Origin of the sequence: Thermus igniterrae ATCC 700962, assembly GCF_000376265.1 — a bacterium.
Lineage (GTDB): Bacteria > Deinococcota > Deinococci > Deinococcales > Thermaceae > Thermus > Thermus igniterrae.
Map to the genome: position 1 here is coordinate 1 of NZ_AQWU01000059.1, position 54877 is coordinate 54877.

Annotated in this window: 55 protein-coding genes and 1 pseudogene (1 of these 56 cut by a window edge); 23 read left to right on the forward strand and 33 right to left on the reverse strand. The window is 69.5% G+C overall.

Annotated elements, in window-relative coordinates:
• The first annotated feature begins 328 nt into the window (after nt 1-328).
• Entirely contained in the window at nt 329-613 is a 285-nt protein-coding gene (locus B128_RS12245; protein WP_018111228.1) for a phosphoribosyltransferase, read from the forward strand.
• Between the two features lie 23 nt (nt 614-636).
• Here B128_RS12245 and B128_RS0105260 read toward each other — a convergent pair whose 3' ends face one another.
• From B128_RS0105260 to B128_RS0105285, 6 genes are read right to left on the reverse strand one after another with little or no spacing between them, the layout of a single operon-like run.
• A complete protein-coding gene (locus B128_RS0105260) occupies nt 637-1620 on the reverse strand; it encodes a malate dehydrogenase (protein ID WP_018111229.1) in 984 nt (327 codons plus the stop codon).
• A 41-nt stretch (nt 1621-1661) separates the two neighbouring features.
• Nucleotides 1662-3398 (reverse strand): DNA primase, encoded by a 1737-nt coding sequence (dnaG, locus tag B128_RS0105265; protein ID WP_018111230.1) that lies wholly within the window; start codon nt 3396-3398, stop codon nt 1662-1664.
• A complete protein-coding gene (locus tag B128_RS0105270) occupies nt 3377-5968 on the reverse strand; it encodes an AAA family ATPase (RefSeq protein ID WP_026175044.1) in 2592 nt (863 codons plus the stop codon). Before B128_RS0105270 ends, dnaG begins: the two co-directional genes overlap by 22 nt.
• Nucleotides 5969-5970: 2 nt before the next feature.
• Nucleotides 5971-6378: a hypothetical protein gene (locus tag B128_RS0105275; RefSeq protein ID WP_018111232.1), complete on the reverse strand. Its 408-nt coding sequence runs from the start codon at nt 6376-6378 to the stop codon at nt 5971-5973.
• A 9-nt stretch (nt 6379-6387) separates the two neighbouring features.
• Nucleotides 6388-8589, reverse strand: a complete 2202-nt coding sequence (locus B128_RS0105280) for a DEAD/DEAH box helicase (RefSeq protein ID WP_018111233.1) — start codon at nt 8587-8589, stop codon at nt 6388-6390.
• Nucleotides 8590-8612: 23 nt separating this feature from the next.
• Nucleotides 8613-9233, reverse strand: coding sequence for a GNAT family N-acetyltransferase (locus tag B128_RS0105285; protein ID WP_018111234.1), 621 nt, complete (start codon nt 9231-9233; stop codon nt 8613-8615).
• Nucleotides 9234-9289: 56 nt separating this feature from the next.
• On the opposite strand from B128_RS0105285, the gene B128_RS0105290 reads away from it, so the two are divergent.
• A complete protein-coding gene (locus B128_RS0105290; protein WP_018111235.1) occupies nt 9290-10369 on the forward strand; it encodes a PIG-L deacetylase family protein in 1080 nt (359 codons plus the stop codon).
• On the opposite strand, the gene scpB is transcribed toward B128_RS0105290, so the two are convergent.
• Together scpB and B128_RS0105300 are read right to left on the reverse strand one after the other, a co-directional pair.
• Nucleotides 10316-10840 carry an SMC-Scp complex subunit ScpB gene (gene scpB / locus B128_RS0105295; RefSeq protein ID WP_018111236.1) on the reverse strand — a complete coding sequence of 175 codons (525 nt, stop codon included), beginning with the start codon at nt 10838-10840 and terminating at the stop codon, nt 10316-10318. The two genes, B128_RS0105290 and scpB, sit on opposite strands and share 54 nt — an antisense overlap.
• A 2-nt stretch (nt 10841-10842) precedes the next feature.
• Nucleotides 10843-11430 (reverse strand): L-threonylcarbamoyladenylate synthase, encoded by a 588-nt coding sequence (locus B128_RS0105300; protein WP_018111237.1) that lies wholly within the window; start codon nt 11428-11430, stop codon nt 10843-10845.
• Between B128_RS0105300 and pilC the strand changes: the two genes are divergently transcribed.
• Nucleotides 11429-12649: a type IV pilus assembly protein PilC gene (pilC, locus tag B128_RS0105305; protein WP_018111238.1), complete on the forward strand. Its 1221-nt coding sequence runs from the start codon at nt 11429-11431 to the stop codon at nt 12647-12649. The genes B128_RS0105300 and pilC overlap by 2 nt on opposite strands.
• On the opposite strand, the gene B128_RS0105310 is transcribed toward pilC, so the two are convergent.
• Nucleotides 12624-13076, reverse strand: a complete 453-nt coding sequence (locus tag B128_RS0105310) for an EVE domain-containing protein (RefSeq protein WP_018111239.1) — start codon at nt 13074-13076, stop codon at nt 12624-12626. The genes pilC and B128_RS0105310 overlap by 26 nt on opposite strands.
• 71 nt (nt 13077-13147) lie before the next feature.
• Here B128_RS0105310 and B128_RS13155 point away from each other — a divergent pair, with 71 nt between their 5' ends.
• The 4 genes from B128_RS13155 to B128_RS0105325 all read left to right on the forward strand — a co-directional run bounded on the left by B128_RS13155 (nt 13148) and on the right by B128_RS0105325 (nt 16050).
• A complete protein-coding gene (locus tag B128_RS13155; RefSeq protein ID WP_245537224.1) occupies nt 13148-13420 on the forward strand; it encodes a hypothetical protein in 273 nt (90 codons plus the stop codon).
• 14 nt (nt 13421-13434) lie between these two features.
• Nucleotides 13435-13617 carry a hypothetical protein gene (locus tag B128_RS13160; protein WP_245537225.1) on the forward strand — a complete coding sequence of 61 codons (183 nt, stop codon included), beginning with the start codon at nt 13435-13437 and terminating at the stop codon, nt 13615-13617.
• A 10-nt stretch (nt 13618-13627) separates the two neighbouring features.
• Nucleotides 13628-14980, forward strand: a complete 1353-nt coding sequence (locus B128_RS0105320; RefSeq protein WP_018111242.1) for an FAD-binding oxidoreductase — start codon at nt 13628-13630, stop codon at nt 14978-14980.
• A gap of 83 nt (nt 14981-15063) precedes the next feature.
• On the forward strand, nt 15064-16050 hold the full coding sequence (locus B128_RS0105325) for a GGDEF domain-containing protein (protein WP_018111243.1): 987 nt from the start codon (nt 15064-15066) through the stop codon (nt 16048-16050).
• Here the strand turns inward: B128_RS0105325 and B128_RS0105330 are convergent.
• The 10 genes and pseudogenes from B128_RS0105330 to B128_RS0105375 form a co-directional block, all read right to left on the reverse strand.
• A complete protein-coding gene (locus B128_RS0105330) occupies nt 16047-17126 on the reverse strand; it encodes a prephenate dehydrogenase/arogenate dehydrogenase family protein (RefSeq protein ID WP_018111244.1) in 1080 nt (359 codons plus the stop codon). The two genes, B128_RS0105325 and B128_RS0105330, sit on opposite strands and share 4 nt — an antisense overlap.
• Nucleotides 17123-18157 carry a 3-deoxy-7-phosphoheptulonate synthase gene (gene aroF / locus B128_RS0105335; protein ID WP_018111245.1) on the reverse strand — a complete coding sequence of 345 codons (1035 nt, stop codon included), beginning with the start codon at nt 18155-18157 and terminating at the stop codon, nt 17123-17125. Before aroF ends, B128_RS0105330 begins: the two co-directional genes overlap by 4 nt.
• A gap of 137 nt (nt 18158-18294) precedes the next feature.
• Nucleotides 18295-19062, reverse strand: a complete 768-nt coding sequence (locus B128_RS0105340; protein ID WP_018111246.1) for a VOC family protein — start codon at nt 19060-19062, stop codon at nt 18295-18297.
• Nucleotides 19063-19599, reverse strand: coding sequence for a YceI family protein (locus B128_RS0105345; RefSeq protein WP_018111247.1), 537 nt, complete (start codon nt 19597-19599; stop codon nt 19063-19065).
• A gap of 50 nt (nt 19600-19649) precedes the next feature.
• Nucleotides 19650-20725, reverse strand: a pseudogene (locus tag B128_RS0105350) (integrase core domain-containing protein).
• Between the two features lie 80 nt (nt 20726-20805).
• A complete protein-coding gene (locus B128_RS0105355; RefSeq protein WP_018111249.1) occupies nt 20806-21618 on the reverse strand; it encodes a menaquinone biosynthetic enzyme MqnA/MqnD family protein in 813 nt (270 codons plus the stop codon).
• Nucleotides 21618-22736: an aminofutalosine synthase MqnE gene (mqnE, locus tag B128_RS0105360; protein WP_018111250.1), complete on the reverse strand. Its 1119-nt coding sequence runs from the start codon at nt 22734-22736 to the stop codon at nt 21618-21620. The genes B128_RS0105355 and mqnE overlap by 1 nt, the downstream gene beginning before the upstream one ends.
• A 10-nt stretch (nt 22737-22746) precedes the next feature.
• Nucleotides 22747-23412: an NUDIX hydrolase gene (locus tag B128_RS0105365; protein WP_018111251.1), complete on the reverse strand. Its 666-nt coding sequence runs from the start codon at nt 23410-23412 to the stop codon at nt 22747-22749.
• A complete protein-coding gene (locus tag B128_RS0105370) occupies nt 23412-23855 on the reverse strand; it encodes a YqhA family protein (protein WP_018111252.1) in 444 nt (147 codons plus the stop codon). Before B128_RS0105370 ends, B128_RS0105365 begins: the two co-directional genes overlap by 1 nt.
• Nucleotides 23856-23864: 9 nt before the next feature.
• Nucleotides 23865-24899 (reverse strand): substrate-binding domain-containing protein, encoded by a 1035-nt coding sequence (locus B128_RS0105375; protein WP_018111253.1) that lies wholly within the window; start codon nt 24897-24899, stop codon nt 23865-23867.
• Nucleotides 24900-24987: 88 nt separating this feature from the next.
• Here B128_RS0105375 and B128_RS0105380 point away from each other — a divergent pair, with 88 nt between their 5' ends.
• From B128_RS0105380 to purD, 5 genes are read left to right on the forward strand one after another with little or no spacing between them, the layout of a single operon-like run.
• A complete protein-coding gene (locus B128_RS0105380; protein WP_018111254.1) occupies nt 24988-25521 on the forward strand; it encodes a glycerol-3-phosphate acyltransferase in 534 nt (177 codons plus the stop codon).
• 9 nt (nt 25522-25530) lie between these two features.
• Nucleotides 25531-26325, forward strand: coding sequence for a fumarylacetoacetate hydrolase family protein (locus tag B128_RS0105385; protein ID WP_018111255.1), 795 nt, complete (start codon nt 25531-25533; stop codon nt 26323-26325).
• On the forward strand, nt 26319-27221 hold the full coding sequence (locus B128_RS0105390) for an MBL fold metallo-hydrolase (RefSeq protein ID WP_018111256.1): 903 nt from the start codon (nt 26319-26321) through the stop codon (nt 27219-27221). Before B128_RS0105385 ends, B128_RS0105390 begins: the two co-directional genes overlap by 7 nt.
• Before the next feature lie 4 nt (nt 27222-27225).
• Nucleotides 27226-28143, forward strand: a complete 918-nt coding sequence (gene purN, locus B128_RS0105395; RefSeq protein WP_425425103.1) for a phosphoribosylglycinamide formyltransferase — start codon at nt 27226-27228, stop codon at nt 28141-28143.
• Entirely contained in the window at nt 28140-29387 is a 1248-nt protein-coding gene (purD, locus tag B128_RS0105400; RefSeq protein ID WP_026175048.1) for a phosphoribosylamine--glycine ligase, read from the forward strand. The genes purN and purD overlap by 4 nt, the downstream gene beginning before the upstream one ends.
• Here the strand turns inward: purD and B128_RS0105405 are convergent.
• From B128_RS0105405 to B128_RS0105455, 10 genes are all read right to left on the reverse strand, one after another.
• Entirely contained in the window at nt 29377-31266 is a 1890-nt protein-coding gene (locus B128_RS0105405) for a 3'-5' exonuclease (RefSeq protein WP_018111259.1), read from the reverse strand. The genes purD and B128_RS0105405 overlap by 11 nt on opposite strands.
• Nucleotides 31263-31622: a response regulator transcription factor gene (locus B128_RS0105410; RefSeq protein WP_018111260.1), complete on the reverse strand. Its 360-nt coding sequence runs from the start codon at nt 31620-31622 to the stop codon at nt 31263-31265. Before B128_RS0105410 ends, B128_RS0105405 begins: the two co-directional genes overlap by 4 nt.
• Nucleotides 31597-34095, reverse strand: coding sequence for an ATP-binding protein (locus B128_RS0105415; RefSeq protein ID WP_018111261.1), 2499 nt, complete (start codon nt 34093-34095; stop codon nt 31597-31599). Before B128_RS0105415 ends, B128_RS0105410 begins: the two co-directional genes overlap by 26 nt.
• Nucleotides 34092-34268: a hypothetical protein gene (locus B128_RS12945; protein WP_018111262.1), complete on the reverse strand. Its 177-nt coding sequence runs from the start codon at nt 34266-34268 to the stop codon at nt 34092-34094. Before B128_RS12945 ends, B128_RS0105415 begins: the two co-directional genes overlap by 4 nt.
• Entirely contained in the window at nt 34265-36013 is a 1749-nt protein-coding gene (locus B128_RS0105425; protein ID WP_018111263.1) for a DUF294 nucleotidyltransferase-like domain-containing protein, read from the reverse strand. Before B128_RS0105425 ends, B128_RS12945 begins: the two co-directional genes overlap by 4 nt.
• Complete coding sequence (locus B128_RS0105430; RefSeq protein ID WP_018111264.1) at nt 35967-36338, reverse strand: hypothetical protein; 372 nt, start codon at nt 36336-36338, stop codon at nt 35967-35969. Before B128_RS0105430 ends, B128_RS0105425 begins: the two co-directional genes overlap by 47 nt.
• A gap of 47 nt (nt 36339-36385) precedes the next feature.
• Nucleotides 36386-38056, reverse strand: coding sequence for a sodium:solute symporter family protein (locus tag B128_RS0105435; protein ID WP_018111265.1), 1671 nt, complete (start codon nt 38054-38056; stop codon nt 36386-36388).
• 11 nt (nt 38057-38067) lie between these two features.
• Nucleotides 38068-38319: a DUF4212 domain-containing protein gene (locus B128_RS0105440; protein ID WP_018111266.1), complete on the reverse strand. Its 252-nt coding sequence runs from the start codon at nt 38317-38319 to the stop codon at nt 38068-38070.
• A gap of 214 nt (nt 38320-38533) precedes the next feature.
• Nucleotides 38534-40417 carry an acetate--CoA ligase gene (acs, locus tag B128_RS0105450; RefSeq protein WP_018111268.1) on the reverse strand — a complete coding sequence of 628 codons (1884 nt, stop codon included), beginning with the start codon at nt 40415-40417 and terminating at the stop codon, nt 38534-38536.
• The gene (locus B128_RS0105455; protein WP_018111269.1) at nt 40395-42926 is read right to left on the reverse strand and encodes an AMP-binding protein; all 2532 of its coding nucleotides are present in this window, start codon (nt 42924-42926) and stop codon (nt 40395-40397) included. The genes acs (B128_RS0105450) and B128_RS0105455 overlap by 23 nt, the downstream gene beginning before the upstream one ends.
• 128 nt (nt 42927-43054) lie before the next feature.
• On the opposite strand from B128_RS0105455, the gene acs (B128_RS0105460) reads away from it, so the two are divergent.
• Complete coding sequence (gene acs, locus B128_RS0105460) at nt 43055-45001, forward strand: acetate--CoA ligase (RefSeq protein WP_018111270.1); 1947 nt, start codon at nt 43055-43057, stop codon at nt 44999-45001.
• A 24-nt stretch (nt 45002-45025) separates the two neighbouring features.
• On the opposite strand, the gene B128_RS0105465 is transcribed toward acs (B128_RS0105460), so the two are convergent.
• Genes B128_RS0105465 through B128_RS12855 form a run of 3 tightly spaced genes read right to left on the reverse strand, consistent with a single transcriptional unit; the run spans nt 45026 to nt 47125 of the window.
• Nucleotides 45026-45412, reverse strand: coding sequence for a nuclear transport factor 2 family protein (locus B128_RS0105465; RefSeq protein WP_018111271.1), 387 nt, complete (start codon nt 45410-45412; stop codon nt 45026-45028).
• Between the two features lie 21 nt (nt 45413-45433).
• A complete protein-coding gene (locus tag B128_RS0105470; protein ID WP_018111272.1) occupies nt 45434-46978 on the reverse strand; it encodes an acyl-CoA mutase large subunit family protein in 1545 nt (514 codons plus the stop codon).
• Nucleotides 46979-46987: 9 nt separating this feature from the next.
• Entirely contained in the window at nt 46988-47125 is a 138-nt protein-coding gene (locus B128_RS12855; RefSeq protein ID WP_018111273.1) for a hypothetical protein, read from the reverse strand.
• A gap of 101 nt (nt 47126-47226) precedes the next feature.
• Here B128_RS12855 and B128_RS0105480 point away from each other — a divergent pair, with 101 nt between their 5' ends.
• The 10 genes from B128_RS0105480 (at nt 47227) to B128_RS0105525 (ending at nt 54310) form a co-directional block, all read left to right on the forward strand.
• On the forward strand, nt 47227-47535 hold the full coding sequence (locus B128_RS0105480; protein ID WP_018111274.1) for a winged helix-turn-helix transcriptional regulator: 309 nt from the start codon (nt 47227-47229) through the stop codon (nt 47533-47535).
• A complete protein-coding gene (gene minD / locus B128_RS0105485) occupies nt 47532-48335 on the forward strand; it encodes a septum site-determining protein MinD (RefSeq protein ID WP_018111275.1) in 804 nt (267 codons plus the stop codon). Before B128_RS0105480 ends, minD begins: the two co-directional genes overlap by 4 nt.
• Complete coding sequence (gene minE / locus B128_RS0105490; RefSeq protein ID WP_018111276.1) at nt 48335-48556, forward strand: cell division topological specificity factor MinE; 222 nt, start codon at nt 48335-48337, stop codon at nt 48554-48556. The genes minD and minE overlap by 1 nt, the downstream gene beginning before the upstream one ends.
• Nucleotides 48557-48569: 13 nt before the next feature.
• Nucleotides 48570-49649: a rod shape-determining protein RodA gene (gene rodA / locus B128_RS0105495; RefSeq protein WP_018111277.1), complete on the forward strand. Its 1080-nt coding sequence runs from the start codon at nt 48570-48572 to the stop codon at nt 49647-49649.
• Nucleotides 49650-49801: 152 nt separating this feature from the next.
• A complete protein-coding gene (locus B128_RS0105500; RefSeq protein ID WP_156822392.1) occupies nt 49802-50059 on the forward strand; it encodes a hypothetical protein in 258 nt (85 codons plus the stop codon).
• Between the two features lie 45 nt (nt 50060-50104).
• Complete coding sequence (locus B128_RS0105505; RefSeq protein ID WP_018111279.1) at nt 50105-51175, forward strand: ABC transporter ATP-binding protein; 1071 nt, start codon at nt 50105-50107, stop codon at nt 51173-51175.
• The gene (locus B128_RS0105510; RefSeq protein WP_018111280.1) at nt 51168-52028 is read left to right on the forward strand and encodes an ABC transporter permease; all 861 of its coding nucleotides are present in this window, start codon (nt 51168-51170) and stop codon (nt 52026-52028) included. Before B128_RS0105505 ends, B128_RS0105510 begins: the two co-directional genes overlap by 8 nt.
• Nucleotides 52025-52804 (forward strand): ABC transporter permease, encoded by a 780-nt coding sequence (locus B128_RS0105515; RefSeq protein WP_018111281.1) that lies wholly within the window; start codon nt 52025-52027, stop codon nt 52802-52804. The genes B128_RS0105510 and B128_RS0105515 overlap by 4 nt, the downstream gene beginning before the upstream one ends.
• A gap of 25 nt (nt 52805-52829) precedes the next feature.
• Nucleotides 52830-53885 (forward strand): polyamine ABC transporter substrate-binding protein, encoded by a 1056-nt coding sequence (locus B128_RS0105520; protein WP_026175050.1) that lies wholly within the window; start codon nt 52830-52832, stop codon nt 53883-53885.
• A 35-nt stretch (nt 53886-53920) separates the two neighbouring features.
• Nucleotides 53921-54310 (forward strand): c-type cytochrome, encoded by a 390-nt coding sequence (locus B128_RS0105525; RefSeq protein ID WP_018111283.1) that lies wholly within the window; start codon nt 53921-53923, stop codon nt 54308-54310.
• Here the strand turns inward: B128_RS0105525 and ilvD are convergent.
• On the reverse strand, nt 54307-54877 hold the end of the coding sequence (ilvD, locus tag B128_RS0105530) for a dihydroxy-acid dehydratase (RefSeq protein ID WP_018111284.1). It continues 1100 nt past the right edge of the window; the window shows 571 of its 1671 coding nt (coding positions 1101-1671); its start codon lies off the right edge, out of view; it ends in the stop codon at nt 54307-54309. The two genes, B128_RS0105525 and ilvD, sit on opposite strands and share 4 nt — an antisense overlap.

The following is a 54877-nucleotide window of genomic DNA, read 5'->3' on the forward strand; positions in this document are numbered from 1 at the left end:
CGTGTCCAGGCGGGTGGAGGTACCGGAGGGGGTAGGTTTGGTCTTTTTGCCCCCCTACTCTCCTGAGCTACAGCCTGTGGAGCGGGTATGGCCCTTGGTGGACGGGGTGGTAGCGAATGGGCGGGTGGATTCGGAGGAGGAGCTTTGGGAGAGGGTGGAGGCCCGCTGTGCTTACTTGCAGACCCAGCCGGAGCTTATTCGGAGCCACACTCTTTTTCACTGGTGGCCGGGGGGATGCTGAGGGAATGGATCGGGAGGATTTCATATCATCCCCACCGCCCTCCTGGCCCAGGCCCTCTCCCTGCGGGAAATCCTCACCGCAGCGGTGATGTTCTACGAGGGGGAGGAGACCCTGCCTGAGCCGGTGTTCTTGCAGTTCCCCCCAGACCCCCTCCTCTTTGGCAAGCGGGTCTTGGTGGTGGACGATGTCTGGGACTCGGGCCGCACCGCCTTTGCCGTCAAGGCCCGGGTGCGCCAGGCAGGGGGAGTGCCCCTGGTGGCCACCCTCCACTTCAAACCCAGCAGGAACCAGGTGCCTGACCGCCCCGACTTCTACGGCGAGGCCGCCGAGGCCTGGGTGGTCTACCCCTGGGCCCCGGAGGCGTGGGCCTAGGCCCACGCCTCCGGCCGGTGCCCTCAGATGAGACCCAGGGCCTTCACCTGCTCCATCTCCTCCAGGAGTTCCCGGGCGGTGATCTCCATGCGTTCCCGGGCGAAGGGGTTGATCTCCAGACCCTGGACGATCTGGTACTCCCCGTCCCTGGCGGTCACGGGGAAGGAGTAGACGATGCCCTCAGGGACCCCGTAGGAGCCATCGGAGGGGATGGCCATGGAGACCCAGTCCCCCTCGGGGGTGCCGAGGGCCCAGTCCCGGATGTGCTCAATGGCGGCGTTGGCGGCGCTGGCGGCGCTGCTGGCCCCCCGGGCCTGGATGATGGCGGCTCCCCGCTGGGCCACGGTGGGGATGAAGGTCTTCTCGTACCACTCCATGTCCACCCACTCCAAAGCGGGCTTTCCCGCCACCTCCGCGTGGAAGAGGTCGGGGAACATGGTGGAGGAGTGGTTCCCCCACACCGTCATCCGGCGGATCTGGTCCACGGGGACCCCGGTCTTTCTGGCCAGCTGGGCCTTGGCCCGGTTGTGGTCCAACCGGGTCATGGCGGTGAAGTTCTTGGGGTCCAGGCCGGGGGCGTTCTTGTAGGCGATGAGGGCGTTGGTGTTGGCGGGGTTGCCCACCACCAGCACCTTCACGCTCCGCTTGGCCACCTCAGAGAGGGCCCGGCCCTGCTCGGTGAAGATGCGGCCATTCATCTCCAGGAGGTCGCGGCGCTCCATGCCCGCCTTCCTGGGGGCCGCCCCCACCAGGAGGGCGTAGTCCGCGTCCTTGAAGGCCACCCTGGGGTCATCGCTGGCCTCAATCCCCGCCAGGAGGGGGAAGGCGCAGTCCTCCAGTTCCATGATGACCCCCTCCAGGGCTCTCAGGGCCTGGGGAATCTCCAGGAGCTGGAGGATGACGGGCTGGTCCTTGCCCAGCATCTCCCCCGCGGCGATGCGGAAGAGGAGGCTGTAGCCGATCTGCCCTGCGGCGCCGGTGACCGCCACACGAACGGGGTTTTTCATGGCTTACCTCCCTCGGGCTTGCGCCCAGGGGCATTCTACCCCTAGAGGCGGCGATAGATGCGCCGTTCCGCTTCTATGGCCTGGTCCAGCTCCTGGATTTCCTTGAGGAGCTCCAGGCTTGGGGTGCGGCTCAGGGCCTCCTTCAGCTTGGCCCGGCGCTCCAGGTAGTAGGCCTCCCGCAGGCGGGCCAGGGTCTTCTCCACCACCTCGGGGAAGCGGGACTCCTCCACCGAGGGGGCCATCATCAGCCGTTCCAGGAAGATCCCCCCCGCTTCCTTGCGGCTCAACACCTGGCGCAGGTGGTCCCGCCTGGGGCCCACCCTGCGGGCCAGGTCCAGAAACTCTGCCAGCAGGGAGCCCTCGGGGGGCCAGGTGTGGTCGGCCACGTGGTGCACCCACTCCAGGAAGCGCTCTTCGGGCAGGGAGAGGAGGAGGGCCACCACGTCCAGCTCCAGGAGGAGGGTGCGGTTTTTGGGCTCGGCCTTAGGGGGTGGGGGCGGGGGCGGCTTGCCCCGCCTGCGGCTCAGGAGGTACTCCTCCAGCTGGCGGGGGCTCAGGCCCAGGCGCTCCACCACCAGGGCCTTGAGCCGGTCGGCCACGGGGTCAAAGGGTTCGGGGGAGAGCATCCTGGGGGTGAGGGCCTCCAGCACCTTGCGCTTGTGCTCGGGCCGGGAGAGGTCCAGGCCCTTGCTGGCCTCCTGGAAGCGGAACTCCACCTCGGGGAGGGCCTCGAGGAGGGCCTCCTGGAAGAGGGCCGGCCCCTCGGGGTGCAGGAGGAGCTCCCCGGGGTCCTTGGCGGGCAGGCGCACCGCGTGGAAGAGGAACTGGCGGGCCATCTCCAGGTCCAGGCTCTGCAGGGTGGCCCGCTGCCCCGCCTCGTCCGCGTCAAAGGCCAGGTAGACCTCCCGCACCTCCTGGCTTTTGAGGAGGCGGGCCTGCTCCTCGGAAAGCCCCGAGCCCAGCACGGCCACCGCCTCCCCGAAGCCCATCTGGTGCAGGGCGATGGCGTCAAAAAGCCCTTCCACCACGATGGCCCGCCCCGTCTCCCGCAGGCGGGCTTTGGCCTCGGGGTAGGCGAAGAGCACCTCCCGCTTGCGGAAGAGGGGGGTTTCCGGAGAGTTCAGGTACTTGGGGGTCTCGTCCCCCAGGGCCCGCCCGGTGAAGGCCACGATCCGCCCCAGGTGGTCCTTGATGGGGAAGGTGATGCGGTGGCGGAAGCGGTCGTAAAAGCGCCCTTCCTTTTCCGCCAGCACCCCGGCCTTCAGGCCCTCCTCGGGGGAGACCCCATGCTGGGTGAGGAAGGCCACGAGCCCCTCCCCCCTGGCCGGGGCATAGCCCAGGCCGAAGCGGGCCACGCTGGCCTCGCTCAGGCCCCGGGCCCTCAGGTAGGCCTGGGCCTCGAGGCTGGCCCTCAGGCCCTCCTGGAAGTAGGTCTGGGCCAGTTGCAGGACGTCCAGAAGTTCCCGGCGCCTTTGGAACCCCCCCCGCTTGGGGAGCTCTACCCCCGCTTCCTCCGCCAGCCGCTCCAGGGCGCCGGCGAAGTCCAGGCCCTCCATCCGCTCCACGAAGGCGAAGAGGTCCCCCCCCGCCTTGCACCCGAAGCAGTGGAAAAGCCCCTTTTCCTCGTCCACGTAAAAGGAGGGCGTCTTCTCCTGGTGGAAGGGGCAGAGGCCCTTCCAGCGCCCCCGGCCGGCGGGCTTGAGGACCACGTGGCGGGAGACCACCTCCTTGAGGGAGAGGCGGCGCTTGATGGCCTCTACTGCTTGTGCTGCGTCCATCCTACCCCCCGCCTACGCCAGAGTTCCCGGACCCACCTTCCCAGGATACCGTATCCCGAGAGGGACTCCTCCGGTTCCTTTCCGGCCAGGACGCCCTGCCAGACCCGGGTGAGGGGCACCGAGGGGGTGAAGCCCAGGAGGTGGTCCACCCTTTCCCCCTGCTCCAAGAGGAGCTGGGCCCTTAGGAGCCTGGCCACCTCCAGGTGCACGGCGAAGCCCGTGCGGTGGGTCTGGTAGAGGAGGTGCTGGGAGAGGCTCTGGGCCTTCTTTGGGGCGCGGGGCCAGAGGTAGAGGGCCAGGGAGGTGAGGGCCAGGTGGTGGACGTAGGGGTTGGGGAGGCGGCGGGTCTGGCGGAGGACCTCCTTGAGGAAGGGGAGGGGGTCCAGGCCCCGTTGCCAGCGGTGGTGGGCCAAGGCCAGCACGGCCAGGCTCCGCCCGTCCGGGTGGGTCCTGGCCATCTGGAAGAGGTCCTCGCGGAAGCGCCCCCTTAGCGTCCAGGCCCCCAGGAGGGCGGCGGCCAGCCAGGGATGGGGAGCCTCCCGGTGGGCGGTTTCCCCCTCCCCCAGGGCCTGGGCCAGGCGGCCGGTCTCCAGGAGGAGGCGGAGGCGGGCCGCCTGAAAGCGGGCCCGGGCCTCCGGGTCCTCCCCCCCGCTTCCCGAAAGCAGGGCCTCGGCCTCGAGGTAGTGCCCCAGGTCCATGAGGAGGCCCGCGCGCAGGCTCCGCCAGTGCACCCGAAGGGGTTCGGGGACCCCGGGGTGGGGCTCGGGGAGGAGCTCCAGGGCCAGCCGGGGCTGGAAGCGCCGCCAGAGGGCCCCGGCCAGGAGGAGGCGGGCCTGGGCCTCCTCCAGGGGGTAGGGCCTCAGGCCGGGGAGGAGGGGGAGGAGGTCCAGGGGGGCCTGGGCCTCCCGGAGGGCCCGGAGCACGGGGTCCTGGGACCGGGGCCCCCCCTCGGCCTCCAGTCCCCAGCCCAAGGAGGCCCGGGCGTCCTGGAGCTCCCGGGCCAGGGCCTTCCGCCAGCCCTGGGGGGCGGCCTCCAGGGCCTCCTGGTAGAGGGGGATGGCCTCCTCGGGGTGGCCCTGCCTCCAGGCCTCCTGGGCCAGAATCCTCAGGGTCTGGGCGGCCTCCTGGGCCCTACCCGCCTGCCGCAGGTGCCGGGCCATGGGGAGGTACTGCCCTCTTGCCCGGTGGAACCGGGCCGCCTCCTGGTGCCAGGCCTGGGCCAGCTCCTCGGGGACCAGGGCCCGGGCGGCCTGGGCCACCTCGGGCAGGGGGTTTTCCCCCTCCACCAGCCCCTCCGCCTCCAGCCTTTCCCAGGAGAAGGTGCCCACCAGGGCCTTCAGGAGCTCTAAGGGGGCTTCTCCTAAGACCCCTAAGGCCAAGAGGGCCTGCCGCTCGGCCAGGGGCAGGGCGTCCAGGGCGGGTTGCAGGGCCAGAAGGGGCGGGGCCTTGAGCCCCCTTAGTTCCAGGAGGGGGCCGAAGAGGGGCCGGCGGCTTTCCGCCAGGACCAGGAGGTGCGGGAAGGGTTGGGCCAGGGCCTTGCGCAGCGTGGGGTCGGGGGCGTGCAGGTCCTTGAGGACCAGGAGGACGGGCTGGGGGAGGGCGCTGAGCACCTGGCGCCAGGCCTCGAGGATGGCCTCGTTAAGCCTCTCCCGCTCCCAAGGGGGACGGGGCTCCAGGCCCAGGCTGTAGCGCCAGGCCAGGGCCAGGGGGTCGGGGAGCTCCGCTTGGGCCAGCAGGGCTTCTGGCTGGCCGAAAGCCCGGACCACCGCCTGCTGGAGGGTGGTGCGCAGGGGGGTTTCCGGCCCCATGCGCTCCAGCACCACCACGGGCTTGGGGGCCCTTTCCAGAAATTCCTCCAAAAGCAGACTCTTTCCGCTTCCCGGAGGGCCCACCAGGTTGAACCGGGCCGGGGGGGCCTGGAAGGCCTGTTCCAGGCGCTCCAGGAGGGCCTTACCCTCCGCGCCCAGGTCCACCGCCACCCTCTCCAGGCGGTAGACCTCCACCGTCCCCAGCCCCTTGGCCTCCTTGGGCCCCAGGGGCGTCCCCCGGACCCCGGGGGCCAGGCCCAGGGTCGCGGCCTCGGTGAGGACCTCCCCCGGCTGGGCCAGTCTGGAAAGCCGTTCCGCCAACACCACGGGGGTGCCCACGGCCGTGGGTTCCCCTGCCTGGCCGCTTCCCAGGGGGGCCCAGAGCACCTCCCCGCTGGCCACCCCGGCGCGGGCGGGTAGGGGGGAGGTGCGCACCATCTCCCAGGCGGCCTCCAGGGCCCGCCAGGGCTCCTTGCCCCGGGCCCGGGGAGCCCCGAAGAGGACCAGGATCCCGTCCCCCAGGAAGCGGTGGACGAAGCCCCCTTTGGCCCGGGCCACCCGGGCAGCCCCCTCCAGGGCCTCCTGCAGGCCCTGGTAAGCGGCCCTGAGCCCTGCCTGGAAGCGCCGGCTGGAGTCCACCAGGTCGTAGAAGACCACGCTCACAAAGCGCCGCTCCGTGGCCAAAAGCGCCCCCAGGGCCCGGCCGCAGGCCATGCAGAACCGGGCCTCCGGGGGGTTTTTGGCTCCGCACTCGCAGCGCACCCTCACTCCCTAAAGAGCATCAGGGGAGGCCAGAGGAGGACTTGGGCCCTGTCCGGCAGGGGATCCTCCGCGTAGACCACCACCGGCAGGGGGCCCTCCAGGAGGTAAAACCCTTCCCCCAAGGGGGTGGCCCGCCCCCCCAGGCGGTAGCTGGCCCCCTCCCGCTCCAGGAAGGGCTCGCCTTCCCAAGGCCAGGCTTCCCGCACCACCCCGTGGAGGAGGACCCGCACCCGTCCCGTGGGGGCAGGGGGGGCCCCGCGGTCAAAGGCCCACACCACCTGCCCCGCCGCCAGCACCTCCAAGAGGGGGCTTCCCCAAGGTTCGGGGAGGAGGTGGGCCTCCAGGGCGTGGGCCTGGAAGCGGGCGAAGAAACTCTCCGGACTTTCCTCCAAGACCGGGCCCCGGCGCATGAGAAGAGTCTAATGCACCGTGCGCCGGGGCAGGGAGAGGGCCAGGGCCGCCGCCAGGTGCAGGGCGGCCTCCTTGTCCAGGTACTGGTTGCCGTTGCCGCACTTGGGGCTCAGGACGCACCGCGGACACCCCTCGAGGCAGGGGCAGGCCTTGAGGAGGTCCAGGGTGGCCCTCAGCCACTCGGGAAAGCGGCGGGCGGCGGCCCGGGCGTAGCCCACGCCCCCGGGGTAGCCGTCGTAGACGAAGACCGTGGGGCCGCTCCCCGAGGGCAGGGGCCGGGGGTAGAAGGGATAGGAGAGGCCGCCGATGTCCTGCCGCTCCGCCAGGACGAAGAGGGGAAGGAGGCCGATCATGGCGTGCTCCAGGGCGTGGATGCCCCCGGGGATGCGGTGGGGAGGCACCACCTCCTTTGGGTGGAACCAGAGGGCCTCCGTGGGGAAGGTGATCTCGGGCAATTCCAGGGGGACTTCCTCCAGGACGCTGCCCGTGAAGAAGCGCTTCTTCACGTAGGCCACCACCCTCTCCCGGAGCACCACCTTCCCCACCCAGACCCCGTGGCCCAGGGGCTCGCCGGAGAGCACCTCCAGGTCCGTCTCCACCCGGGGCTCGGTGTAGTGGTCCTCGAGGGCCGGCAAGAGCCAGATCTCCCGCCGCACCGGGTCTATGTTCCGCACCAGAAAGCTTTCCCCCCCGTGGAGGTAAACCGCCCCGGGGTGGGCCTCCCAGTAGGCCTGGCGCTCGTCCAGGTGGCCCAGGAACTCCCCCTCTGGCCCCCGCAGGGTGAAGGTGGCTCCAAGCCCCCGCAGGCTCAGGTCCCGGTGGGGGTGGCGCTTGGGGGTGTACCACCGCCCCTCCCTTTCCCTGAGCTCCCCAAATCCCTCCGGGCAGAGCACCTCCTCCCGGGCCAGGGGCTTCTCCCAGGCGGCGGCGTGCAGGTGCAGGGGGCAGAGGACGGGGTTTTTGGGGTCGGCCACCGCCGCCTCCGGGGGGCTTTGCAGGAGGAGCTCGGGGCGGTGGAGGAAGTACTCGTCCAGGGGGTCTTCCCGGGGGATGAAGGCCACCAACGCCCGGCGCTCCCCCCGGCCTGCCCGCCCTGCCCGTTGCCAGAAGGCGGCCATGGAGCCGGGGTAGCCCACCAGGGCCACCGCGTCCAGCTCCCCGATGTCCACCCCCAGCTCCAGGGCGCTGGTGGAGACCAGGACCCGCACCTCCCCCCCTTTGAGGGCTTCCTCCAGCCGGCGCCTTTCCCGGGCGGTATATCCCGCCCGGTAGGGGCGCACCGCGGGGTGGGCGGCGTAGCGGGCCACCAGCTCGGCGCTCCTGCGGGCGTTGGTGAAGACCAGGCCCCTAAGCCCCCCCTCGGCCAGGGCCCGGGCCAGGTAGGCGGCCTCCAGGAGGGGGCTACGCCGCCTTTCCCCCGTGCGGTCCAGGGGCTTGGGCAGGAGGACCAGAAGCTCGCGCTCGGAGCGGGCCACCTCCTCCTTGAGCTCCACGAAGGGAAGGCCGGTGAGGGTCTCCGCGTGGTGCTGGGCGTTGCCGATGGTGGCGCTGGCGGCGATCACCTGGGGGTTGGCCCCGTAGTGGCGGGCCAGGCGCAGGAGGCGGAAGAGCACCAGGGCCACGTGGGTGCCGAACACCCCCCGGTAGGCGTGGAGTTCGTCCAGGACCAGGTAGCGCAGCCGGGACAGGAAGGGGGCCCAGTCCCCATGCCGGGGCAGGAGGCCGAAGTGGAGCATGTCGGGGTTGCTGAGGAGGACCAGCCCCTCCTCCCGGGCCCGGCGGCGCCCCTCCCCGTGGGTGTCCCCGTCGTAGGGATAGACTCCCTTCACCCCCAGGGCCTGGGCCATGGCCCTAAGCCGCCGGAGCTGGTCGTGGGCCAGGGCCTTGGTGGGGAAGAGGAGGAGGCTGGTCTCGCCCTTTAGGGCCGCCTGGAGCACGGGTACCTGGAAGACCAGGCTCTTGCCCGCGGCGGTGGAGTAGGCCATGACCACGTTTTCCCCCGCCTCCACCCTCTTGAGGGCCGCCACCTGGTGGGCGAAGGGCTCCAGGCCCAGGGCCTGGAGCACCCCGGCGAAGGCCCCCTGGTAGGGGAGGGTCCGCGGGGGCTTTTTGGGGAGAGTTTTGGCGAAGACGATGCGGCCGCGGAACTCGGGGTCGGCCTCTAGCCAATCCCGATAGCTGGCAAACCCCCTCAGGGCCTCGGGCAGCACCCCCTTATTATGGCCCCTATGGCCTAGAGCTCCCGTACCCAGACCTCGTGGATCACCGGGTGGCCCAGGTAGGGGGCCCAGAAGGGGCTGGCCTTCTTGGCGTAAAGCCGGAAGCCCAGGCTCCGGTAGAGCCGGCGGGCGGCCTGGTTGACCCGGGTGGTGGAAAGCTGTACCCCTTTCACCCCTTGGGCCCTGAGGCAGTCCAGGAATGCGGTGAGCAGGGCTTTCCCCAGGCCCTGCCCCTGGGCCTCGAGGCGCACGGCAATGTGGAGGTGGGCGGGATAGAGGCCTTTGGGGGCCTTGGGCCCGGGGTAGAGGAGGAGGCGGAGGAGGTAGTGGAGGTGGGGAAGCCGGGGGCCATAGTGCCCCAGGAGGAGGTTGAGGAGGAGCCGGGGCAGGCGGGGCAGCAGATCTAGGGCCAAGGCCCAGTCCGAGCAGGCCCCCAGGACATAGCCCAGCACCTCCCCCTCCTCGGCCACCAGGCTGCAACAGCCCCGGCGCAGGTAGGGAGCCACGAAGAGTTCGCCCCAGAGCTCCTGGCTGGGGAAGGCGTGGCCTCCCTCCCGCCCCAGGAGGAGGGTCTGGTGGGAAAGGCGGGCGATGGCCGGGAGGTCTGTTTCCCGGGCGGGGCGCAGATGGGCCACGAAATCATTCTAACCTTTCCCGGAAACCGGTTCTGGCCGGGGTATAAAATGCCTCCGTGCGCCGTCTGGCCCCCTGGCAGTGGCTGGTGTTGCTGGTTCTCCTCTACTTGGGTCTGGCGGAGGCCCTAAGGCTTTGGCTGGGCCTGGTCTGGGCGGAGCGGCTGGCCCTCCTCCTGGCGGCCTTGGGAGTCTGGGCCTTCGTCAACGGCCGCTTCGTCTTCGCCTACTACCACGCCTTCCTCACCTCCTTGCGGGTGCGCCACCTGCCCCGGGCCCAGGAGCCTGGCCCGGAGGAGCACCTTCTGGTCCTGGCCCCCCACCCCGACGACGAGGTCCTGGCGGCGGCCGGGCGCATGCGCCGCACCCTGGCGGCGGGGGGGCGGGTGAGCGTGGTCTACCTCACCTCGGGGGACGCCTTTGACCTGGCCGCAGGAAGCCCTCTTCCCTCCCAGGAGGCCATGCGCAGGCTGGCCTTGAGGCGCATGGTGGAGGCCTGGCGGGGCCTGGAGGCCCTGGGGGTTTCCCGGGAAAACGCCTACTTCCTGGGCTTTCCCGACCAGGGTCTTTTCCAGCTCTTCACCACCCACTACTACCTGGCCTACGAGAGCCCCTACACCGGCCTCAAGGCGGTGGCCTACCCCGGGTGCTACCGCCCGGGGCTTCCCTACACGGGCAAGGCCCTGGAGGCCACCCTGGTGGAGCTTCTGGAGCGCCTCAAGCCCACCCGCATCCTCCTCCCCAGCCCCCTGGACGCCCACCGGGACCACCAGGCCACCGCCTACTTGGGCATGCAGGCGGCGGCCTCCTTGGGCATGGAGGGGCGGCTGGAGTACTACCTCATCCACGGAGGGTACCAGTACCCCCTGCCCAAGGGCCTCCACCCCCGCCTGCCCCTCTACCCCCCGCCTCGAGGCCGGGGCCTCATCTGGTGGCGCTTCCCCCTCACCGAGGAGGAGGTCCGCCTTAAGGAGAAGGCCATCCGGGCCCACCGCAGCCAGATGCGCCTCTTGGGCCGCTTTCTCCTGGCCTTCGTGCGGCAGAACGAGCTCTTTAGCCCCCTGCCCGTCCCCACCAAGGAGGCCCTAGCCCCGGAGGAGGAGGGGTGGGCCGTCCTCGAGGGGCGGGAGGTCGGCTAGGCTCTCCAGGCCGAAGACCTCCAGGAAGCGCTCGGTGGTGCCGTAGAGCTTGGGCCTCCCCGGGGCCTCCTTCTCCCCCACCAACTGGACCAGCCCCCTTTCCAGTAGTCCCTCCAGGATGCCCTCTACGCTTTTGCCCCGCATGGCCTCCAGCTCCGCCCGGGCCACGGGCTGGTGGTAGGCGATGAGGGCCAGCACCTCCAGGGCTGCCTTGGAAAGCCGGGGCGGGGAGGGCTTGAGCACCCGCTCCACCGCGGGCAGAGCGGCCTCATGCACCACCAGCCGCCACCCCCCCGCCACCCGCTCCAGGGCCACCCCCAGGTGCCCGGCCTCGAGGTCCTTTTCCAGGGCCTTGAGGGTCCGCAGGAGCACCTCCTCCGGGTGGCCCAGGGCCCTGAGCTCCTTCAGGGCCACAGGCCGCCCCGCGGCGAAGAGGACGGCCAGGAGCTCGGCCTTGAGGCTTACCTCCATGGCTAGCGGAGGTAGGGCAGCAGGGCCTCCTTGGGGATGGCCCCTTCCCGCAACACCTCCCCCGTGCGCAGGTCCACCACGCTGGAGGCAAGCCCCCCCGCCTCCCCGGGGAAGACGTAGTCCACGGCAAAGGCCCGGGCCTCGGCCTCCGTGCGCACCGGGGGCTCCCCGCTCCGGTTCAGGCTGGTGGCGGCCACGTGCCCTCCCACCCGGCGGAGGAGTTCCCGCAGGGTCTCGTGGGCGGGCATCCTCAGGCCCACGGAGCCGTCCGGGCTGATCCAGGGGGGGATGTTCCGGCCCGGCACCACCACGGTGAGCCCCCCCGGCCAGAAGGCCTCGGCAAGCCGTAAAAACTTCTCCCTGAGGGCCCCGGGTTCGGCCAGCTTCAGGGCGCTTTCTAGGTCGGCCACCAGCACCTGCAGGGGCTTGGTCTCCTCCCGTCCCTTGAGGGCGTAGATGCGGCGGCAGGCCGCCTCGTCCTCCATGAGGGCCATTACCCCCCAGACGGTGTCCGTGGGGAAGGCCACCAGACCGCCCCCTTTGAGGGTCTTGGCGGCTTCGTCCAGCTCCTTGGGGTATACTAGGGCCATGCCAGTCTACCAGTATAAGGCCCGGGACCGGCAGGGCCGCCTGGTGGAGGCCACCATTGAGGCGGAAGACCTGCGCACCGCCGCCCGGCTTCTGCGGGACAAGGGCCTCTTCGTGGCCGAGATCAAGGAGCCAGGGAGGGGCCTGCAGGCCGAGGTACGCCTGCCCGCCATAGAGCGGGGCCCCGGCCTGAAGGACCTGGCCATCTTCTCCCGGCAGCTCGCCACCATGCTGGGGGCTGGCCTCACCCTTCTCCAGTCCCTGGCCATCCTGGAGCGGCAGACGGAGAACAAGAAGTTTCGCGAGATCCTCAAGCAGGTCCGCACCGACATTGAAGGGGGGTTGGCCTTCTCCGATGCCCTCACCAAGCACAAGCTCTTCTCCCGCCTCTATGTGAACCTGGTGCGGGCCGGGGAGACCTCGGGCGGCCTGGACGTGATCCTGGACCGGCTGGCCAGCTTCCTGGAGAAGGAGCTGGAGCTCCGGGGCAAGATCCGTAGCGCCATGACCTACCCCGCCATCGTCTTCGTCTTCGCCGTGGGCGTGGCCTACTTCCTCCTCACGGGCATCGTGCCCCAGTTCGCCCAGATCCTCACCGACCTGGGCTCGGAGCTCCCCCTCCTCACCCGTTTCCTCATCGCCGTATCCAAGTTCCTGCAGGCGTCCACCCTGCCCCTTCTCCTCCTGGCGGTGGTCCTGGTTTTCGTCTACCGCTGGTACTACGGCACCCCTCAGGGGCGGAAGGTCATTGACCGCATCAAGCTCCGCATCCCCGTCTTCGGCAACCTCAACCGCAAGACCGCGGTGGCCCGCTTTTCCCGCACCCTGGCCCTCCTCCTCTCTAGCGGCGTGAACATTGTGGAGTCCCTGGACATCACCAAGGGTACCGCGGGGAACGTGGTGGTGGAGGAGATCGTGGAGGCGGCCAAGCAAAGGATCCAGCAAGGGGACCCCCTGAACCTCACCCTGGCCCAGCACCCCTTTGTCTTTCCCCCCATGGTGAGCTCCATGGTGGCCATCGGCGAGGAGACGGGTGCCCTGGACACCCTGCTTTCCAAGATCGCCGACTTCTACGAGCGGGAGGTGGACGAGGCGGTGGCCAGCCTCACCGCCGCCATTGAGCCCCTCATGATCATCTTCCTGGGCGTGATCGTGGGCATGATCGTGGCGGGCATGTTCCTGCCCCTCTTCCGCATCATCGGCACCCTTTCCGCGCAATAAGCGCCTGGGCCACCTCCGGGGGGACCGGCATCACGGAAAGCCGGTTCCCCCGGCGCACCAGGGGGTGGTCGGGGGGGAAGCAGGTCCTGAGGGCCTCCAGGGGGATGAGGGGCCAGGCCTCGAGGAAGGCCACCTCCACCGTGTACCAGCGGGGCCTTTCCCGGGTGGCCCTGGGGTCAAAGTAGGGGCTCTGCGGGTCAAACTGCGTGGGGTCGGGGAGACGGGTGGCCACCACCTGGCAGAGCCCCACGATGCCCGGGGGGTTCTGGTCGGAGTGGTAGAAGAAGCAGAGGTCGCCTTCTTCCATCTGCATCAGGTAGTTCCGGGCCTGGTAGTTCCTCACCCCGTCCCAGATGGCCCTGCTTTCCCGCCTGAGGTCTTCTATGCTGTAGGTCTTGGGCTCGGATTTGAGGAGCCAGTAGGCCATAACCTAAAGTCTAAAGGCCTTTTTAGCCCCTTCCCAACCCTTTTGGCGTGGCAGAAAGTAAGGATGAAAGCATGCGCTTCCTTCTCCTCCCTTTCCTTATCGCCCTTTCCGCCTGCACCCTTTCCCTCAAGGTCCTCCCCGGGCACCGCATCCAGGGCCTGGAGACCCAGGCCGCCTACTGCACCGCCGGTAACACGCAGGTGGACTTCCGCTTCTTCCTGGAGGGCCATCTGGACTGCCTGGACTTTTTCTGGTTTCCCGAGGGCCTGGGCCCGGACCAGGCCCTTTCTCAGGAGCGCGGGACCCTACAGGGTCTCTTGGGGCCGGGGACCCACCGGGGGTGACCCCCTCGGGGGAGGTGCGGGCTGTGGCCCTGGCCTCTCCCCAAGCCCTGGGGGTGGCCCCCCAGGGGATTGGGGTGGAGCCCCTGCCCCATAGGAGGCTTTGGCTCCGGGGCTACACGGAGGGGGTTCCCGGCCCCTATGTGCCGGCCCAGAGCCCGGTGCGCCCGGCCGCTTCCTTCTGCGACCCTTCCTGGTAGCCTTAAGGGCATGGGAGCGGCCACCCAGGGGGTCTTGGAGGAGCTTCGGCGCCTTTTTGGTGCCCGGGCCCTGCTTTCCCGGGCACAGAAGGAGGTCTACCGCTACGACGCCATCCTGGTGGGCCCAGAGCCCCTGGCGGTGGTTCTGCCGGAAAGCCGGGAGGAGGTGCAGGCCCTGGTGCGCCTGGCCCGGCGCCACGGGCTTCCCCTGGTGGCCCGGGGGGCGGGGAGCGGGCTTTCCGGGGGCTCGGTGCCCGGGGAGGGGGCGGTGGTGGTGGCCTTCACCCGCATGGCTCGCCTGGAGGTGGACCCCGTGGGGCGCACCGCCTGGGCCGAGCCCGGGGTGACCACGGCCCGCATCTCCGAGGCCGCCCGTCCCTTCGGCCTCTTCTACCCCCCAGACCCTGCCTCCTACCGCACCAGCACCCTGGGGGGGAACCTGGGGGAGAACGCTGGAGGGCCCCTCTGCTTCAAGTACGGGGTCACGGGGGACTACGTCCTGGAGCTGGAGTGGGTGGATGCCTGGGGGGAGGTCCACCGCCTGGACCGCAAGGCCTACGACCTCCCGGGCCTCCTCATCGGCTCCGAGGGCACCCTGGGCCTCATCACCGGAGCCCGCCTCCGCCTTCTGCCCCTGCCCCGCCACCGGGCCACCCTGATGGCGGTCTTCCCCGAGGTGGGCGCTTTGGCCCAGGCGGTTTCCCGGGCCATCGCCCGGGGGGCGGTCCCCGCGCGGCTGGAGTTTCTGGACCCCCACTGCGTGGATGCGGTGGAGGACTACCTGGGCATGGGCCTTCCCCGGGGTCACGCCCTCCTCCTGGCGGAGACCGATGGGGAGGAGGCCGAGGCGGTGGAGGAGGAGCTTTCCCTTCTGGAGGAGGCCGCCTTGGCCCACGGGGCCCGGGTGGTGCGGGCGAGGGACGAAGGGGAGGCCGAGGCCCTCTGGCGGGCCCGGCGGGCGGTGAGCCCCGCCCTGGGCCGGCTGCGCCCTAAGCGGGTGAACGAGGACATCGCCGTGCCCCGGAGCCGCCTGCCCCAGGTGGTGCGGGAGATCCGGGCGCTGGGGGAGGCCTTTGGCCTCCTGGTGGTGCAGTTCGGGCACATCGGGGATGGGAACCTCCACCCCAACATCCTCTTTGACCCCCGGTGCGAGCCCGAGGAAAGGGTCTGGGAGCTGGCCCATGAGATCGCCCGCGTGGCCCTGCGCCACGGGGGGGTGCTCTCGGGGGAGCACGGCATCGGGCTTATGAAGCGAAAGTTCATGGCGGAGGCCCTGGCCCCTGAGGGCCTCGAGGCCTTCCGCACCGTCAAAAGGGCCTTGGACCCTGAGGGCATCCTCAACCCGGACAAGGTGCTTCCCTAAACCCGTGTCCCGAGGAGGGAAGGCTGGGGGACTACGGTTTATTTTTCACAGTACTTGCACAGGGCTGGGCTAACCATAAAGGCATGGGACGCTTCTCCCGGGAAGCGGAGGGGGGCCTCGAGGGCCTGGCCCGTGGGCTCTACTGGCTCACCTGGGGGGGCCTCCTTGCGGGGATGGGTCTCCAGGTCCTCCTTTACCCTCCCCGGGGTTGGCAGGGATACCTCTATCCGGTGTTCCTGGGCCTTTTCCTGCTGGCCCTGCGCGCCGGGCCCCGGGAGGCCCCCCGCCGCCTGGTCCCGGCCTTGGGGGCCTACTTCCTCTTTGAGTTGGGGCGGGTGGGGGAGGCCTGGGTGGTATTGGGCTTCTGGACCCCCAGCCTTTACCTCCTGGTGGCCTTCGGCTACCGGGGCTGGAGGGCGGTCTTCCAGGGGGCGGCCTGGGCCTTCCTCTTCCTCCTTCTCCCCTTGGCCCTGGGCCGGGGCTTTTCCCCTACCTGGGCCCACTTCGCCCTGGCCCAGCCCGTCCTCCTGGCCCTCACCCTACTCCTGGCCCGCTTCCGCGAGCTCTACGGCCAGGTGCGCTTCTGGCGGGACCAGGCCCTTACCGACCCCCTCACCGGCCTCCCCAACCGCCGTGCCCTGGAGATGGCCATGGAACGGGAGGCGGCCCGGGTGGAGCGGGGCGGGGCGCCCTTCAGCCTGGTCCTGGTGGACCTGGACGATTTCAAGCGCATCAACGACGAGCGGGGCCACCCCGAGGGGGACCGCCTCCTCAAGGAGGTGGGGCGCTACCTGGTGGCCCACGTGCGCCGGGAGGACCTGGTGGGGCGCTGGGGGGGAGAGGAGTTCGCCCTGCTCCTACCCGAGACCAACCCCCTTCAGGCGGAGCGCCTGGCGGAGCGCCTGCGGGAAGGGCTGAAGGCCTTAGGGGTCACCGCCAGCTTTGGGGTGGCGGGCTACCGCGGGGACCTTCTGGACCTCTACCAGCGGGCCGACCGGGCCCTTTACCGGGCCAAGGCCGGGGGTAAGGACCGGGTGGAGCGCCACACGGGCTCCTGGGAGGCCTCCTAGGGCATGCGGTAGCCCACGCCCTGAAGGACGGCCCTGGCCCGCTCCCGCTCCTCCCGGGTGGCGAAGCCCAGGCGCAGGGCCCCCGCCGCCTCCCGGATGGTGAGGACCTCGATGTCCTTTATGTTCACCCCCGCCTCCCCCAAGGCGGTGGCGATGCGGGCGATCTCCCCGGGACGGTCGGGCACCTGGACCACCAGGTCGTGCATCTCGGGCAGGAGGCTGCGGCGCACGATGGGAAGGCTGTCCCGGGTGCGCTTGGCGGCCTCGGCGGCCTCCAGCAGGGCCTCGGGCGCCTCCAAAAGCTCCTCCAGCTCCAGGAGGACGGCCCGGAGCTCCTCTATGGCCTCCTTGAGGGCCTCCTTGTTGGCCACCACCATGTCCCGGCTCATCCTGGGAGACCCGGAGGCCACCCGGGTGAGGTCGCGGAAGCCCCCGGCGGCCAGGAAGATGAGGAGGTCCCGGTGGGGGCTCTGCGCCACCATGCGGTTCAGGGCCACCGCCAGGAGGTAGGGGAGGTGGGAGATGCGGGCCACCAGCCGGTCGTGGAGGAGGGGGGGCATCTCCAGGGGGTAGGCCCCCAGGGCCTCCACCAGGCGGCGCACCCCTTCCTTGGCCCGGAGGGGGGTCCGGTCCGTGGGGGTGAGCACCCAGACCGCGTTTTGCAACAGGCCGGCGTGGGCGTTCTCCACCCCCGCCCGCTCGCTCCCCGCCATGGGGTGCCCCCCCAGGTAGTGGGGAAGGCGGCTTTCCAAAGCCGCCACCACCTCCCCCTTGACGCTACCCACGTCCGTCCAGAGGCTTTCGGGGTGGGCCAGGGGAGCCAGGGCCTCCCCCAGGGCCGGGAGGGCCCCCACGGGGGCCGCCAGGACCCCCAGGTCCAGCTCGGCCACCCAGGGCCCCAGCTGGGTGTGCACCCGGTCGGCTACCCCCAGGAAGAGGGCCTTTTCCAGGGCCACCGGGTCTTGGTCGTAGGCGTGGACCTCCTCCGCCAGGAAGCGCTCCTTGAGGCCCAGGGCCACGCTCCCCCCCAGGAGGCCCACGCCGAAGATGCCCACCTTGCGAAAAAAGGGCTTCATCCCAGGACCGGGGCGGAGAGGGTCTTGTCCAGGGCCTGGACCAGGCGCCGGACCCTTTGCATGAGCTCGGCGAACTCCCACTCGTGGAGTTGCTGGGCCGCGTCGGAGAGGGCCTTTTCCGGCTCGGGGTGGGTTTCCACGATGAGGCCGTCGGCCCCCGCGGCCAGGCCGGCCAGGGCCAAGGGGATCACCCAGTCCCGCTTGCCCGCGGGGTGGGAGGGGTCCACCCAGATGGGGAGGTGGGTCCAGCTCTTGAGCACCGGCACGGCGGAGACGTCCAGGGTGAAGCGGGTGGCCTTCTCAAAGGTGCGGATGCCCCGCTCCACCAGGATGACCTGCATGTTGCCCCGGGAGAGGATGTACTCGGCGCTCATGAGGAACTCCTCCAGGGTCATGCTCATGCCCCGCTTGAGCAGCACGGGCTTTCGTACCTCCCCCACCGCCTGGAGCAGGGGGAAGTTCTGGGCGTTGCGGGCGCCGATCTGCAGGGCGTCCGCGTACTCCGCCACCAGCTCCACCTGCTCGGGGGAGAGGACCTCGGTGACCACAGGGAGGCCCGTCTCCTTCCGGGCCTCGGCCAGGATTTTGAGGCCCTCCTCCCCCAGTCCCTGGAAGGCGTAGGGACTCGTGCGCGGCTTGAAGGCTCCCCCCCGGAGCATCCCGCCCCCGTGGGCCTTCACGTAGCGGGCGGCCTTGAGGGTCTGCTCCCGGGACTCCACCCCGCAGGGGCCCGCGGCCACCAGCACGTGGCCTCCACCGGTTTTGCCCGTGGCGAACTCCAAGACGGTGGGGAAGGGCTGGACCTCGAGGCTCGCCAGCTTCCAGGGCTTGGAGATGGGGATGACCTCCGCCACCCCGGGCAGGGCGCGGAAGTGCTCCATGAGCTCCGGGGTGGGGCCCTTGCCGATGGCCCCCACCAGGGTGGTCTCCACCCCCCGGGACACGTGGGGCCGGTACCCCACCTTCTCAATCTCCCGGATGACCTCCTCCAGCTCCGCCTCCTGGTACCCTCGCTTCATCACGATCAGCATGGTCCCCTCCCAAAAAACTTGGGCGCCCCTTTTGGGGCGCCCTTTTGCGGCAAAGCCTCTATGCGGGCCGCAGGGCGCCCCCGGCGGGATAATAAAAGCCGAAGTGGCGCCCTAGCCTCCGCATATTGCCCCCAAGTTTAGGCGGGCTCTGGTCCCCTTGTCAAGCGCACCCCGTGGCCCCAGGGGTCCAGGAACTCCTCCTCCATCCCCCAGGGGGCCAGGAGGGTGTAGCCCAGAAGCCCCGTGGCCCCTTCGGGGGCCCTCTGTCCCCTGGCCCAGGTGTTGGCCCCCACGTGGTGGTGGTACCCGTCCCAGGCGAAGAAGAGGGCCCCGGGGTAGGTGCGCAGGGTGGTCGCCATGCCTAGCCTCCCCCCGAAGAAGGCCTCTGCCTCCCGGAGGTCCCCCACGTGCAGGTGGAGGTGGCCAAGGCGGGTTTCCGGGGGAAGAGGGGTGGGGTGGGGGGTCTCCCCAAGCAACCCCTCCAGGTTGAGGGGGGCGGTGAACATCAGGGGTTCCCTGGGCCAGGCCTCTGGGGGGCGGTCCCAGTAAAGCTCCAGGCCGTTTCCCTCGGGGTCGCGGAAGTAGAGGGCCTCGGAGACCCCGTGGTCCGCTGCCCCCTCAAAGAAGGCCCCCGCTTCCAGAAGCCTTCGGGAAACCCCAGCCAGGTCCTTGCGGTGGGGTAGGAGGAGGGCGAAGTGGTAAAGCCCTACCGAGGGGTAAGGCCTTAGGGGGGCCTCAGGTTTGTGGATCAGGTCCAGGTAAAACCCCCTCCCTTCGGGAAAAAAGCGGTAAAGGGGAGGGTCGGCCTCCAGGCTAAGGCCCAGGAGGTCCCGGTAGAAGGCGAGGGCGGCCCCCAGGTTCCTCACCCGCAGGGAGAGGCCCAGGAGCCGCCTGGGGAAGGTCATCTAGCCCACCGCCGCTTCCTGGAGCTTTACCGCCTGGGTGTCCACGCTGAAGCGCACCTCTTCCCCCACCAGCACCCCGCCCATCTCCAGGGCCACGTTCCAGGTGAGGCCGAAGTCCTTGCGGTTCAGTTTGCCCTCAAAGTGGGCGCCCAGGCGCTCGTTGCCCCAGGGGTCCTTGGCGGGCCCGTGGGTCTCCACCTCAAAGGCCAGGGGCCGGGTAGTGCCTCGGATGGTGACTTCCCCTTCCACCCGGTAGCGGCCTTCTCCCAGGGGCGTGATCCGCTCACTCCGGAAGAGGATCTCGGGGTGGTTGGCCACGTCCAGGAAGTCTGCGGAGCGCAGGTGGGCGTCCCGGTCCGCCACCCCCGTGTGGATGCTCTGGGCGTCCAGCCGGGCCTCTACCCGCACCGGCTTCCCCGTGGCGTCGGTCTCCACGTACCCCTCCTTGAGGTTCAGGGTACCCTTCACCGTGGCGATCATCATATGGCGGACGGAAAACTCCACGCTGGTATGGGCTGGATCCAGGTTCCAACGCATCTTGGCCTCCTTAGGGCCCAGGGCCCTTAGGGTAGGATATCCAAAGCGCTTTATAAAGTCAAGTGCTTGTAATCGGTCAATACATCTGAGACTGGGGGACCGACTCCGCTTGCATTTTAGCCAAGAACTCCAGGGGCGCCAGCCCCCCCAGGGCCATGTGGGGCCTGCGGTGGTTGTAGTACGCCAGATAAGCGTCCAGCTCGGCCTGCAGGCGCACAAGCCCCCTTGGCAAGGGCAGGGTATAAAACTCGTCGCGGAAGGTGCGCTGCATCCGCTCCACGTGCCCGTTGAGCTTCGGGCTCCGTGGGGGCAGCACAAAGAGCCGGATTCCCAGGCTCCGGCAGGCTTCCTCAAACTCGGCCATGAACTCGCTCCCCCCGTCCACCTGGACGGCCCGGATGGGGAAGGGGGCCTTGGTCACGAGGGCGGAGAGGAATCCCGCCGCCAGGTTGGCCGTGGCCCTGGTGTGCACCTGGGCCAGGGAGAAGCGCGTGACCAGGTCCAGGGCCGAGAAGTGCTTGACCACCTCCCCGGGCCCTAGGGTCACGGTGAGGGTGTCCAACTGCACCAGGTCCCCGGGCGCCCTGGCCTCGTATCCCCGGGGCTTCCTCTGGGCGTAGGGCCTCTGGGGTCTTGGCCTCCCCTTGCCCCGCCTCGCCCGGGCCAGGAAGGCGGCCACCCTTTCCACCCGCCCCCTGGCTTCCAGATGGGCGAGGATGCGGCCCACGGTGCGCTCGCTGACCTCAAAACCTCCCTTCCTCAAGCTCCACCAGATGGGCCAGCGGCCCCAGGTGGGGTTTTGTCTCCGCAAGTCCTCGGTGGCGATGAGGAGTTCGGAGGTCCAGTGCACCTTCCGCCGTAGGCGTTTGGGGCGTTTGGGTTTCGGAAGAAGGCCTTTAAGTCCTTCGTCCTTGAGCCTGCTCCGCCAGCGGTGATAGGTGGCCCGGCTGATCCCCACCAGGGCCTGGATCTCGGGCCAGCTCACCCCGTGCTTCCTGAACGCCTCCACCTGCTTGAGCTTGCGCAGCCGTTCCTGGACCAGGGGGTCGCCGGCCCCCGCCATCTCCAGCTCCTGGGCCTTCCTCGCTCCTCGCCAGATCGCTTTGCCAACCGTGGTAAGCTGCACTCGGGGGGCCTCCTTCCGGAGTCGGTCCCCCTCTTTTTATCCCAGCCCAGAGTCTCACATGTGTTTGTCCGGGTTCAGTGCTATCCCGGATAGTACGCCGGGGCGAAGGGCAGGCCTAGGGCCTGGGCAAAGGCCAGGAGACCCAGGCGGTCGGGCTCCTCCAGGTGGTAGCGGAAGTTCCAGAGGTAGTGTTCCATGAGGGCGGGGTGCACCCCAAGCCGCTCCGCTTCCTCCCGGGCCACCTCCCCCAGGTGGGCCAACCCCTGCCGCCGGGCCCGTCGCAGGGCCTGGACCAGCTCCCGGGGCGGCGGGTTTTCCTTGCGGTAGGCCCAGACGGCGAAGACGAAGGGGAGGCGGGTCCTGGCGAACCAGAGCATGGAGAGGTCCACCACCGCCACCTCCCCGAAGCGGGTGGGAAGGGCGTGGGGGGTCTCGGGGAGTTCCCTCAGGAGGCCGGCGTAGGCCTGGATGGCCCGGTCCCCAATGAGGAGAACCCCGTCGTAGGGGCCCAGGAGCTCGAGGCCCCCTTCCTCCCGTACGTACTGGGGCTCTACCCCCCGTTCCTTGAGCAGTAGCTTCAGGAGGGCCACGCTGGTGGCGCTTTCCGTGGTGAGGGCTACCCGCTTGAGCCCTTCCAGCCTGCCCAGGTGGAAGAGGTTCACGGAGTAGACCCGGCCCAACACGGCCACGGAAAAGTCGGGGAGCAGGCCCAGGGCCTCCTGGTGCCTCAGGTAAAAGTAGCTGGAAACCAGGGAAAGCCCCACTTCCCCCGAGAGGACCAGGCGGTTCAGCTCCGCCGGTACCCCGTGGCGCAGGGTCCAGCCGTCGGCTTCCAGGAAGCGGTAGAGGGGGGCCACGTTGGCGTAGCGGGGCACCCCCAAGACGTAGGCCATCAGGCTTCCACCTGGGTGTAGACCCGCACCTCCCGGTAGAGGGCGTCCCGTTCCACGGGAATCCGTCCGGCCATCAGGATGATGCGGGCCAGCTCCCGCTTGGAAAGCCCCTGGGGCGTGGGGCTTCCCGCCATATGGACGATGCGCTCCTCAATGAGGGTGCCGTCAATGTCCGTCACCCCCCAGTCCAAGGAGACCTGGGCCAGCTCCGGGGTCAGGGTGGCCCAGTAGCCCTTGATGTGGGGGATGTTGTCCAGGTAAAGCCGGGCCACCGCCAGGTTGCGCAGGTCATCCAGGCCGGTGGTGAAGGTCCTTTTGCCCAGTTCCCGCGCCAGCTGGTTGCCGTCGGGCTGGAAGGCCAGGGGGATGAAGCTCATGAAGCCCCCGGTCTCGTCCTGGAGGCGGCGCAGGCGGTCCATGTGGTCCAGGCGTTCCTCCAGGGTCTCTATGTGGCCGTAGAGCATGGTGGCGTTGGTGGGGATGCCCAGGAGGTGGGCGGTGCGATGGACCTCCAGCCACCCTTCCGCGCTCACCTTGGCCCGGGCGATCTGCCTGCGCACCCTCTCGGCGAAGATTTCCGCCCCTCCGCCCGGCATGGCGTCCAGACCCGCCTCCTTCAGGGCCTGGAGCACCTCCTTGTAGGGCAGGCGGGCGATCTTGGAAAAGTGGTGGATTTCCGCCGCGGTCCAGGCCTTCACCTGGACCCCGGGGAAGGCCTCCTTGAGGGCCCGCACCAGGTCCAGGTAGTACTGGAAGGGGCGCTTGGGGTGGTGGCCCGCCGTCATGTGGATCTCGGTGAGGCCAGGCTGGTAGCGGGCCCGCACCCACTCCACCACCTCTTCCACCTCCCAGTCCCAGGCCCCTTCCTCCCCGAAGCGGCGCTGGAAGGCGCAGAAGGTGCACCCCACGTAGCAGATGTTGGTCTGGGAGACGCGGATGGAATGGACGAAGTAGGTCTTCTTGCCGTGCTTGCGCTCCCGCACCAGGTTGGCCAGGCGCATAAGCGTGGGGAGGTCACGGGTCTCGTAGAGGGCAAGCCCCTCGGCAAAGGTGAGGCGTTCGCCGGCCTCCACCTTTTCCGCGATGGGCAGCAGGCGGGGGTCCTGAATCCCCTTCACGGCAAGGAGTCTACTCCCCGGCAAAGCGCCTGACCAGGGCCTCCACCTCTTTCTGCCGTCCGCCCACGCTCCTTTCCGGCAGGAGGTTTCTCAGGTAGCGGTCCGTGAGGAGGAGGTCCACGTAGGGGTAGACCGTGGCCGCCATCACCGCGTCCAGGAGGTCGGAGGGACGGGGCCTGCGGCCGGGGTCAGAGGCCATGCGGGCCAGCAACCCTGCCAGGAGGCGCACGAAGGGGACCTCCCTGAGCCCTGTTCGCGTGCGGATCTCCCTAAGGGCGGCCTCGAGGGCCTCCCCATAGGGTAGCCCCTGGAGGAGGGCCGGCAAGCCCTGGAAAGGGGAGAGGTCGGCCGGGGTCTCCCAGCCCCCTCCGCGCCAGAGGAGGTCCTCCCGGAAGAGCCCCCGGGCCTGCCTGGCGGCCACTTCCTGCCAGGGGCGCACCCAGTACCCTTGGGAAAGGGCCCCAAAAACCTCCCGCAGGGCGGGAAGGAGGTAGCCCGCCTTTTCCTCGGGGCCCCGGATGGGATGGAGGGTTTCCAGCACGTGGAAGGGACTGGGCGGGGCCAGGGCCTTCCCCCGCATGGCCCGGAAGAGGCGGCCAAAGGCCTCGTGCCCCCGCTGGCCCAAAAGGTGCTTGGCCATGCGGCTGGCGTAGTTCTGGTCCAGGTAGACGAGCACTACTCCTTGGCCCGGGTGAGCCAGAGGGCCACGGCCAAAAGGGCCACCCCCCCGGCGAAGAGGAGGAAGTCCAGGGCGGCCTCTGGCTTGAAGGCCATGGCCTTCTCAAAGAACTTCACCACCAGGATCATCACGATCACCTGGCCCAGTTTGCCCTTGAGGTCGGCCAGGCTTTCCACGGAAAGGACGTTCTCCAGAGGGAGGTCCAGCCGGCGGATGAAAAGCTCAAAAAGCCCCAGGCTAAAGATGAGAAAGACCGCCGCCAAAAGGGCCAGGTCCACAGCGCCCACCAGGGCGGGGAGGGCGGTTTCCAGGTCCTGGCCCAACGCCCCCGCCGCCTCCTTAAGGGCGTGCCAGGCGAAGTAAAAGGCCCCCAAAAGGAGCCCGAGGACGGGCAGGAGCATGCTCCAGCGCACCAGGTTGGCCAGGATTTCCAGCCGCATGGGGCCTCCTTAGGGGAGGTAGGGCACCGCCGGGGGAGTTCCGGTAGAGGCCCGCTCCACCAGGACCGGCTCAAACCGCACCTCCCGGGGTGGGCCCTGGTAGCCCTGCATCCTTTCCAAGAGGAGCTGGGCCGCCCGGGCCCCCATGGCCTCCACCGGCTGGGCGATGGTGGAAAGCCCCCGCTCCTCCGTGAAGGGATGGCCGTCAAAGCCCAGCACCCGCACTTCCTTGCCCAGGGTGAGGCCCAGGCGCTCTGCCTCCTCCAGCACCCCCAGGGCCACCAGGTCGGCCCCGGCGAAGACGTTGAGGGGCGGGGAGGCCTTTTCCAGGAAGTACCGCAGGGCGAGCCGCCCCCCCTCTTGGGAAAGCCGCGTGGTGTAGAGGTGGTCCTGGGGGAAGGGACGGCCCGCGGCTCCCAAGGCCTCCTGGAAGCCCTGCATGCGCTCGGCGAAGACCGTGTGGCGGAAGGCCCGGTCGGGCTCCTCCTCCACCTTGACGGCGAAGATGGCCCCGGGGAAGCGGGTCAGGTACGCTCCCGCCATCCGTCCCCCCAGGAGGTTGTCCAGGTAGACGGAGTCGTAGCGGGGGTTTTTGGCGTCCACCAGGACCACGGGGCGGTCGGTGGGGAGGCGGCCCTCCTCAAAGTGCTCCGTGAGGTCATAGGAGGCCAGGATCAGCCCGTCGGTGAGGTAGGCCAGGGTGGTGCTTTCCAGGTAGCGACGGAGCCTGGCCTGGGAGAGGATGGGGAAGAGGGCGAGGTCGTAGCGCTTTTCCAAAAGGACCCCCTCAATCCCCTCCAGGAGCCGGCGGTAAAACTCCGTGGCCACGAAGGGCAGGAGGACGGAGACCGTGTAGCTCCGGCCCCCGGCGATCCTGCGGGCGTGGGGGTTGGGGGTGTAGCCCAGCTCCTCCATGGCCCTCAGCACCCGGGCCCGGGTTTCCGGGCGCACCGCCGGGTGGTTGTTCAGGACCCGGCTCACCGTGCCCAGGCCTACACCGGCCCGGGCGGCCACCTCGTGGATGGTGGGCTTTTTCTTCTTCATGATGGGGTTCCCTGGGTCTGGAAGCGCTTCATGGAAACTTCCATTCTCAGGATACGCCAACCTAGGCCCTTCCTGCAAGAATGGGGGCATGGGCTACCTCCTCCTGGCCTACCTCCTGGGCTCCTTGGTGGGGGGGCTTTTGCTCTTCCCCGAGGTGCGGGGGAAGGACTTGCCCGGGGGCTCAGGGGTCTTCCGCCGCAAGGGGCCCCTGGCCTCGGCCCTGGTGGTCCTCATAGACCTGGGCAAGGGGGTCCTGGCCGCCCTCCTCACCCCCCCGGAGTGGCGGCCCTACGCGGGGGTGGCGGTGGTGGCGGGGCACTGCTGGCCCGTTTTTTTCCGCTTCCGGGGCGGTGGGGGGATTGCGCCCTCCCTGGGGTTCTTCCTGGCCTGGCTACCCAGGGAGGCCCTCCTGGCCACGGGGCTTGGCCTTGCCGTGGCGGGGCTTTACCACCTCTTCTACTGGCGGTGGCGGCGCCGGGGGGTTTACCCCATCCCCTTCGGGGCTATCTTTGGCTACCTGGCCCTCCTTTTCCTTGCCCCTCCGGAGGGGCGGCTTGGGGGCTTTTTGGTGGCGGGGGTGGTGGCCCTGAGAGGCCTGCAAATCCTCCGGGGAAGGTGGTAGTTTTAGGGCATGAAGATCCTGCGCTTCAACGAGGGCCGCTGGGGCATCCTGGAGGGGGAGACCGTGCTGGAGACCGACGGCCCCGGGGGCAACCCCACGGGCCGCCGCTACGACCTGGCCTCGGTGCGGCTTCTGGTGCCCGCCACCCCCAGCAAGATCGTCTGCGTGGGGCGAAACTACCGGGAGCACATCCGGGAGATGGGCCACGACTTCGGGGAGGACCTCCCCAAGGAGCCGGGGCTTTTCCTGAAGGGCCCCAACACCCTGGCCCATCCCGGCAACCCCCGGGACCCCTGGAACACCGGGGATGCCGTGCCCTACCCCGCCTTCACCCAGGAGCTCCACTACGAGGGGGAGCTGGCCGTGGTCATCGGGGACCGCATGCGCCACGTTCCCCCAGAGAAGGCCCTGGACCACGTGCTGGGGTACACCATCGCCGTGGACATCACCGCCCGGGATGTGCAGAAAAAGGACCTGCAGTGGGTGAGGGCCAAGAGCGCGGACAAGTTCCTCCCCCTGGGACCCTGGATTGAGACCGACCTGGATCCCCAGAACACCTGGGTCCGCACCTATGTGAACGAGACGCTCCGCCAGGAGGGGCACACCTCGCAGATGATCTTCAGCGTGGCCGAGATCCTGGCCTACATCTCGGGCTTCATGACCCTCGAGCCCCTGGACGTGGTCCTCACGGGCACCCCCGAGGGGGTGGGGGCCCTAAACCCCGGGGACCGCATTGAGGTGGCCGTGGAGGGGGTGGGCACCCTGCACACCCGCATCGGCCCCAAGGAGGAAGGGCGGTGGTAAAGGTCCTGGACCTTCACTTCCAGGGGGCAGAGCGGGTCATCGCCAGCTTCCTCCTCAAGACCCCTCAGGGCCCCGTCCTCATAGAGACCGGCCCCGAGAGCACCTACCCCCAGCTGGTGGCCGCCCTAAGGGCTGAGGGGGTGGAGCCCGAGGCCGTGCGCCACGTCTTCGTGACCCACATCCACCTGGACCACGCGGGGGCCGCCTGGCGGTTGGCCGAGCTGGGCGCCACGGTCTACGTCCACCCCAGGGGAGCACCCCACCTGGTGGACCCCTCCAAGCTCCTGGCCTCGGCGGAGCGCATCTACGGCCACCTCCTCAAGCCCCTCTGGGGCGAGCTTAGGGGCATCCCCCCAGAGCGGGTGCGGGTGCTGGAGGATGGGGAACGGGTGGACCTGGGGGAGGTGCAGGTTCAGGCCCTGGAGACCCTGGGGCACGCCAGCCACCACCATGCCTACCTGGTGGAGGGCCTCCTCTTCGCCGGGGACATCGCCGGGGTGCGCATCGCCCCGGGGCCTGTCCTGCCCCCCACCCCACCCCCCGACATCCACCTGGAGAGCTGGTACGCCTCCCTGGACCGCCTCCTGGCCCTCAGGCCCGAGGCCCTCTACCTCACCCACTTCGGCCCCTACGGGGACGTGGAGGCCCACCTCCTGGCCCTGCGCCAGGTCCTGGAGGATTGGGCGGGCTGGACCCTGGGCCGGCTCAGGGAGGGCCTGGACCTGGAGGCCATGACCCCCCGTTTTGAGGCCTACTGGCGGGAGGGCCTGAGGCGGGCCGGGGTGGAGGAGGCGGGGATGCGCCTTTACGAGCTGGCGGACCCCCCCTACATGAACCTCCAGGGCCTGGTGCGTTACTGGCAGAAGCACCACCCCGAGCGGCTCCGGGAAGGGTAGGCCTATGGAGGGTGTGCCTTCAGAAGGGGGCCTGACCCCCTTTCCCCTGGGCCGCCCGGCCCGCATGGCTGTGTTGGCCTCGGGTCGGGGGACGAACCTCGAGGCCCTCCTCCAGGCCTTCCCCCCCGGAAACCCCTGGGGCGAGGTGGTCCTGGTCCTCTCCGACAACCCCGAGGCCTACGCCCTGGAGCGGGCCCGGAGCCGGGGGGTAGAGGCGGTGGCCCTTCCCTGGCGGGGGCGGCGGGCCTTTGAGGCCGAGGCCCTAGCCCTCCTGGCCCAAAAGGGGGTGGACCTGGTCCTCCTGGCGGGCTTCATGCGCCTCCTCTCCCCAGGCTTTGTGGAACCCTGGTACGGCCGCCTCCTCAACATCCACCCTTCCCTCCTCCCCGACTACCCCGGCCTCCACGTGCACCAAAGGGTCCTGGCGGCTGGGGAGCGGGAGACGGGCTCCACGGTGCACTTCGTGGACCAGGGCATGGACACCGGCCCCATCCTCCTCCAGGGGCGGGTGCCGGTCCTCCCCGGGGACACCCCCAAGACCCTGGAAAGCCGGGTGCTCTTCCTGGAGCACCGCCTCTACCCCAAGGCGGTGCGCCTCCTCCTCCTCGGCCTGGCCTTTCCCCCGCCCAAGGGGCTTGGCGGGCTCCTGGGGGAGGAGGCGGCTCGCCGCTTTGAGGCCCTTTCCCCCCGGGAGCGGCCCCTGTACCTGCGGGCCTGGGCCCTTCTGCGCGCCTGGGGCCAGGAGGCCTTGGCAGGGCTGGCCTTCCTGGGCCAGGGGGGGGTCTGGGGGCAGGGGGCTTTTCTCACCGCCCACCTCCTGGCCCAGGACCACCCTGCCCTCCGGGCCGAGCTCGCCACCCTGCCCGAGGCGGTGCGCACCCGGGCCGAGGCGGTGCTCAAGCGGGTAGAATCCCCCCTATGAGGGTGCTGGTGGTGGGTTCTGGGGGGCGGGAGCACGCCCTGGTGTGGAAGGCGGCGCAAAGCCCCCTGGTGGATAGGCTCTACGCCGCCCCTGGCAACGCGGGGATGGCGGCCTTGGCGGAACTCGTCCCCTGGAACGGGGACGTGGAGGCCCTGGCGGATTGGGCCCTCGAGGCGGGCATAGACCTCACCCTGGTGGGCCCCGAGGCCCCTTTGGTGGAGGGTATCGCCGACGCCTTTCAGGAGCGGGGCCTCCTCCTCTTCGGCCCCACCCAGAAGGCGGCCATGATTGAGGGTTCCAAGGCCTTCGCCAAGGGCCTCATGGAGAGGTACGGTATCCCCACCGCCCGCTACCGGGTCTTCCAGGACCCCCTCGAGGCCCTGGAGTACCTGGAGGAGGTGGGGGTACCCATCGTCATCAAGGACTCGGGGCTGGCGGCGGGCAAGGGGGTCACGGTGGCCTTTGACCTCCACACCGCCAAGCAGGCAGTGCTGAACCTGCTCTCCGGCCCCGAGGGGGGGGAGGTGGTGGTGGAGGAGTACCTGGAGGGGGAGGAGGCCACGGTCCTGGCCCTCACCGATGGGGAGACCATCCTGCCCCTCCTTCCCTCCCAGGACCACAAGCGCCTCCTGGACGGAGACCAGGGGCCCATGACCGGGGGGATGGGGGCGGTGGCCCCCTACCCCATGGACGGGGCCACCTTAAGGCGAGTGGAGGAGGAGATCCTCAAGCCCCTCATCGTCGGCCTGCGGGCCGAGGGGGTGGTCTACCGGGGGGTGGTCTACGCCGGGCTGATGCTCACCCGGGAAGGGCCCAAGGTGCTGGAGTTCAACGCCCGCTTCGGCGACCCCGAGGCCCAGGCCCTTTTGCCCCTCCTGGAGAGCGACCTGGTGGAGCTGGCCCTGCGGGTGGCTGAGGGGAGATTGGCGGGGGTAGAGCTTTCCTGGAAGCCGGGGGCCGCGGCCTGCGTGGTCCTGGCCGCCCCGGGCTATCCGGAAAGCCCCCGGAAGGGGATTCCCCTCCGGGTGCCTGAGCCCCCGGAAGGGGTGCTGGTCTTCCACGCGGGCACAAGGCGGGAGGGTAGGGTCTTGGTGAGCGCCGGGGGGCGGGTGCTGAACGTGGTGGGGTTGGGACAGGACCTCAGGGAGGCCCTGGAGCGGGCCTATGCCTTCCTCCCCCAGGTGGGTTTCCCCGGGGCCCTTTACCGCCGGGACATCGGCAGGCGGGCCCTGGCTAGTACTTGAGCCGGGCCAGGGGAAGCCGGGCGCAGGCCGCAAGGACCTCCCCCAGGGTGCGGTAGCCCCGTTCCCGCAAGAGGGGGAGCATGCGGGCGAAGACCTCGGCGGTCATCAGGGCGTCCCCCAGGGCGGTGTGGCGGCCCAGGACCGGTACCCCGAAGCGTTCCGCCAGGGTCTCCAGGCGGTGGTCCTTCAGGTCGGGGAAGAGGAGGTGGGCCAGGAGGAGGGTGTCCACCAGGGGGGGCTGGTCCACCCCCGCCCGCCGCAGGAAGGCCATGTCAAAGGCCCCGTTGTGGGCCAGGAGCACCGTGTCCTCCAGGAAGGCCCGGAAGGCGGGCAGGACCTCCTCCAGGCGGGGTTTTCCCTTCAGCATCTCCCAGGTGAGGCCGTGCACCTGGGTGGAGGCCTCGGGGATGGGGCGGCCCGGGTCCACCAGGGCCTCAAAAACCTCCTGGTGGAGCACCCGCCGGCCCAGGAGGTGGACCCCTCCCAGGGCGATGATGGCGTCCTTTTCCGGGTCCAGGCCGGTGGTCTCCAGGTCAAAGGCGGTGTAGAGGAGGCCCTCCAGAGGGGCTTCCTCCAGGGCCTCGGGCACCTGGAGGAGGGAGAGATCAAAGACCTCGGCCCGGGGCGGGGGGCCTTCCTGGACGGGCAGGCTGGGGGCTTCCCGGGCGGGCAGGAGGAGGTGGAGGTGGTGCCCCTCCCGCCAGAGGCTTCCCCCGGCCCGCTCCACGGCCTCCTGCAGGGAGGGGTGGGGCGCGGGGGCGGGGTGGGGGAAGGCCAGGGTGAGGCGGAGGAGGCCGCCGGTGCGCCCGCCCTGGAGGAAGACCTCCTCCTCCTCCCGCAGGGTGGCGGCCAGGCCCCGGGCCAGGGCGTAGGTGTCCGCCCGCACCAGTAGCTCCCGGGCCTCCTCGGAGAGGGCCATCCCCGGGGAGAGGCCGGCCTCCCGCTCCAGGGCCTGGGCCAGGAGGGTAAGGAGGTCCCCCGCCAGCACCTCCGCCGCCTTGGGCGGGGGGGTGAGGCCCAGGACGAGGGCGGAAAGCTCCTCCGCCGTGGCCCGGGCTACCCGCAGGAGGGGCTTTAGGGAGGGGGAGGCCTCCCCCTCCAAGGCCTCCACCAGGGCCTTCAGCCCTGCCAGCTTGTCCTTCAGGCGGTGAAGGGTGGCCTCGTCCATGCCCCCCTCCTCCTTGGCCGCCTCCAGGAGGACCAGGAACCCCCCCTCGTCCGGCAGGGGCACCACCTGCAAGGAGAGCAGGCCTCCCCGACCCTGGACCAGGAAGCGCTCCTCGGGGAGGGCCAGGGCGTGGACCAAAAGCCCCCGCTCCAGGAGGCCAAAGAGGCTTTTCCCCGCCCCTAGGCCTTCCCCCAGGAGCTGGCGGGCGGGGGCATTGTAGAGGAGGACCTGGCCCCTGGCGTTGGCCAGCACCACCCCCTGGGGCAGGTGGCCGATGAGGGCCGCAAGGGTTTCCCGCTCCCTCTCCAGAAGGGCCTTGGCCTCGGCCACCCGGGCCGCCACCTGCTCTTCCAGGGCCTCTTTCTCCGCCGCCAGGCGGTTGATGAGCCCCGCCAGGGCCTGGAGCTCAAAGGGGCCCCGCAGGGGCAGGCGGTGGGCGGGGTTGGCCAGGAGCACCTCCGCTTCCTGCCCCAGGGCCCGGGTGGCTGCCAGGTACCCCAGGAAGAGGGGGTGGAGGAGGGCGGCCAGCACCAGGGCGAAAAGCCCCCCCACGAAGAGGAGGAGGGCGAGCTTTTCCCGGGCCACCCGGGTGAGTTCCCGGGCCAGGGCCTCTTCCCCCTGGAGGAGGAGGAAAAGGCCCAGGCCCACCGTGCCCCCCACCAGGAGAAGCCCCAGGAGGAGGGCGCCAAGAAAGCGCAGGGCCTCCTTCATGCTTCCTCCAGGAGCCGCTCCACCTGGGCCAGGAGGTCTTGGATGCCGAAGGGCTTGGCCATGAAGGCCTCGGCCCCCAGGGCCTCCGCCTTGGCCCGGTCCGCCTCCCGGCCCCGGGCGGTGAGGACCAGCACCTTGGGCCGTCTGGGAAGGGGCTGTAGCCTCTCCAGGACGGCGAAGCCGTCCAGGCCGGGGAGCATCAGGTCCAGGACCAAAAGGTCAAAGGCCCCCCGGCCCAAGGCCTCCAGGGCCTCCTCCCCCGTCCGGGCCAGGGCCACCTCGTGGCCCGCCTTCTTAAGGAGGAACTCCAGGGGCACCAGGATGCTTTCCTCATCGTCCACCACCAGGATCCGCACACTCCACCTCCAAGGGCAGGGTGAAGGCGAAAGAGGCGCCTTCCCCCTCGGTTCCCTCCAGCCAGATCCGCCCCCCCAGGCCCTCCAGGAGCCGCCGGGCCAGAAAGAGGCCTAAGCCGGTTCCCCCGGAAAAGCTCTGGAAGGGCTCAAAGACCAGGGGCCTGGCCGCCTGGGGCACCCCGGGCCCGTCGTCCGCCACCCGGAAGAGGACCTCTCCCCCCTGGCGCATAAGCTCCAGGCGCACCCGGCTTCGGGCATGGCGTAGGGCGTTGTGGAGGAGGTTGAGGAGCACCTGGAGCACCCGGTCCCGATCGGTGAGGGTCTGGACCTCCTCCAGATGGGCCTCCATTTTAATCCCCTTTTCCCGGGCCAGGGGTTCGGCCAGGGCCAGGGCCTCCTCCGCCAGGGCCTTAAGGTCCGTGGGGGTGCGATTGGGGGAGGGGTTGGCCTGGAGCCGGGTGTAGGCCAGGACCTCCTCCACCAGGCGGGAAAGCCGCCCCGCCTCCTTGGCCAAGAGGGCGGTGAAGCGTTGCCGCTCCGCCTCGGGCAGGTGGGGGTGGGCCTCGAGGATCTCCGCCAGGGCCCGTACCGAGGTAAGGGGAGTCTTGAGCTCGTGGGAGACCGCGGCCAAAAGCTCGTCCTTGGCCTGGTCCAGGGCCTTGAGGCGCTCGTAGGCCTCGGCCAGCTCCTGCCGGGCCTCCTCCAGGGCCTTGGCGTAGGCCCTAACCTCCCGGGACTCCCGGGCGGCCTCCTCCAGGAGGGCCTCGAGGGGCGCCTCCCGGGTGGCGGGGAGGAGGAGGAGCCGGGCGGTGGCGGGCCCTACCGATCCCGCCAGAAGGGCCTCGGCCAGGGCCGCCGCCTGGGAGCCCGAAAGGCCTTGGGCCTGCTTGCGGAAGGCCTCCTCGGCCTCCCCTCCCAGGACCCGCCGGAGGAGGGCGGCAAGTTCCTCCACCTCCCCCGTGCGCCCCTCCCGCACGGCTTCCTTCCGGGTGAAGAGGGAAACCCCCACGGTGAGGGCCAGGTTCACGAGGAGGCTTGCCAGGAAGCCGTGGGTGATGGGGTCCAACCCCTCAATACCCAAAAGCCCCTCGGGGTGGAGAAGGGGATGGGGACCCCGGAGGAAGACCTCGGGGAGCCAGCCCGAGCGGGCGAGAGCAGGGAGGAAGAGGGTGTAGGCCCAAAGGGCCATTCCCCCCAGGAGCCCGGCCAAGGCCCCCTGCCCGGTGGTCCCCCGCCAGTAAAGTCCAAGGAGGCCGGCTGGGGCCAGCTGGGCCACGGCCACGAAGGAGATGAGCCCCATGCCCACCAGGGCGTAGGCCTCCCCCGCCAGGCGGAAGTAGAGGTAGGCCAGGAGCAGGACCAGGAGGATGGCCATCCGCCGCCACAGAAGGAGGCTTCCCAGGGCCCGGAAGCGCAGAAGGAGGGGGGAGAGGAGGTGGTTGGAGACCAGGATGGAAAGGGCCAGGCTCTCCACCACCACCATGGCCGTGGCCGCGGAGACCCCGCCCAGGAAAGCCAGGAGGGCCAGGGCGGGCTGGCCTGCTTCCAGGGGGAGGGCCAGGACGTAGAGGTCGGGGTTTTCCCCGGGGAGGTGGAGGCGGCCCAAGAGGGCCAGGGGCACCATGGGCAGGTTGATGAGGAGGAGGTAGAGGGGAAAGGCCCAGGCGGCTAGGCGCAGGTGGCCCGGCTCCACGTTCTCCACCACGCTCACGTGGAACTGCCGGGGGAGGAAGAGGAAGGCCAGGGCGGAGAGCCCCACCAGGCTGACCCAGGCCAGGTGGCCGGCAAGCCCCTCCGGGGGCAGGAGGAGGGGGAGGAGCTCGGGATGGGCCCCCACCTTGGGGAAGGGGTTTCCCAGGGCCAGCCAAACAAAGCCGCCCACCAGGAGGAGGGCGAGGAGCTTTACCAAGGACTCAAAGGCCACCGCCAGCACCAGGCCCTGGTGCCGCTCCGAGGGGTCCAGGCGGCGGGTGCCGAAGAGGATGGCGAAGAGGGCCAGGAGCAGGGCGGTGAGGAGGGCCACGTCCGCCAGGGGACTCTTCTGCCCGCTCAGGAAGAGGAAGGCCTGGGCGATGGCCTTAAGCTGCAGGGCTAGGTAGGGCAGAAGGCCCACCGCCAAAAAGGCCGCAATGAGGGGGCCCAGGGCGGGATGGCCGTAGCGCAGGAAGAGGAAGTCGGCCCAGGAGGTGAGGCGGTGGGCCCGGGCCAGCTCCAGGATCCGCCCGTGCAGGAAGGGCCAAAGCAGGAGGACCAGGGTGGGTCCCAGGTAGATGGGCAGGAAGGTGGCCCCCTCGGTGGCGGCCCGGCCCACGCTGCCGAAGAAGGTCCAAGCGGTGGCGTAGACCGCCAGGGAGAGGGCGTAGGCCTGGGGGCTTTGGGCCAGGGCCCGGGCCCGACCCTCCCCTAGAAGGGCCACCAGGAAGAGGAGGCCCAGGTAGAGGAGGAGGAGGGCTAGGAGGAAAAAGGGGCTCATGCCCTGCGGAAGAGGAGGTAGGCCAGGAGGATCACCAGCCCCCAGGCCCCGTAAAGGTAGAGGTACAAAGGGGGCAGGCCCAAAGGACCAACCGCCTCGCGGAAGAGGAGGCCCAAGGGCATGAGGAAAAGGAAAAGGGCCAGGAGAAAGAGGGCAAAGGCCTTCTCCCTCATCGCAGCTGGAAGCGGGCCGCGGTGCTCTCCTGCACCTCCAGGATGGCCCGGAACCCCTCAAGGGCCCGCCGGCGTTCCCCCGGGGAAAGGGCCGACCACAGGATGCGGTTGCTGATGCCCTTTCCTTCGCGGAAGGCCCTAAGCTGGTGGGCCAGGCGCAGGCCGAAGAAGAAGCGGTAGGCCTCCTCCAGCCGCTCGGCCCCCTCGGGGCTCAGGGTGCCCCCCTCTTTGGCCGCCCGTAGGCGCTCCACCGTTCCCTTGGCCAGGCTTCCCGCCATGAGGGCGTAGAGCCGGGCCAGGGAGACGATGGGGGCCAGGGCGGCCCGCTTCAGGTCCACGAACCCCTCCTCGGTGCGCACCCGGCCGAAGAGGCCCAGGGGAGGGCGGAACTCCAGGCTGGCCCGGGCCAGGTGGTAGCGGAAGACCCCTTGCCGGCTCCCCTCGAGGACCGCCTCCTCCAGAGGTTTTAGGGAAAGGGTCCCCGCCGCCGGACGCAGGTCAAAGAAGATCTGCGTCTCCAGGAGGGCCTGGGGCTCGGGGGCCTCCATCCAGCGGCGGAAGGTGGCCACCCACTCCCCCAGGGGAAGCCGCCAGCGGGTGGCCATGTACCCCCCCTTGCACTCGGGAATCCCCGCCCGTAAAAGCCCCCCCACCACCCGCTCCGCCAGAGCCTGGAAGTAGGCTTCGTGCCCGGGTTCGGCCAGGACCAGGGCGTTGTCCTGGTCGGTCAAAAGGGCCTGCTCCCGGCGCCCTTCCGAACCGAAGACCATGAAGCTGTAGGCCACGGGAGGGGGTCCCAGCGCTTCCTCCGCTTCCTTGGCCAGGCGGCGGATTAGGGCGTCGTTGAGGGAGGCCACCACCCGGCCGATCTCCAGCCCCCCCAGGCCCCGGGCGAAGAGGCCTTCCACCAGGTGGGCCACCTCGAGGCTGTACCGCTCCAGCTCCAGGCGCTCAATCCGCCGCAGGAGCAGGAGGGGGCTTTGCGCCTGGTGCAGGAGGAGGTCGGTGTGGGTCACCACGCCCACCACCCTTTCCCCTTCCGTGAGGGGCAGGTGGTGGATGCCCCGCTCCACCATGGCCGCCACCGCCTCGTAGAGGGGGGTTTCCGCCGGCAGGGCGAAGAGGGGGGCGGTCTGCACCTCCGCCACCCTTGTGGTGGGGGGACGGCCCTCGGCCAGCACCCGGTTGCGCAGGTCCCGGTCGGTGAGGATGCCCAGGGGTTCCCCAGCCACCAGGAGGCTGGAGATGCCCTCCTGCCGCATGATGCGGGCCGCCTCCGCCACCGTGGCCGAAGGGGGGATGAAGACGGGCTCCTTGCGCACAAGCCGCCCCACCGGGGCGAAAAGGGAGAGGTCGGGGGCCGCCTTCAGCCGCACCCGCTCGGCCAGCCCCTGGCCGAAGAAGCGGGCGGCCTCGGGGTGGGCGAGAAGCCGGTGGAAAGTGGCCTGGGGGAAGACCAAAAGCCGCACGGGTTCCTCGGCCTCCACGCTGAAGGCCGGGGACTCTCCCGAAAGGAGGGAGGGGAAGCCGAAGAACTCCCCGGCCTCCAAAACCCCCACCTTTTCCTCCCCGTCCAGAAGGGCCACCTTCCCTTCCAGCACCAGGTAGAGGGCCTCCGCCGGCCTCCCGCCCTGCTCCAGGAAGCGGGTGCCCGCGGGGTGGGCTTCCTCCTTGGCCTCCTGGAGGAGGGCTTCCCGCTCAGCCTCGGGAAGGGCGCTCAGGGGTGGGACCGTTCTTGGGTCCATAGTCCGGGGTAATCCAGGCCAGGAGGGGGATGAGGAAGTGCAGGGCCACCTGGCCTCCCAGGAGGAGGGTAAAGCCCATCCCCAGCACGAAGGCCGGAGGAAGGAGGACCAGGAGCCGCACCACCCGGCCTATCCCCACCGGGGGCAGGGGCCAGAGCCGGTGGTAGATGCGGCCCAGCCCCACCCCCACCAGGGCCCCCAGGGCCAGCTGGGCCAGGATGCCCGGGGTGGGAAAGGGGAAGCCCAGAAGGTAGTGCCCCCCCAGGTAAAAGGCGAAGAGGGCGGTCAGGCTGCCCAGGAAAAAGCGAAGGTAGCGTAGGTCCATGCCTCACTTTACCCAAACCGAAGGGCCCCCTTGCGGGGGCCCCTCGCCTAGTGCTCGGCGGCCGCTCCTGCCCCCTTGGGCACCCGGATCTCGTCCACCAGCTTCTGGATCTCCGCGGGGGGCGGGGGCGTGGCCCGGGAGACCAGGTAGGCCACCAGGAAGTTGAGGAGCATGCCCACGGTGCCGATGCCCTCAGGGGAGATGCCGAAGAGGAAGCGGGGCCAGCCCAGGTAGTTGGTGCCCACGATGTAGGTGGCGGTGAAGACCAGGCCCACCAGCATCCCCGCCACCGCCCCTTGCGTGTTCATCCGGCGGTCAAAGATGCCGAGCAGAATGGCGGGGAAGAAGGTGCTGGCGGCCAGGCCGAAGGCGAAGGCCACCAGCTGGGCGATGAAGGCCGGGGGGTTGATGCCGAAGGGGGCGGCCAGCACCGTGACCAGGAGGATCACCACCCGGGCGATGGTGAGCTTGGTGGCCTCGGAGGCCTGGGGGTTGATGATGCGGGTGTAGAGGTCGTGGCTGATGGCGCTGGCCATGACGATGAGGAGGCCTGCCGCCGTGGAAAGGGCCGCCGCCAGACCCCCAGCCGCCACCAGGCCCACCACGATGGGGGAGAGCTTGGCCACCTCCGGCGTGGAGAGCACGATGATGTCCCGGTCAATGGTGATCTCGTTGGTGTCCTTGGCCGCGGTGATCTGGTACTTCCCGTCCCCGTTTTTGTCCTCCAGCTTGAGGAGGCCGGTCTTGCTCCACTTCTGCACCCAGTCAATCCCCTGGACCTCCTCCACGGTCTTGTTGGCCAGGGTGTTCAGGAGGTTGTACTTGGAGAAAACGGCCACGGCAGGAGCGGTGGTGTAGAGGAGGGCGATGAAGAGCAGGGCCCAGCCGGCGCTCCAGCGGGCGTCGGAGGCCTTGGGCACCGTGTAGAAGCGGATGATCACGTGGGGCAGGCCCGCGGTGCCCACCATGAGGGTCAGGGTGATGAGGAAGACGTTGAGCAGGTTCAGGTTCTGGAAGGGGGCCACGTACTCCTTGAGGCCCAGCTCCACCTGGAGCTGGCTGAGGCGCACGGCGAAGTCGGAGAAGGTGAAGGCCAGCTGGGGGATGGGGTTGCCGGTGAGGAAGTTGGACAGGGCGATGCCGGTGATCAGGTAGGCGATGATGAGCACGGTGTACTGGGCCACCTGGGTCCAGGTGATGCCCTTCATCCCCCCGATCACCGCGATGAAGGCGGTGACGATCACCGCGGCCCAGACCCCCGTGGCCACGTCCACCCCCAGGTAGCGGGAGAGCACGATGCCCACGCCCCGGAGCTGGGGCACCGCGTAGGTGAAGGAGACGAAGATGGCGGCGATCACCGCCACCACCCGGGCCACGTTGGAGTAGTACCGGTCCCCCACGAACTCGGGCACCGTGTACTTGCCGTACTTCCGCAGGTAGGGGGCCAGAAGGAGGGCCAGGAGCACGTACCCCCCGGTCCAGCCCATGAGGTAGACCGCCCCGTCGTAGCCCAGGAAGGAGATGAGGCCCGCCATGGAGATGAAGCTGGCGGCAGACATCCAGTCGGCGGCGGTGGCGGCCCCGTTGGCTACCGGGGGTACCCCGCGCCCGGCCACGTAGAAGCCGGCGGTCTCCTGCACGCGGGCCCAGTAACCGATGCCCAGGTAGAGGGCGAAGGTGGCCAGCACGATGATCCAGGTCCAGACTTCAGCGCTCATGGGCGTTCCTCCTAGTCCTCAAAGCCGTACTTCCGGTCCAGGGCCGCCATGCGGCTGGCGTAGTAGAAGATGAGGATGACGAAGACGTAGATGCTCCCCTGCTGGGCGATCCAAAAGCCCAAGGGGGGCCCGCCGAAGACCCGGATAGCGTTCAGGGGCTCGGCCAGCAGGATGCCCAGCACATAAGAGGCCAAGGCCCAGATGATGAGGAGGTTTCGGATAAGACTTAGGTTTTCCTTCCAGTATGCCTCCAGCGCGCTCATAACTCCCTCCCCCGCTCGGGAAGCGCTACAGGCGCTTCCTGGCACAGGCTTCCCTCGCGGTTAGCGGCAATCTTAGGGAAGGATGAGGGGGGTGTCAAGAAACCTTGGCTTTTCAGCCATGCGCAAAAGGGGCGTTTTTGTATGCCCAATCTCCCCGGAAAGGGGGCAAAAAGGGGTGGGGCCCAAGGGCCCCACCCCTTAAGGTTGGGGAAACCTACTCCTCCAGGGTGGAGAGGTCTCCCGGGTCCTTGCCCAGTTCCCGGGCCTTCAGGAGGCGCCTGAGGATTTTCCCCGAGCGGGTCTTGGGCAGCTTGTCCAGGAAGACGATCTCGCTGGGGGTGGCGATGGGCCCCAGTTCCCGGCGCACGTGCTGGACCAGGCCCTCCTTCAGCTCTTCGGAAGGGGTTTGCCCTAGGCGCAGGACCACAAAGGCCTTGATGGCCTCCCCCTTCAGGGGGTCGGGCACCCCGATCACCGCGGCCTCGGCCACTGCCGGGTGGGAGACCAGGGCGCTTTCCACATCCGCGGTGCCGATGCGGTGCCCGGCCACGTTCAAGACGTCGTCCGCCCGGCCGAGGACGCTGAAGTAGCCCTCCTCGTCCTGGCTCGCCACGTCCCCGGCGGCGTAGACCCCGCCCGGGACCTCGCGCCAGTACTGGAGGTAGCGCTCGTGGTTGCCCCAGACGGTGCGCATCATGTGGGGGAAGGGGCGCCGGAGGACCAGAAGTCCGCCCTGCCCTGGGGGCACGGGCCTGCCCTCCTCGTCCACCACCCCCGCCTCCACCCCAGGCAGGGCCACCCCGGCGAAGCCGGGCTTGGCGGGGAGGACCAGGGGGGTGCCCAGGGTGGGCCCCCCGAGCTCCGTCTGCCACCAGTTGTCGGCCACGAAGCCCCGCCGGCCTCCCTCCGCCAGGTGCTCGTAGGCCCAGCGGAGGGCCTCGGGGTTCAAGGGCTCCCCGGCCACCCCCAGGAGGCGCAAGGAGGAGAGGTCGTATTTGGCCGGCCACTCCGGGCCGAAGCGCATGAACATGCGCACCGCGGTGGGGGCGGTGAACATGATGTTCACCCGGTAGCGTTCCACCACCTGCCAGAAGGCCCCGGGGTCGGGGTAGTCGGGGGCGCCTTCCCGCAGGACGCTGGTGAGGCCTTCCAGGAGGGGAGCGTAGACGATGTAGGAGTGGCCCACGATCCAGCCGATGTCACTGGTGGCCCAGAAGACGTCGTCGTCCTTGGCGTCAAAGAAGGTGCGCAGGTGGTAGGTGGTGCCCACCATGTAGCCCCCGTGCACGTGCACCACCCCCTTGGGCTTCCCCGTGGAGCCCGAGGTGTAGAGGATGAAGAGGGGGTGTTCCGCCTCCACCATCTCCGCCCGGGCCTCCGGGGGGGTTTGCCAGAGGAGCTCCTGGAAGTCGTGGTGTCCCTCGGGGAGCTCCGCCTTGTAGGCCCGCTGGAACCAGACCACCTGGAGGGGAAGGTCCTTGATGGCCTCCTCCACGATGGAGCGCAGGTCCACCCCCTTGCCCCGGCGGTAGCTGACGTCCCCGGCGATGACCACCTTGGCCCCGGCGTCCAGGATGCGTTCCCTTAAGGCAGAGACCCCAAGCCCGGCGTAGACCACGCTGTGGATGGCCCCCAGGTAGGCGGTGGCCAGCATGGCCATCACCCCCTCGAGGGTGAGGGGCATGTAGATCACCACCCGGTCTCCCTTGCCCACCCCCAGGCGCCGTAGCCCCGTGGCCAGGCGGCGCACCCGGTCCAGAAGCTCCCCGTAGGTGAGCTTTTCCTCCCGGCCCTCCTCCGAAAGGTAGAGGAGGGCCAGCTTGTTCCTGAGGCCCCGGGCCACCTGGCGGTCCAGGGCGTTGTAGGCGGCGTTGGTGGTGCCCCCTAAGAACCAGCGGTGCTCGGGGAGGTTCCACTCCAGGACCTTTTCAAAAGGCTTTTCCCAGTGAAAGCGCCTGGCCCAGGCGCCCCAGAACCCCTCGGGATCCTCGAGGCTCCTTTGGTATTCCCCCTGGAAATCCTGCAGATTGGCCTGCTGCCTGAGGTGCTCCGGGGCCCAAAGCCGTTCCTCTGCCCTAAGAAGCTTTTCCAGTGCCATACTCTTCCTCCAGACCCGAGGTGTCCCCGGGGTCCATGCCCAGGAGCTCCGCCTTGAGGAGCCGCCTGAGGATCTTGCCGCTACGGGTGCGGGGCAGGCGTTCGGCGAAGAGGATGCGGGGCGGGGGTACAGGGCCTAGGTGCCGGAGGAGGTGGGCCTTGAGCTTCTCCGCCAGGAGGGGCTTGAGGTCCTCGGGCACCTCCTTTTTGGGCACCACGAAGACCACCACCTCCTCCCCTTCCTCCCCCGGCACCCCGATGGCCGCGGCCTCCGCCACCTGGGGATGGGTGAGGGCCGCGGCCTCCACCTCGGCGGTGCCCAGGCGGGCCTCCCCCACCTTGATCACCTCCTCCGAGCGGCCCAGGATGCGGAAGTAGCCTTCCTCGTCCCAGGTGGCCAGGTCTCCGGTCCAGTAAAGCCCCCCGCGCCAGGGGTTCTCCCCGCCCAAGAGGTTCACCATCTGGGCGGGGCCCGCCTGCAGGAGGACCAGGTGGCCCTTGGCCCCGGGGGGGAGGACGTGCCCCTCGGCGTCCACCACCCGGGCCTCCACCCCGGGGAGGGGAACGCCCACGTAGCCGGGCTTGGCGGGGAGGGCCAGGGGGGTGGCCAGGGCGGGGGCCCCCAGCTCCGTCTGCCACCAGTTGTCCAGGGGCCAGGCCAGGTGGTCCCGGGTCCAGCGCCACACCTCGGGGGCCAGGGCCTCCCCCACGCTGCCCACCAGGCGCAAGGCGGTGGGCCGGGCCTCCCCGTGGCGGCGCAGGGCCCTCAAGACCGTGGGGGAGGTGAGGAGGATGTCCACCCCAAGCCGCTTTAGGCGCTCGTAGAAGGCGGCGGGGCTGGGGTGGTCGGGCCGGTCCTCTACCAGGAGGCTGGTGCCCCCCAGGAAGAGGGGGGCATAGAGGCCGAAGGAGTGCCCCACCACCCAGAAGAGGTCCGCGGTGGTGTGGAAGACCTCGCCCGGCTTCAGGTCAAAGAGGTAGCGCAAGGCCCAGGCCACCCCCACCATGTACCCCCCGTGGCCGTGGACCACCCCCTTGGGGATGCCCGTGGAGCCCGAGGTGTGGAGGAGGAAAAGGGGGTGCTGGGCGGGGACGGGCACCGCCTCCAGGGGGCTTCCCTCGGAGGCTCGTTCCAGGAACTCGGTGCTTCCCCGCACGTGCCACAGCACCGGCAGGTCCAGGTCCTTTAGGGCTGCCTCCACCACCGGCCTCAAGGGGACGAGTTGCCCCCGGCGGAAGTAGCCGTCGGCGGCGATGAGGAGCCGGGCCTGGCTTTGCAGGAGGCGCTCCCTAAGGGCCTCGGGCCCCAGGCCCACGGGCAGGGCCACGTGCACCGCTCCCAGGCGGGCGGTGGCCAGGAGGCTTAGGGCGGCCTCGAGCCCCGTGGGCAGGTAGAGGGCCACCCGGTCCCCCGGGCCCACCCCCAGCCCCTTCAGCACCCCGGCCAGGCGGGCGGAGAGGTCCTGGAGCTCGCGGTAGGTCCACTTCTCCAGGTGCCCCTCCCCGTCCAGGGTGAGGAGGGCCACCTGCTGGGCCCGTTCGGGGAGGTGCCGGTCCAGGGCGTTCAGGGCGGCGTTGGTGAGCCCGCCAACAAACCAGCGCTTGGTCTCCTTGTCCAGGACCTTTTCCCAAGGCCTCTCCCAGTGGAACTCCCGGGCGAAGCCGCCCCAGAAGGCCTCGGGGTCCTCGAGGCTCGCCCGGTGGAGGCCGGCAAACTCCCGCAGGTTGGCCCCTTCCCTCAAGGGAGGGGGGGGTTCCAACACCTCCACCCGGAAGCTGGGCTCGGGGGGTGGGGCCAGGGAGGGGGGCTCCGGGGGCTTCAGGTAGGCGGAGACCTGGGCCACCTCGGAAAGGGCCCGGGCCAGGCGGCTGAAGGCGAAGGGGAAGCGCCGGGCGGGCACCACCACCCCCAAAGCCCCCAGAAGCTGCCCCTCGGGGCCGAAGAGGGGGGCCGCTAGGCCGGAAAGCCCCTGGGCGTACTCCTCCATCTCCGCCGCCAACCCCGACTCCCGCACCCGGGCCAGCTCCTCCTCCAGGGCCAGGGGGTCGGTGAGGGTATAGGGGGTGCGGGGGCGCAAGGGGGGAAGGGGCAGGGCCCCGTGGGCCAGGAGGACCTTCCCCAGGGCCAGGGCGTGGGCTTCCTCCGGCAGGCTCTCCCCCAGGGGGTGGGGCTGGCCCTGCCGCCCCCGGGTCTTGAGCCGCACCCCTTCCGGGGTGAGGAGGGCCAGGTAGCAACGCTCCCGGGTCCTGAGGTAGAGCTCCTCCAGGGCCTCCTCCAGGGGCGTGGCCTGGAGGGGCACCGGCTTGGCGCTCCCCGCACGGTAGCCCCTTTCCGTCTTCACGGCAAACCCCTCCTCCACCAGGCTGTTCAGCAGGGCGTAGGCGGTGGAGAGGCTCTTGCCCAGGAGGCGGGCCACCTCCTTAACCTCCACCCCCTCGGGATGCTCGGCCAAGTAGGCCAGGATGCGCAGGGCCGCCTGCACGGTGGAGAGGCTTCTCTTCCTGGCCATTTGCGCCCATCTTGCGAAGGGGAGTCTTCCCCTGTCAAGAAAGGGGGGGTTTTGGCAAATGGTGAAAAACCCTAGCTTTCTTGACCCCTTGAGAGGGCCGTCCTATCCTCAAGGCCAAAGGAGGGAGTATGGACCGGATTGAGGGCGTTCTGAAGGAGGAGCGGGTCTTCTACCCCAGCGAGGCCTTCCGGCAGCAGGCCCACCTCAAGAGCGAGGAGGAGTACCAGCGCCTTTACGAGGAGAGCCTAAAAGACCCCGAGGGCTTCTGGGGACGGGTGGCCTCCGAGCTCCACTGGTTCCAGCCCTGGCAGAAGGTGCTGGAGGGGGACCTGCCCCACCCCAAGTGGTTCGTGGGGGGCAGGACCAACCTCTCCTACAACGCCCTGGACCGCCATGTCCAGACCTGGCGCAAGAACAAGGCGGCCCTCATCTGGGAAGGGGAGCCGGGGGAGGAGCGCGTCCTTACCTACCACGACCTCTGGCGGGAGGTGCAGAAGTTCGCCAACGTCCTAAAGCGTCTGGGGGTGAGGAAGGGCGACCGGGTCACCATCTACCTGCCCATGATCCCCGAGGCGGCCATCGCCATGCTGGCCTGCACCCGCATCGGGGCGGTGCACTCCGTGGTCTTCGGGGGCTTCTCCAGCGGGGCCCTGGCCGACCGCATCAAGGACGCCGAGGCCAAGGTGCTGATTACCGCCGACGGGGGCTACCGCCGCGGCCAGGTGGTGCCCCTGAAGCAGAACGCGGACGAGGCCCTGAAGGAGACCACCAGCGTGGAGCACGTGGTGGTGGTGCGCCGCACCGGGGAGGAGGTCCCCTGGACCCCGGGCCGGGACCACTGGTGGCACGAGCTCATGGAGGCGGCCTCCGACCGCTGTGAACCCGAACCCATGGAGGCGGAAGATCCCCTCTTCATCCTTTACACCTCCGGCTCCACGGGGAAGCCCAAGGGGGTCCTGCACACCACGGGCGGCTACATGACCTACGTCTACCTCACCACCAAGCTGGTCTTTGACCTCAAGGACGAGGACGTCTACTGGTGCACCGCCGACGTGGGCTGGATTACCGGCCACTCCTACGTGGTCTACGGCCCCCTCCTCAACGGGGCCACCACGGTGATGTACGAGGGGGCCCCCAACTGGCCCGAGCCCGACCGCTTCTGGCAAATCGTGGACAAGTACGGGGTCACCATCCTCTACACCGCTCCCACCGCCATCCGGGCCTTCATGAAGTGGGGGGAGGGCTGGCCCCTCAAGCACCGCCTGGACACCCTGCGCCTTTTGGGCTCCGTGGGCGAGCCCATCAACCCTGAGGCCTGGCTCTGGTACTACAACGTCATCGGCAAGGGCCGCTGCCCCATTGTGGACACCTGGTGGCAGACGGAGACCGGGGGCATCATGATCACCACCCTGCCCGGCGTCCACCCCATGAAGCCGGGGCATGCGGGCAAGCCCTTCTTCGGGGTGAAGCCGGAGATCCTGGACGCCGAGCACCGCCCCGTGGAGAACCCTGACGAGGGAGGGCACCTCTGCATCACCCGTCCCTGGCCCAGCATGCTCCGCACCGTCTGGGGCGACCCCGAGCGCTTCATCCAGCAGTACTTCAGCCAGCACCCCGGGGCCTACTTCACCGGGGACGGGGCCCGGCGGGACAAGGACGGCTACCACATGATCCTGGGCCGGGTGGACGACGTCTTGAACGTGGCCGGGCACCGGCTGGGCACCATGGAGATTGAGTCGGCCCTGGTGGCCCACCCGGCGGTGGCCGAGGCCGCGGTGGTGGGCCGCCCCGACCCCCTGAAGGGGGAGGCCATTGTGGCCTTCGTCACCCTGAAGGAGGGGCACACCCCCTCGGAGGCCCTGCGGGACGACCTCAAGGCCCACGTGGCCAAGGTGATCGGCCCCATCGCCCGGCCCGACGAGGTGCGCTTCACCGACGCCCTGCCCAAGACCCGTTCCGGCAAGATCATGCGCCGCCTCCTGCGGCAGATCGCCGCCGGGGAGAAGGAGATCAAGGGGGATACCTCCACCCTCGAGGACCGCTCGGTGGTGGAGCGCCTGAAGGAAGGGGCCTAGCCCCCCTTTGGGGGCCCGGCGGGGTCAGCCCGCCGGGCTCTTGTGCACGTGGACCACCTTCCAGCCCTCGGGGAAGCGCACGGCCACCCGGCTTTCGTTCACCGCCCGGTGCCTAAGCCCTTCCTCCGCCTCCACGGTGAGGAGGAGGGTGTAGCTGAAGATGGCCACGTCTCCGTAGCGTTGCAGGCGCCTTTCCAGGAGGTCCAGGCGGTAGGGCCTTCCCCCCGTGGCCCAGCGGCGCTCGGTCATGTAGAGGTGGAAGGGGAGGCCATCCAGGCGGTGGGGGGTGACGAACCACTCGTAGAGGGAGAGCTCCTCGTGGGTGGTGGCCCGGTAGCCCTCCGGGTCGCCGTCGTAGATGCTCTTTAGGTGCTTTTCCAGAAAATCCCAGAGCTCGGCCTCGCTCTCCATCCCCGGCCTCCTCGGGCGGCCTCAACGCCCCGGCTGGTACTCCCCCCACTCCTCCCGCAACACCCCGCAGACCTCCCCCAGGGTGGCCCGGCGGCGGAAGGCCTCCAGCACGTGAGGGAAGAGGTTTTCCCCGCTCCTTGCCGCCTGGCGCAGGGCTTCCAGGCCCACCTGGGCGCTCTGGCCGTCCCGCCTGGCCTTGAACTCCGCCACCTCCCGCTTGCGGCGCTCGTGGAGCTCGGGGTCAATGCGTTGCACGGGCACGGGCTCGTTCAGGGGGCTTTGGGGGTCAAAGAAGCGGTTCACACCCACGATGACCCGCTTCCCCTCCTCCACCTCCTTCTGGAACTGCCAGGCGGACTCCTCTATGGCCCGGCTGAAGTACCCGGCCTCCACCGCGGCCACCGCGCCCCCCAGGGCCTCTATCTCGGCGATGAGCCTTTCCGCCTCCTTCTCCAGGGTGTCCGTGAGGTGCTCCACGTAGAAGCTACCCCCCAGGGGGTCCACTGCCCGGGTCACCCCGCTCTCGTAGGCCAGGATCTGCTGGGTGCGCAGGGCCAGGAGGGCGCTTTTCTCCGTGGGCAGGCCCAGGGCCTCGTCGTAGGCGTTGGTGTGCAGGCTTTGCGTGCCCCCCAGGACCGCGGCCAGGGCCTGGTAGGCGGTGCGCACCACGTTGTTGAGGGGCTCCTGGGCGGTGAGGGTGGAGCCCCCGGTCTGGGTGTGGAAGCGCAGGGCCCAGCTCCTGGGGTCCTTGGCCCCAAACTCCTCCCGCATGATGCGGGCCCAGAGCCTGCGGGCGGCGCGGAACTTGGCCGCTTCCTCCAGGATGTCCCCGTGGGCGGCGAAGAAGAAGGAAAGCCGGGGGGCGAAGGCGTCTACGTCCAGGCCCCGCTCCAGGGCGGCCCGCACGTAGGCCTTGCCGTCCGCCAGGGTGAAGGCGATCTCCTGGGCGGCGGTGGCCCCGGCCTCGCGGATGTGGTAGCCGGAGATGCTGATGGTGTTCCACTTGGGCACGTGGCGGGCGCAGAACTCGAAGATGTCCGTCACCAGGCGCATGGAAGGCCCCGGGGGGTAGATGTAGGTGCCACGGGCGAAGTACTCCTTGAGGATGTCGTTTTGCACCGTGCCCGAGACCTTGTCCCAGGGGACCCCCTGCTCCTCGGCCACCAGCAGGTAGAGGGCCAGGAGCATCATGGCCGGGGCGTTGATGGTCATGCTGGTGGAGACCCGGTCCAGGGGGATGCCCGCAAAGAGCTTCTGCATGTCCTCCAGGGTGGCGATGGACACCCCCACCCGCCCCACCTCCCCCACGCTCATGGGGTGGTCGGGGTCCAGGCCCAGCTGGGTGGGCAGGTCAAAGGCCACGGAAAGCCCCGTCTGCCCCTGGGCCAGGAGGTATCGGTAGCGGGCGTTGGACTCCTCGGCGGTGGAGAAGCCGGCGTACTGGCGCATGGTCCAGAGCCGGTCCAGGTACATCCGCGGGTAGATGCCCCGGGTAAAGGGGTACTCCCCGGGCCGCCCCAGCCTCTCCCGGTAGCCTTCGGGTAAGGATTCAAACAGGCCTTCCATGCCTTAGTTTTACAGGAAAACCCGCACCAAGAGGAGGAAGAGGAGGAGAACGCCCAGGATGACCAGAAGGGGAGGGAAGAGGAGGCTGTAGGCCGCCAGCACCAGGGCCAGGAAGTCCTTCCAGTCGGGCTTGGGCTCGCCCCTCATGCCCTTTCAGCATAGCCCCCCGGGCCCCTTGGGACAAGGAGGCCTGGGCGGCCATCGCTTCCAGGCTTCATAGCTACACCCACCTTTGATAGCATTAGGCCATGGCCCTGTCCAAGACGGCCCGCAAGGTGCTCAAGGTCCTGGCCCGGCGCGGGGCCCCTGAGGTTCTGGTGGCCCTGAGCCGGGGTTCCACCCGCTTCTCGGACCTGCAGACCCACCTGCAGCTTTCTCCCCGCACCCTGGCGGAAAGGTTGCGGGAGTTCCACCTTCTGGGCTTCGTGGAGCGGCGGGCGCACTCGGAGGTACCGCCTCGGGTAGAATACACCCTGACCCCGCGGGGCAAGCGGGTTTTGGAATTCTTGCGTGAATTAGAGGACGTGTTGGACGCCGTGCAGGAGGGGGTAAGGTGAAGGCGAGAGCCATCGTGGTCACATCGGGCAAGGGTGGGGTGGGGAAGACCACCACCACCGCCAACCTGGGAGCGGCCTTGGCCAAGCTGGGCCAGAAGGTGGCGGTGGTGGACGTGGATGTGGGCTTGCGCAACCTGGACGTGGTCATGGGCCTCGAGGGCCGGGTGGTCTTTGACCTCATCGACGTCCTCGAGGGCCGGGCCAAGCCCCGGCAGGCCCTCATCCGCGACAAGCGGGTGGAAAACCTCTACCTCCTGCCTGCCTCCCAGACCCGGGACAAGGAGGCCCTGGACCCGGGGAAGTTCAAGGAACTAGTCCACTTTCTCCTCACCGAGGAGGGCTTTGACCGGGTCCTCATAGACTCTCCCGCCGGCATTGAGCGGGGCTTCCAGACCGCGGCCACCCCGGCTGAGGGGGCCTTGGTGGTGGTGAACCCCGAGGTCTCCAGCGTCCGGGATGCCGACCGCATCATTGGCCTCCTCGAGGCCCGGGAGATCCGGGAGAACTACCTGGTCATCAACCGCCTGCGCCCCAGGATGGTGGCCCGGGGGGACATGCTCTCGGTGGAGGATGTGGTGGAGATCCTGGGCCTAAAGCCCATCGGCATCATCCCCGAGGACGAGCAGGTCCTCATCTCCACCAACCAGGGGGAGCCCCTGGTGCTCAAGGGCACGAGCCCCGCGGCCCTAGCCTACATGGATACCGCCCGGCGCCTCCTGGGGGAGGAGGTGCCCTTCCGCAACCTGGAGGACGCCCAAGGCTTCCTGGCCGTCATCCGCAAGCTCTTTGGGGGTCGGTGATGTGGTGGCGCAAAAAGAGCAAGGACCAGGCCAAGGAGCGGCTTAAGTTGGTCCTGGCCTACGACCGGGCCCGGCTTTCCCCGGGGCTGGTGGAGGCCCTCAAGCGCGACCTCCTGGAGGTGCTCCGCCGCTACTTCCCTGCCCAGGAGGAGGGGCTTTCCGTGGCCCTGGAGGAGCGGGGGGAGAAGATGGTCCTGGTGGCCGACATCCCCCTCAGGTGAAGGTGGAACCCCGGTGGTCCTCAGGCGGGTAAACCTCCTGGCCTACGATTGGGGCCTGGTCCTCCTGGTCCTGGCCCTGAGCGTCCTCGGGCTTTTCAACCTGCGAAGCGCCGCCCCTGACCCCGGGCTGGTCTCCCGCCAGCTCCTGGCCTTTGGCCTGGGTCTCCTCCTGGCCGTGGGGGTGCAGGCCTTCTCCCGCCGCACCCTCTTCGCCTGGGCCTATCCCCTCTATGCCCTTTCCCTCCTCCTCCTCCTGGCCGTGCTCGCCTTCGGGCGGGAGATCAACGGGGCCAAGGCCTGGTTTGTCCTGGGGCCTTTGCAGTTCCAGCCCCTGGAGCTGGCCAAGCTGGGCCTTGTAATGGCCCTGGCCCGCCTCCTGGAGCCAAGGCCCGTGCGGCGGGTGTGGGACTACTTGCTTCCCGGCCTCCTCACCCTGCCCGTGGCCGGGCTTCTCCTCCTGCAGCCCGACCTGGGGGGCACCCTGGTGGTCCTCTTCGGGGCTTTCGCCGTCCTCTTCGTGCGGGGCCTTCCCGCCAAGCACCTTCTGGTGGGGGCCTTGGCCCTGGTCCTCCTGGTGCCCACCGTGGTCTGGCCCAACCTCAAGCCCTACCAGCGGGAGCGGGTGCTCATCGTCCTGGACCCCTACCGCGACCCCCTGGGCCAGGGCTTCCAGGTCATCCAGTCCACCATTGCCATCGGTTCCGGGGGGCTTTTGGGCAAGGGCTACGGCCAGGGTACCCAGACCCAGCTGGGCTTCGTCCCCTTCCGCCACACGGACTTCGTCTTCGCCGTCTGGGCCGAGGAGTGGGGCTTCGTGGGGAGCCTGGCCCTGCTGGGCCTCTACGCCCTCCTCCTGGCCCGGCTCTTCGGCCTGGCCCTGGAGTGTCCCCGGCTGGCCGACCGCCTCTTCATCGCCGGGGTGGGGGGGATGCTGGGCTTCCAGGTGTTGGTGAACCTGGGGGTGGCCCTGGGGGTGATGCCGGTTACCGGCCTCACCCTGCCCCTCTTCTCCTATGGGGGCTCCAGCCTCATGGCCACCCTGCTCTCCTTGGGCCTGGTCCTCCTGGTGCATCGGGACCGGGCGCAACCTTAGGGCGGTCCTGGAATAAGGGAGGTGAGGGATGCATGCGGTGGCTGGGGTTCGGGATACTCCTTCTCCTCGGAGCCTGCGGCCCATGGGGTTCTTTTGACCCGGAGGTCACGCCTTCCCGCCTAGTCCTGGCCCCCGGAGAGCGAGGCCAGCTCTTGGTCATCCTTCGGCCTCAGGGGGGGTTTTCGGGGGAGGTGTACCTGGGCCTGGCGGGCGAGACCGGCGGGCCGCCTCCTGCCTTTGTCTCTGGCGGGGGTGTGGTGGTGCGGGTCCAGGCTCCCTATACTGTGGCGGACCTCTTCCTGCGCCTGGCCCAGGAGGCTCCTCCTGGGACCTACGCCCTTCAGGTGAAGGCCCTGGCGGGGGGGCTGGTCCGCTACGCGCCCTTTACCCTGGAGGTGGTTTCCCCCTAGGCCCAAGGGCTTTAACCGGGGACCGGGCCTGCTAAACTAGGCCCCGTGGCCGGGGACGTGCTGGTGCGCCTGGAAGGGGTGCGGAAGGCCTTCGGTGGGGTGGTGGCCCTGGATGGGGTGGACCTCGAGGTCCGCCGGGGGGAGTTCTTCAGCCTCCTGGGGCCTTCGGGTTGCGGCAAGACCACCCTGTTGCGGCTATTGGCGGGGTTTGACACCCCGGACGCCGGGCGGGTTGCCATCGCCGGCCGGGACATGGCGGGGGTTCCCCCCTACGAGCGGCCGGTGAACACCGTCTTCCAAAACTACGCCCTCTTCCCCCACATGACCGTGGCGGGGAACGTGGCCTTTGGCCTGCGCATGAAGGGCCTACCCGCGGCGGAGATCCGCAGGAAGGTGGCCTGGGCCCTGGAGCTGGTGGACCTCCTGGGCCTGGAGGGCCGCTACCCCAGGGAGCTTTCCGGGGGGCAAAGGCAGCGGGTGGCCCTGGCCCGAGCCCTGGTCCTGGAGCCCCAGGTCCTCCTCCTGGACGAGCCCCTTTCCGCCCTGGACCTCAAGCTCCGCCAGGAGCTCAGGGTGGAGCTCATGCAGCTCCAAAGGCGCCTGGGGACCACCTTCATCTTCGTCACCCACGACCAGGAGGAGGCCCTGGTCATGTCCGACCGCATCGCGGTGATGCGGGCCGGGCGCATTGAGCAGCTGGGCCTGCCCGATGAGGTGTACGAGCGGCCCAAAAACCGCTTCGTGGCCGAGTTCCTGGGCCGCTCCAACTTCCTTCCCGCCCGGCCCCACCCCCTGGGGGCGGAGACCCCTCTGGGGCCCTTGCGCCTCAAGACCCCCTTGGCCCGGGAGGCCCTCCTGGCCATCCGCCCCGAGAAGATGCGCCTCTACCGGGGGCAAAACGGCCTCCCCACCCGGGAAAACCTGGTGCGGGCCCGGGTGGAGGAGATCGTCTACACGGGGGCGGAGAACCAGTACTACCTGCGGGCCGGGGAGGTGCGGCTTCTGGCCTACACCCTGAACCAGGACCTGCAGGAGCCGGGCGCCGAGGAGTTTGGCTACGGGGAGGAGGTCCTCTGCTACCTTCCCCCAGAGAACCTGGTGGTGCTCCATGAATGAGGCGGCAACCCCCTGGCAGCGCTTCTTCCGCGTCCTGGTGACCGTGGGGCCGGGGGGGCTTTGGCTCTTCCTTTTCGTCCTCCTCCCCACCCTCCTGGTCCTCCTGGCCTCCTTCCTCACCCGGGGGCCCTACGGGGAGCTCACCGGTCCCTGGGGCCTCCACAACTACGCCCGCCTCCTGAACCCGTACTACCTCGAGGCCTTCGCCCAGAGCCTCCTGGTGGGCGCCCTGGCCACCCTCCTTTCCGCCCTCTTGGGCTACCCCCTGGCCTTCCACATCGCCCGCCACCCCCGGCGCGACCTCCTCCTCTTCCTCCTCCTCCTGCCCTTCCTCACCAACTTCCTCATCCGCGTCTACGCCTGGCTGGTCCTGCTCCAGCGGGAAGGGCTGGTGAATGCCCTCTTGGGGGCTTTGGGCCTGGGGCCGGTGGTCCTCTACCCCTCCTTCCTCGCCGTGCTCCTGGCCACGGTGTACACCTTCCTGCCCTTCTTCGTCCTGCCGGTCTACGCCAGCGTGGAGCGCCTGGACTGGCAGCTGTTGGAGGCGGCTTACGACCTTGGGGCGCGGCCTTTCAGGGCCTTCCTCCACGCCGTGTTACCCCAGACCTACCCCGGGCTTTTCGCGGGCTCGGTCCTGGTCTTCATCCCCGCCATGGGCACCTTCGTGGTGGCCGACCTTCTGGGGGCAGGGCGGGTGGTGCTCATTGGCAACCTCATCCAGCAGCAGTTCGGCCTCACCCGGGACTGGGCCTTCGGGGCCGCCCTGAGCGTCTTCCTCATGGGCTTTGTCCTCCTGGCCCTTTACCTCTACGCCCGCATCCAGGGGGAAAGGGGGCTTGAGGAGCTGGTATGAGGCGGCTTCTCTCCATTCATGCCCTGTTGGTCTACCTCTTCCTCTACCTTCCCATCCTGGTGATCGTGGCCCTCTCCTTCAACGAGAGCCGCCGGGGGGTGCGCTTCACCGGCTTCACCCTGGAGTGGTACCAGGCCCTTTTCCAGGACCCCCGGGTGCTGGGCTACCTGGCCAACACCCTCACCGTGGCCTTTGCCTCCACCCTGGTCTCCACGGTGCTCGGCACCCTTCTGGCCCTGGGGCTGGTGCGCTACCGCTTCCCGGGCAAGGGCTTCCTGCGCTACCTCCTCTACATCCCCGTGGTGGTGCCCGACGTGGTCATGGGGGTGAGCCTCCTCCTCCTCTTCGCCTTTGCCCGGGAGCTCTTGGGCTTTCCCCGGCTTTCCCTCCTCACGGTCATCCTGGGGCACATCACCTTCCAGGTGGCCTTCGTGACCCTGGTGGTGCGCTCTAGGCTCCTCCTCCTGGACCCGGGCCTGGAGGAGGCGGCCCGCGACCTGGGGGCCCGGGGCTTCCAGACCTTCTGGTACGTGACCCTCCCCCTGGCCTGGCCGGGGGTGGCCGCGGGGGCCCTCCTCGCCCTCACCCTCTCCCTGGACGACTTCGTGGTCACCTTCTTCACCGCCGGGCCTGGGGCCACCACCCTGCCCCTTTACATCTACTCCAGCGTGAAGCTGGGGGTGAGCCCCAAGGTGCACGCCCTTTCCACCCTCATCATCGGCCTCAGCGCCTTTTTCCTGGCCCTGGGGTATGCTCTCACCCGGAGGCGGCCTTAGGCCGCCCAGACCGGGGAGGAAGCGTATGGCGAGAATCCTGATGGTGGCCTTGGCCCTGGCCCTGGTGGTCCTCGGGGTGGTCTTTCTGCGCCCAAGACCGGCCCAGGAGGTGAAAACCCTCTACTTCCTCAACTGGGCGGACTACATTCCGGAAGACCTCCTCAAGAAGTTCGCCGCGGAGACCGGGGCCAAGGTGGTCCTGGACACCTTTGAGTCCCCCGAGGCCATGCTGGCCAAGCTGAAGGCGGGGGCGGACCAGGAGTTCTCCCTGGTGGTGGCCCCGGACTACTACGTGCTCCAGATGGCCCGGGAGGGGCTCCTTGCCCCCCTGGACAAGGGGCGCCTGAAGAACCTGGCTAACCTGGACCCCTTCTTCCAGGACCCCCCCTACGACCCCGGCCTGCAGTATTCCGTCCCCTACCTCTGGGGCACCACCGGTCTGGCCTACCGGGAGGACCTGGTGACGGGCCCCGTGGACTCCTATGCCGTCCTTTTTGACCCCGGGCGCCAGGTGGGCCCTTTCCTCCTCCTGGACGAGATGCGGGAGACCATCGGGGCGGCCTTGAAGTACCTGGGCTACTCCGTGAACACCACGGACCTCGAGGCCCTGGAGAAGGCCAAGGAACTCCTCCTTGCCGCCAAACGCCGCTCCGTGGGCTTCGCCGGGGGCATAGAGGGGCTGAACCGGGTCTTGGCCGGGGATGCCGCGGTGGCCCTGGCCTACTCGGGGGATGTCCTCCAGGCCCGCCAGGAGGACGCCCGCCTGCGCTACGCCCTCCCCAAGGAGGGGGCCACCCTGTGGACCGATGCCCTGGTGGTCCTTAAGCGGGGTCCGGCCCAGGACCTGGCCTACCGCTTCATTGACTTCCTCCTGGAGCCGGAAAATGCCCGGGCCTTGGCGGAGTACACCCGCTACGCTACCCCGGTGGCCCCGGCCATCCCCCTCCTTCCCGAGGAGATGCGCCAGGACCCCACGGTCTTCCCCCCGGAGGAGATCCGGGCCAAGCTGGAGTACCTGAAGGACCTGGGGCCGGATATCGCCCTCTTTGACCGGGTCTGGACCGAGGTGAAGGCCCGCTAAAGGCTGTGGGGAAGGGGCCGGGCTATACTGGGCCCATGAAAGGCCTCCTGTTCCTCCTCCTGGCCTTGGGCCTCTCCGTTTGGGCCCAGGGGGTGGAGGCCCTCTGGAACCGGAGTTGCGCCGTTTGCCATGGGGAAAAGGCCCAAGGGGTGCGGCCCTACCCCGGCCTGCAGGCGGTAGCCCCCTTTTTTGCCACCCCGGAGGGGCGGCGCTACCTGGTCCTGGTGAGCCTCTACGGCAAGAAGGGAGAGGCGGGGCTCATGCCGGGTTTTGCCCAGCTCAAGGACGAGGAGCTCGCCGCCCTCCTCAACCACCTCAAGGCCCTGCTCCAGGCCAAGGGCGAGGCCTTCACCCCGGAGGAGGTGCGCCGGGGCCGGGGGCTCAACCTCACCCCGGAGCAGGTGAGGCGGCCCCCGGTGCCCTAGCCCTCGAGGTCCCGCAGGACCGCCCCCTCGTCCGCCTGGCCCACCAGGGCGGCGTAGCGGGCGAAAAGCCCCTTGGTGAAGGCGGGGGGCCTGGGCCGCCAGCGTTCCCGGCGCCGGGCCAGCTCCTCCTCCGGCAGGAGGACTTCCAAAAGGCGGCGCTCCACGTCAATGCGCACCCGGTCTCCTTCCTCCAGGAGGGCGATGGGCCCACCTATGGCCGCCTCCGGGGCGATGTGGCCAATCATGAGCCCCCGGGTGCCCCCGGAGAAGCGGCCGTCCGTGAGGAGGGCCACCTCCGGCCCCAGGCCCTCGCCCACCAGGGCGCTGGTCACCGAGAGCATCTCCGGCATCCCCGGGGCCCCCTTGGGCCCCACGTAGCGGATGACCACCACATCCCCGGGCCGGATCTCCTTGGCCAGCACCTTCTGCATGGCCTCCTCCTCGGAGTCAAAGACCCGGGCGGGCCCCTCAAACTGGGTGCGCTCGGTGCCGGCCAGCTTCAAGACCGCCCCCTTGGGGGCCAGGTTCCCCCTGAGGACCACCAGTCCCCCATGGGGCTTTAAGGCC

Coding starts and splice junctions, on each gene's coding strand:
- B128_RS0105275 (WP_018111232.1), bottom strand. CDS start 6,378: ATGCGCCGGGGCCCGGTCTTGGAGGAAAGTCCGGAGAGTTTCTTCGCC.
- dnaG (WP_018111230.1), bottom strand. CDS start 3,398: ATGGACGCAGCACAAGCAGTAGAGGCCATCAAGCGCCGCCTCTCCCTC.
- purN (WP_425425103.1), top strand. CDS start 27,226: ATGGAGGGTGTGCCTTCAGAAGGGGGCCTGACCCCCTTTCCCCTGGGC.
- B128_RS0105520 (WP_026175050.1), top strand. CDS start 52,830: ATGGCGAGAATCCTGATGGTGGCCTTGGCCCTGGCCCTGGTGGTCCTC.
- scpB (WP_018111236.1), bottom strand. CDS start 10,840: ATGGAGGTAAGCCTCAAGGCCGAGCTCCTGGCCGTCCTCTTCGCCGCG.
- B128_RS0105405 (WP_018111259.1), bottom strand. CDS start 31,266: ATGAAGGAGGCCCTGCGCTTTCTTGGCGCCCTCCTCCTGGGGCTTCTC.
- B128_RS12855 (WP_018111273.1), bottom strand. CDS start 47,125: ATGAGGGGCGAGCCCAAGCCCGACTGGAAGGACTTCCTGGCCCTGGTG.
- B128_RS0105375 (WP_018111253.1), bottom strand. CDS start 24,899: ATGAAGAAGAAAAAGCCCACCATCCACGAGGTGGCCGCCCGGGCCGGT.
- B128_RS0105470 (WP_018111272.1), bottom strand. CDS start 46,978: ATGGAAGGCCTGTTTGAATCCTTACCCGAAGGCTACCGGGAGAGGCTG.
- B128_RS0105320 (WP_018111242.1), top strand. CDS start 13,628: ATGGGAGCGGCCACCCAGGGGGTCTTGGAGGAGCTTCGGCGCCTTTTT.
- B128_RS12245 (WP_018111228.1), top strand. CDS start 329: ATGTTCTACGAGGGGGAGGAGACCCTGCCTGAGCCGGTGTTCTTGCAG.
- B128_RS0105510 (WP_018111280.1), top strand. CDS start 51,168: ATGAATGAGGCGGCAACCCCCTGGCAGCGCTTCTTCCGCGTCCTGGTG.
- B128_RS0105300 (WP_018111237.1), bottom strand. CDS start 11,430: ATGGCCCTAGTATACCCCAAGGAGCTGGACGAAGCCGCCAAGACCCTC.
- B128_RS0105370 (WP_018111252.1), bottom strand. CDS start 23,855: ATGCGGCTGGAAATCCTGGCCAACCTGGTGCGCTGGAGCATGCTCCTG.
- B128_RS0105455 (WP_018111269.1), bottom strand. CDS start 42,926: ATGGCCAGGAAGAGAAGCCTCTCCACCGTGCAGGCGGCCCTGCGCATC.
- B128_RS0105425 (WP_018111263.1), bottom strand. CDS start 36,013: ATGGACCCAAGAACGGTCCCACCCCTGAGCGCCCTTCCCGAGGCTGAG.
- B128_RS0105310 (WP_018111239.1), bottom strand. CDS start 13,076: ATGGCCTACTGGCTCCTCAAATCCGAGCCCAAGACCTACAGCATAGAA.
- B128_RS0105260 (WP_018111229.1), bottom strand. CDS start 1,620: ATGAAAAACCCCGTTCGTGTGGCGGTCACCGGCGCCGCAGGGCAGATC.
- B128_RS0105525 (WP_018111283.1), top strand. CDS start 53,921: ATGAAAGGCCTCCTGTTCCTCCTCCTGGCCTTGGGCCTCTCCGTTTGG.
- acs (WP_018111270.1), top strand. CDS start 43,055: ATGGACCGGATTGAGGGCGTTCTGAAGGAGGAGCGGGTCTTCTACCCC.
- B128_RS0105435 (WP_018111265.1), bottom strand. CDS start 38,056: ATGAGCGCTGAAGTCTGGACCTGGATCATCGTGCTGGCCACCTTCGCC.
- B128_RS0105480 (WP_018111274.1), top strand. CDS start 47,227: ATGGCCCTGTCCAAGACGGCCCGCAAGGTGCTCAAGGTCCTGGCCCGG.
- minE (WP_018111276.1), top strand. CDS start 48,335: ATGTGGTGGCGCAAAAAGAGCAAGGACCAGGCCAAGGAGCGGCTTAAG.
- aroF (WP_018111245.1), bottom strand. CDS start 18,157: ATGCTGATCGTGATGAAGCGAGGGTACCAGGAGGCGGAGCTGGAGGAG.
- pilC (WP_018111238.1), top strand. CDS start 11,429: ATGCCAGTCTACCAGTATAAGGCCCGGGACCGGCAGGGCCGCCTGGTG.
- B128_RS12945 (WP_018111262.1), bottom strand. CDS start 34,268: ATGAGGGAGAAGGCCTTTGCCCTCTTTCTCCTGGCCCTTTTCCTTTTC.
- purD (WP_026175048.1), top strand. CDS start 28,140: ATGAGGGTGCTGGTGGTGGGTTCTGGGGGGCGGGAGCACGCCCTGGTG.
- B128_RS0105440 (WP_018111266.1), bottom strand. CDS start 38,319: ATGAGCGCGCTGGAGGCATACTGGAAGGAAAACCTAAGTCTTATCCGA.
- B128_RS0105430 (WP_018111264.1), bottom strand. CDS start 36,338: ATGGACCTACGCTACCTTCGCTTTTTCCTGGGCAGCCTGACCGCCCTC.
- B128_RS0105330 (WP_018111244.1), bottom strand. CDS start 17,126: ATGAAGCCCTTTTTTCGCAAGGTGGGCATCTTCGGCGTGGGCCTCCTG.
- B128_RS0105465 (WP_018111271.1), bottom strand. CDS start 45,412: ATGGAGAGCGAGGCCGAGCTCTGGGATTTTCTGGAAAAGCACCTAAAG.
- B128_RS0105355 (WP_018111249.1), bottom strand. CDS start 21,618: ATGGCCTACGTCTTGGGGGTGCCCCGCTACGCCAACGTGGCCCCCCTC.
- B128_RS0105380 (WP_018111254.1), top strand. CDS start 24,988: ATGGGCTACCTCCTCCTGGCCTACCTCCTGGGCTCCTTGGTGGGGGGG.
- B128_RS0105325 (WP_018111243.1), top strand. CDS start 15,064: ATGGGACGCTTCTCCCGGGAAGCGGAGGGGGGCCTCGAGGGCCTGGCC.
- B128_RS0105345 (WP_018111247.1), bottom strand. CDS start 19,599: ATGCGTTGGAACCTGGATCCAGCCCATACCAGCGTGGAGTTTTCCGTC.
- B128_RS0105515 (WP_018111281.1), top strand. CDS start 52,025: ATGAGGCGGCTTCTCTCCATTCATGCCCTGTTGGTCTACCTCTTCCTC.
- B128_RS0105385 (WP_018111255.1), top strand. CDS start 25,531: ATGAAGATCCTGCGCTTCAACGAGGGCCGCTGGGGCATCCTGGAGGGG.
- B128_RS0105415 (WP_018111261.1), bottom strand. CDS start 34,095: ATGAGCCCCTTTTTCCTCCTAGCCCTCCTCCTCCTCTACCTGGGCCTC.
- B128_RS0105340 (WP_018111246.1), bottom strand. CDS start 19,062: ATGACCTTCCCCAGGCGGCTCCTGGGCCTCTCCCTGCGGGTGAGGAAC.
- acs (WP_018111268.1), bottom strand. CDS start 40,417: ATGGCACTGGAAAAGCTTCTTAGGGCAGAGGAACGGCTTTGGGCCCCG.
- B128_RS13155 (WP_245537224.1), top strand. CDS start 13,148: ATGCGCTTCCTTCTCCTCCCTTTCCTTATCGCCCTTTCCGCCTGCACC.